The organism is Alloscardovia macacae, assembly GCF_002259705.1.
In the GTDB taxonomy this organism is placed as follows: Bacteria; Actinomycetota; Actinomycetes; order Actinomycetales; family Bifidobacteriaceae; genus Alloscardovia; species Alloscardovia macacae.
Genome location: NZ_MWWT01000009.1, coordinates 1 through 57,671, shown reverse-complemented (window position 1 = coordinate 57,671; position 57,671 = coordinate 1). Strand labels below are relative to the sequence as shown.

Annotated in this window: 49 protein-coding genes and 1 tRNA gene (1 of these 50 running past the window's edge); 33 read left to right on the top strand and 17 right to left on the bottom strand. The window is 56.0% G+C overall.

Translation table 11 applies throughout. The features are described 5' to 3' along the window. Positions 1-2,002: the 3' portion of a mucin-binding protein gene (locus ALMA_RS07050; RefSeq protein ID WP_148140285.1), read on the top strand. It extends 1,640 nt beyond the left edge of the window; the window shows 2,002 of its 3,642 coding nt (coding positions 1,641-3,642); its start codon lies beyond the left edge, outside the window; its stop codon occupies positions 2,000-2,002. 317 nt (positions 2,003-2,319) lie between these two features. Beyond that, positions 2,320-3,660, top strand: a complete 1,341-nt coding sequence (gene xylA, locus ALMA_RS07045) for a xylose isomerase (protein ID WP_094727012.1) — start codon at positions 2,320-2,322, stop codon at positions 3,658-3,660. 313 nt (positions 3,661-3,973) lie between these two features. Here xylA and ALMA_RS07040 read toward each other — a convergent pair whose 3' ends face one another. Next, on the bottom strand, positions 3,974-5,494 hold the full coding sequence (locus ALMA_RS07040) for a xylulokinase (RefSeq protein WP_377866434.1): 1,521 nt from the start codon (positions 5,492-5,494) through the stop codon (positions 3,974-3,976). A 141-nt stretch (positions 5,495-5,635) separates the two neighbouring features. On the opposite strand from ALMA_RS07040, the gene ALMA_RS07035 reads away from it, so the two are divergent. Beyond that, the gene (locus ALMA_RS07035) at positions 5,636-6,931 is read left to right on the top strand and encodes an ROK family transcriptional regulator (protein WP_094727010.1); all 1,296 of its coding nucleotides are present in this window, start codon (positions 5,636-5,638) and stop codon (positions 6,929-6,931) included. Between the two features lie 166 nt (positions 6,932-7,097). Here the strand turns inward: ALMA_RS07035 and ALMA_RS07030 are convergent, their stop codons facing one another. From ALMA_RS07030 to ALMA_RS07020, 3 genes are all read right to left on the bottom strand, one after another. Next, a complete protein-coding gene (locus tag ALMA_RS07030; protein ID WP_094727008.1) occupies positions 7,098-7,982 on the bottom strand; it encodes an aldo/keto reductase in 885 nt (294 codons plus the stop codon). Between the two features lie 328 nt (positions 7,983-8,310). Further along, positions 8,311-9,177 (bottom strand): aldo/keto reductase, encoded by an 867-nt coding sequence (locus ALMA_RS07025; protein ID WP_094727006.1) that lies wholly within the window; start codon positions 9,175-9,177, stop codon positions 8,311-8,313. A 207-nt stretch (positions 9,178-9,384) separates the two neighbouring features. Continuing rightward, a complete protein-coding gene (locus tag ALMA_RS07020; protein WP_086106878.1) occupies positions 9,385-10,974 on the bottom strand; it encodes an aminopeptidase P family protein in 1,590 nt (529 codons plus the stop codon). 188 nt (positions 10,975-11,162) lie between these two features. On the opposite strand from ALMA_RS07020, the gene ALMA_RS07015 reads away from it, so the two are divergent. Then, positions 11,163-12,620: a bifunctional folylpolyglutamate synthase/dihydrofolate synthase gene (locus ALMA_RS07015; RefSeq protein WP_094727004.1), complete on the top strand. Its 1,458-nt coding sequence runs from the start codon at positions 11,163-11,165 to the stop codon at positions 12,618-12,620. Between the two features lie 53 nt (positions 12,621-12,673). Here ALMA_RS07015 and ALMA_RS07010 read toward each other — a convergent pair whose 3' ends face one another. Next, positions 12,674-14,149 (bottom strand): UDP-N-acetylmuramoyl-L-alanyl-D-glutamate--2,6-diaminopimelate ligase, encoded by a 1,476-nt coding sequence (locus tag ALMA_RS07010; RefSeq protein WP_094727002.1) that lies wholly within the window; start codon positions 14,147-14,149, stop codon positions 12,674-12,676. Continuing rightward, on the bottom strand, positions 14,150-14,890 hold the full coding sequence (locus ALMA_RS07005; protein WP_094727000.1) for an exonuclease domain-containing protein: 741 nt from the start codon (positions 14,888-14,890) through the stop codon (positions 14,150-14,152). 30 nt (positions 14,891-14,920) lie between these two features. On the opposite strand from ALMA_RS07005, the gene ALMA_RS07000 reads away from it, so the two are divergent. Further along, a complete protein-coding gene (locus tag ALMA_RS07000; RefSeq protein ID WP_094726998.1) occupies positions 14,921-15,556 on the top strand; it encodes a sigma-70 family RNA polymerase sigma factor in 636 nt (211 codons plus the stop codon). A gap of 71 nt (positions 15,557-15,627) precedes the next feature. Next, positions 15,628-16,008, top strand: a complete 381-nt coding sequence (locus tag ALMA_RS06995) for a hypothetical protein (protein WP_148140284.1) — start codon at positions 15,628-15,630, stop codon at positions 16,006-16,008. 82 nt (positions 16,009-16,090) lie between these two features. On the opposite strand, the gene ALMA_RS08390 is transcribed toward ALMA_RS06995, so the two are convergent. From ALMA_RS08390 to ALMA_RS06965, 6 genes are all read right to left on the bottom strand, one after another. Beyond that, complete coding sequence (locus ALMA_RS08390; protein ID WP_372656330.1) at positions 16,091-16,165, bottom strand: 50S ribosomal protein bL37; 75 nt, start codon at positions 16,163-16,165, stop codon at positions 16,091-16,093. Positions 16,166-16,228: 63 nt separating this feature from the next. Continuing rightward, entirely contained in the window at positions 16,229-17,206 is a 978-nt protein-coding gene (locus ALMA_RS06990) for an aldose 1-epimerase family protein (RefSeq protein WP_094727254.1), read from the bottom strand. Positions 17,207-17,234: 28 nt separating this feature from the next. Continuing rightward, complete coding sequence (locus tag ALMA_RS06985; protein ID WP_094726994.1) at positions 17,235-17,810, bottom strand: aminoacyl-tRNA deacylase; 576 nt, start codon at positions 17,808-17,810, stop codon at positions 17,235-17,237. A gap of 136 nt (positions 17,811-17,946) precedes the next feature. Next, a complete protein-coding gene (locus ALMA_RS06980) occupies positions 17,947-19,509 on the bottom strand; it encodes a glycoside hydrolase family 32 protein (RefSeq protein ID WP_094726992.1) in 1,563 nt (520 codons plus the stop codon). Between the two features lie 102 nt (positions 19,510-19,611). Further along, entirely contained in the window at positions 19,612-20,910 is a 1,299-nt protein-coding gene (locus ALMA_RS06975; protein WP_094726990.1) for an MFS transporter, read from the bottom strand. A gap of 580 nt (positions 20,911-21,490) precedes the next feature. Further along, entirely contained in the window at positions 21,491-22,447 is a 957-nt protein-coding gene (locus ALMA_RS06965) for a PDDEXK family nuclease (RefSeq protein ID WP_094726986.1), read from the bottom strand. A gap of 619 nt (positions 22,448-23,066) precedes the next feature. On the opposite strand from ALMA_RS06965, the gene ALMA_RS06960 reads away from it, so the two are divergent. Continuing rightward, complete coding sequence (locus ALMA_RS06960) at positions 23,067-24,119, top strand: DUF5692 family protein (RefSeq protein WP_094727252.1); 1,053 nt, start codon at positions 23,067-23,069, stop codon at positions 24,117-24,119. Positions 24,120-24,175: 56 nt separating this feature from the next. Here the strand turns inward: ALMA_RS06960 and ALMA_RS06955 are convergent, their stop codons facing one another. Both ALMA_RS06955 and ALMA_RS06950 read right to left on the bottom strand, forming a co-directional pair. Further along, entirely contained in the window at positions 24,176-25,582 is a 1,407-nt protein-coding gene (locus ALMA_RS06955) for a nucleobase:cation symporter-2 family protein (protein WP_094726984.1), read from the bottom strand. A 54-nt stretch (positions 25,583-25,636) separates the two neighbouring features. Further along, on the bottom strand, positions 25,637-26,215 hold the full coding sequence (locus tag ALMA_RS06950) for a xanthine phosphoribosyltransferase (RefSeq protein WP_094726982.1): 579 nt from the start codon (positions 26,213-26,215) through the stop codon (positions 25,637-25,639). A 561-nt stretch (positions 26,216-26,776) separates the two neighbouring features. Here ALMA_RS06950 and ALMA_RS06945 point away from each other — a divergent pair. Together ALMA_RS06945 and rpsD are read left to right on the top strand one after the other, a co-directional pair. Continuing rightward, a complete protein-coding gene (locus tag ALMA_RS06945; RefSeq protein ID WP_094727250.1) occupies positions 26,777-29,587 on the top strand; it encodes an ATP-dependent helicase in 2,811 nt (936 codons plus the stop codon). Positions 29,588-29,893: 306 nt separating this feature from the next. Beyond that, on the top strand, positions 29,894-30,520 hold the full coding sequence (gene rpsD / locus ALMA_RS06940; protein ID WP_086107069.1) for a 30S ribosomal protein S4: 627 nt from the start codon (positions 29,894-29,896) through the stop codon (positions 30,518-30,520). Positions 30,521-30,663: 143 nt separating this feature from the next. Here the strand turns inward: rpsD and ALMA_RS06935 are convergent, their stop codons facing one another. Further along, the gene (locus tag ALMA_RS06935; protein ID WP_094727248.1) at positions 30,664-31,029 is read right to left on the bottom strand and encodes a phage holin family protein; all 366 of its coding nucleotides are present in this window, start codon (positions 31,027-31,029) and stop codon (positions 30,664-30,666) included. Between the two features lie 170 nt (positions 31,030-31,199). Between ALMA_RS06935 and ALMA_RS06930 the strand changes: the two genes are divergently transcribed. The 6 genes from ALMA_RS06930 to mltG all read left to right on the top strand — a co-directional run bounded on the left by ALMA_RS06930 (position 31,200) and on the right by mltG (position 37,225). Beyond that, positions 31,200-31,889, top strand: a complete 690-nt coding sequence (locus ALMA_RS06930; protein ID WP_094726981.1) for a histidine phosphatase family protein — start codon at positions 31,200-31,202, stop codon at positions 31,887-31,889. 103 nt (positions 31,890-31,992) lie between these two features. Beyond that, complete coding sequence (locus ALMA_RS06925) at positions 31,993-32,388, top strand: DUF948 domain-containing protein (protein WP_094726979.1); 396 nt, start codon at positions 31,993-31,995, stop codon at positions 32,386-32,388. Between the two features lie 14 nt (positions 32,389-32,402). Further along, positions 32,403-32,645, top strand: coding sequence for a hypothetical protein (locus ALMA_RS06920; protein WP_086107066.1), 243 nt, complete (start codon positions 32,403-32,405; stop codon positions 32,643-32,645). Between the two features lie 39 nt (positions 32,646-32,684). Beyond that, on the top strand, positions 32,685-35,360 hold the full coding sequence (gene alaS, locus ALMA_RS06915) for an alanine--tRNA ligase (protein WP_094726977.1): 2,676 nt from the start codon (positions 32,685-32,687) through the stop codon (positions 35,358-35,360). A gap of 75 nt (positions 35,361-35,435) precedes the next feature. Continuing rightward, complete coding sequence (ruvX, locus tag ALMA_RS06910) at positions 35,436-35,882, top strand: Holliday junction resolvase RuvX (protein WP_094726975.1); 447 nt, start codon at positions 35,436-35,438, stop codon at positions 35,880-35,882. Between the two features lie 23 nt (positions 35,883-35,905). After that, positions 35,906-37,225 carry an endolytic transglycosylase MltG gene (mltG, locus tag ALMA_RS06905; RefSeq protein ID WP_244568908.1) on the top strand — a complete coding sequence of 440 codons (1,320 nt, stop codon included), beginning with the start codon at positions 35,906-35,908 and terminating at the stop codon, positions 37,223-37,225. Here mltG and ALMA_RS06900 read toward each other — a convergent pair. After that, positions 37,222-37,698 carry a hypothetical protein gene (locus ALMA_RS06900; protein WP_094726974.1) on the bottom strand — a complete coding sequence of 159 codons (477 nt, stop codon included), beginning with the start codon at positions 37,696-37,698 and terminating at the stop codon, positions 37,222-37,224. The two genes, mltG and ALMA_RS06900, sit on opposite strands and share 4 nt — an antisense overlap. A 96-nt stretch (positions 37,699-37,794) precedes the next feature. Here ALMA_RS06900 and aroC point away from each other — a divergent pair, with 96 nt between their 5' ends. From aroC to ALMA_RS06815, 17 genes are all read left to right on the top strand, one after another. Further along, on the top strand, positions 37,795-38,985 hold the full coding sequence (aroC, locus tag ALMA_RS06895; protein ID WP_094726972.1) for a chorismate synthase: 1,191 nt from the start codon (positions 37,795-37,797) through the stop codon (positions 38,983-38,985). 229 nt (positions 38,986-39,214) lie between these two features. Next, a complete protein-coding gene (locus tag ALMA_RS06890) occupies positions 39,215-40,954 on the top strand; it encodes a bifunctional shikimate kinase/3-dehydroquinate synthase (RefSeq protein WP_244568917.1) in 1,740 nt (579 codons plus the stop codon). Between the two features lie 23 nt (positions 40,955-40,977). Further along, positions 40,978-41,469, top strand: coding sequence for a type II 3-dehydroquinate dehydratase (aroQ, locus tag ALMA_RS06885; protein WP_094726968.1), 492 nt, complete (start codon positions 40,978-40,980; stop codon positions 41,467-41,469). 15 nt (positions 41,470-41,484) lie between these two features. After that, entirely contained in the window at positions 41,485-42,558 is a 1,074-nt protein-coding gene (locus tag ALMA_RS06880; protein ID WP_094726966.1) for a threonine aldolase family protein, read from the top strand. A 10-nt stretch (positions 42,559-42,568) separates the two neighbouring features. Next, positions 42,569-43,237: a YoaK family protein gene (locus ALMA_RS06875; RefSeq protein WP_158520681.1), complete on the top strand. Its 669-nt coding sequence runs from the start codon at positions 42,569-42,571 to the stop codon at positions 43,235-43,237. A gap of 403 nt (positions 43,238-43,640) precedes the next feature. Continuing rightward, complete coding sequence (locus ALMA_RS06870) at positions 43,641-45,320, top strand: CTP synthase (protein ID WP_086107058.1); 1,680 nt, start codon at positions 43,641-43,643, stop codon at positions 45,318-45,320. A 246-nt stretch (positions 45,321-45,566) separates the two neighbouring features. Beyond that, on the top strand, positions 45,567-47,021 hold the full coding sequence (sufB, locus tag ALMA_RS06865) for a Fe-S cluster assembly protein SufB (protein WP_086107076.1): 1,455 nt from the start codon (positions 45,567-45,569) through the stop codon (positions 47,019-47,021). Beyond that, complete coding sequence (gene sufD, locus ALMA_RS06860; protein ID WP_094726962.1) at positions 47,022-48,206, top strand: Fe-S cluster assembly protein SufD; 1,185 nt, start codon at positions 47,022-47,024, stop codon at positions 48,204-48,206. A 9-nt stretch (positions 48,207-48,215) separates the two neighbouring features. Continuing rightward, positions 48,216-48,992, top strand: a complete 777-nt coding sequence (gene sufC, locus ALMA_RS06855; protein WP_086107056.1) for a Fe-S cluster assembly ATPase SufC — start codon at positions 48,216-48,218, stop codon at positions 48,990-48,992. A gap of 91 nt (positions 48,993-49,083) precedes the next feature. Continuing rightward, a complete protein-coding gene (locus tag ALMA_RS06850) occupies positions 49,084-50,346 on the top strand; it encodes a SufS family cysteine desulfurase (RefSeq protein ID WP_094726960.1) in 1,263 nt (420 codons plus the stop codon). A 14-nt stretch (positions 50,347-50,360) separates the two neighbouring features. Next, positions 50,361-50,912, top strand: coding sequence for a Fe-S cluster assembly sulfur transfer protein SufU (sufU, locus tag ALMA_RS06845; RefSeq protein WP_094726959.1), 552 nt, complete (start codon positions 50,361-50,363; stop codon positions 50,910-50,912). A 38-nt stretch (positions 50,913-50,950) separates the two neighbouring features. Continuing rightward, positions 50,951-51,523: a metal-sulfur cluster assembly factor gene (locus ALMA_RS06840; RefSeq protein WP_169712324.1), complete on the top strand. Its 573-nt coding sequence runs from the start codon at positions 50,951-50,953 to the stop codon at positions 51,521-51,523. Between the two features lie 204 nt (positions 51,524-51,727). Then, on the top strand, positions 51,728-53,071 hold the full coding sequence (locus ALMA_RS06835; RefSeq protein ID WP_094726957.1) for a uracil-xanthine permease family protein: 1,344 nt from the start codon (positions 51,728-51,730) through the stop codon (positions 53,069-53,071). Positions 53,072-53,561: 490 nt separating this feature from the next. Next, on the top strand, positions 53,562-53,780 hold the full coding sequence (locus ALMA_RS06830; RefSeq protein WP_094726955.1) for a hypothetical protein: 219 nt from the start codon (positions 53,562-53,564) through the stop codon (positions 53,778-53,780). Between the two features lie 91 nt (positions 53,781-53,871). After that, a complete protein-coding gene (locus ALMA_RS06825) occupies positions 53,872-54,312 on the top strand; it encodes an Rrf2 family transcriptional regulator (RefSeq protein WP_086107051.1) in 441 nt (146 codons plus the stop codon). Position 54,313: 1 nt separating this feature from the next. Continuing rightward, positions 54,314-55,141, top strand: coding sequence for a protein-ADP-ribose hydrolase (locus ALMA_RS06820; protein WP_211278349.1), 828 nt, complete (start codon positions 54,314-54,316; stop codon positions 55,139-55,141). Between the two features lie 63 nt (positions 55,142-55,204). After that, positions 55,205-56,200 (top strand): SIR2 family NAD-dependent protein deacylase, encoded by a 996-nt coding sequence (locus ALMA_RS06815; RefSeq protein WP_211278348.1) that lies wholly within the window; start codon positions 55,205-55,207, stop codon positions 56,198-56,200. A 4-nt stretch (positions 56,201-56,204) separates the two neighbouring features. Here the strand turns inward: ALMA_RS06815 and ALMA_RS06810 are convergent, their stop codons facing one another. Then, the gene (locus ALMA_RS06810; RefSeq protein ID WP_094726953.1) at positions 56,205-57,065 is read right to left on the bottom strand and encodes a TrmH family RNA methyltransferase; all 861 of its coding nucleotides are present in this window, start codon (positions 57,063-57,065) and stop codon (positions 56,205-56,207) included. A 126-nt stretch (positions 57,066-57,191) separates the two neighbouring features. On the opposite strand from ALMA_RS06810, the gene ALMA_RS06805 reads away from it, so the two are divergent. Beyond that, positions 57,192-57,279 (top strand) — tRNA-Leu (locus ALMA_RS06805). The last annotated feature ends 392 nt before the right edge of the window (positions 57,280-57,671 follow it).

The following is a 57,671-nucleotide window of genomic DNA, read 5'->3' as shown; positions in this document are numbered from 1 at the left end:
ATTCCGACCGGTAAAGGCTGAGGATGGCACCACAGACTTCGTGCTAAAGAATGGCAGCATTTACTTCAAAAAGAATGCTGAGGGTGAGGTCCTGCCTGCGTCTATCAGTGGATCGAACAACGACTGGTACGCGGAGAACGGCTACGAGAAACTCGAAAAGCCTATCTATGCTCTCGCACAAAGCTACCGTACAGAAGATGTGGCGCTGAAGGAAGACCATCAGAATCCTGATGGAACGACCGAGGTGCGGCATTATCGCTATCTGATGAAGACGCCGACAGTCACGTTCGATGTAAACGCGCCTCGTGTGGTGAATAATGCAGGGACGTCTGGAACTGCAGCACGCAGTACTCGCGCGGCAAACGTGGAGGTTCTGCCACATACCGGCGAAGTTCCTGCTACCATGACGATAAAGCCTTTCGCTTATGATCGGTACGCTAACAGCATTAGTGAGAAAAACTCTCAAGTATTCAAAGTTCCGGGGAACGAGGGTGGTCTCGCGATAGAAGGGTATAAGTTTACTGGCTTTAACACTGCAGCGGATGGGAGCGGCGTGAGGATGCGCGAGGGGGAGTACTATGCGATGCCTAGTGCAAACGTCACTCTGTATGCTCAGTGGGAGAGGGTTACTCAGGATGAGCCAGAGTCGAAGACTCTCACGCGTACTATTCGGTATATCGATAAGGTGACGAAGGCTCCTATTCATGATCCTCAGGTGCAGTCGGTGACGCTGACGCGGACGAATGTGCGGAATCTTGTGACGAATGCTGTGACGGGGGGTGAGTGGTCTACGACAAAGTTTGAGGCGGTGGTTTCTCCGTCTGTGGATCGGTATGGTGCTCCGGATAAGGCTACGGTACCAGAGCTCGCAGTGAATGGTGAGACGGAGGATATCACTGTAGATGTGATGTATCCGCAGGGTACGAAGGATGAGCCAGAGTCGAAGACTCTCACGCGTACTATTCGGTATATCGATAAGGTGACGAAGGCTCCTATTCGTGATCCTCAGGTGCAGACGGTGACGCTGACGCGTACGAATGTGCGTAATCTCGTCACTGGCGTGGTTACGGAGGGTGAGTGGTCCACGGCGAAGTTCGAGGCGGTGAATTCTCCGTCTGTAGAGAACTATGGTGCTCCGGATACGCTGACGGTACCGGAGCTCGTGGTTAATGGGGATACGAAGGATATCACTGTAGACGTGATGTATCCTCAGGGTACGAAGGATGAGACGGAGGAGAAGAACATTACTCGCACCATTACATACGTGGATGAGGTTACTCATAAGGAAATCTCCACTCATGTGATTCAGTCTGTCACTCTGAAGCGCACGAATGAGCGTAACCTCGTGACTGGTGATGTAAAGAAAGGCACGTGGTCCACGGCGAAGTTCGAAGCAGTCACGTCTCCTACTGTGGACAAATATGGTGCTCCAGATAGAGATGCCGTAGGTGCCATGGATGTTACTGATGAAACGCAGAACTTCACGGTGATGGTCACCTATCCTCGGGGCACGGAGAATGTCCGAGAAGAGAAGATAATAACGCGAACTATCACTTTCGTAGACGAAGAGACGGGTCAGCAGATAGCAGACTCTATCCTTCAGAAGGTGACGCTGGAACGCACGAATGTCCGTGACCTCGTGACCAGCGCCGTAACAGAGGCAGAATGGTCCACTGCGGTATTCCCAGAAGTACAGATTCCAGCGATAGAAGGGTATCAGTCTCCTACTCTCGCGAGTATTCCTGAAGTACAGGTAAACGGTCAGACAGAGGATGAAGTGATTCGCCTAGCTTTTTCTCGGGAAAAGAAAATAGTGAAGACGGATACTGTCCCTGGCAGTGCTAAAAGCGTTCAGGACGTGAAGAAAGATCACGCTCTCGCGCGGACAGGAGTAGACCTCACTGTGCTCACAGCTGCTACCGTGATGCTACTGGTGGTCGGTGTGGCTAGCACGGCTAGCGTAGCTGTTTCGCGGAAACGCTCCGTAAAACGCATGAAGTAAGGAAAGTAAGCTCCGTGGCAGGAGAAGGGCGCTCGAGAGTATTCTCGGGCGCCCTTCCTCGCCCGTTCGCAGAGGAGCACCACGGTGTTGCCTTGTATGTCGCGCGCGAACTACCTCCTCAGCACAGCGCTGTTAGCGGCACCCACGCCTTGGAGTTTGCTATGCCTTAGAAAGCCGCATAAAATAAGGCGAAACGCCGTAGTTAGTTAAATGACTTTACAAACTCCGCACCTCTTGCTAGCATAAAAGCTAACAGCACAACCGCTGAACGTACAAAACGTAAAAGCTTTCTCAGCTAATGAGCAAAGGAGCACACTATGAGCTTGTGGAACGTGGATAAGATCCCATTCGTCGGTACCGAAGATGTCCGTCAGGGTCTCGGATTCCGTTATTATGATGCAGACCGCGTGGTCGCTGGTAAGAAGATGAAGGACTGGCTGCGCTTCGGTGTGGCATGGTGGCACACCTTCGACCAGGAGCTGGTAGATCCATTTGGAACTGGAACCTCGCATCGCCCATGGTATGGCAAGTATTCGGATCCTATGGACGAAGCTCTGGCGAAGGTAGACTATGCGTTCGAGTTCTTCACTACCCTCGGTGCAGAATACTTCTGCTTCCATGATCGTGACATCGCTCCAGAAGGCGACACTCTGCGCGAGACGAACGCAAACCTCGATAAGGTCGTCGATAAAATCGAAGAGAACATGAAGTCCACCGGCGTCAAGCTCCTGTGGAACACCTCGTCCCTCTTCACGAACCCACGCTTCGTCTCCGGTGCATCCACCTCGCCATTTGCAGACATTTACGCCTACTCGGCAGGTCAGCTGAAGCACTCCCTGGAGATAGCGAAGCGCCTGGGTGCAGAAAACTACGTGTTCTGGGGTGGTCGTGAAGGCTACGAGAACCTGTGGAACACGCAGATGAAGCGCGAGCAGGAGCACATGGCGAAGTTCTTCCACATGTGCCATGACTATGCGAACGAAATCGGCCTGGATGCACAGTTCCTCATCGAGCCTAAGGCGAAGGAACCGACCATGCACCAGTATGACTTCGATGCAGCGACCGCTATCGCCTTCCTGCGTACCTATGACCTCATGGATGTTATGAAGCTGAACCTCGAAGGTAACCACGCAAACCTCGCAGGCCACACCTACCAGCATGAGATTCGCACGGCTCGCGAAGCAGGCGTTCTCGGCTCTCTGGATGCAAACCAGGGTGACAAGCTCATCGGCTGGGATATGGATGAGTTCCCGACGGATCTCTACGAGACGACCGCTGTGATGTGGGAAGTACTCGACGAGGGTCAGATCGGTCCTCATGGTGGTCTGAACTTCGACGCGAAGCCACGCCGTACCTCCTTCGTCGCAGAAGATCTCTTCCGCTCGCACATCGCTGGTATGGATTCCTTCGCAGCTGGTCTGCTCATCGCAGATAAGATGCACCAGGATAAGTACATCGAGAACCTGCAGGCTGAGCGCTACAGCTCCTACGAGTCCGGCATCGGCGCGACCATCGAAGACGGCACGGCTACTCTCGCATCTCTGGAAGAGTATGCTCTGGATAAGCCACAGTCTGAGCTCATCGCGGCGACGCATTCGGATCACCTCGAGTCTGTGAAGGCGACGATTAATAACTACATGTTCGAGGCTCTGAAGTAGTCAGAAACGTTACTCGTGCCCGCTCGTCTGGCGTGAAGCTATCTGAGTGAAGAGTGCATGGTCGTGGTTGTGGGCTGTGCATTATCGGTGCGTCATTCGGTTCGGTAGAACGCATCGGGCGGGGTGTCATGAGTGGGGCTAGAGGACTTGCCTGAACTGGGCGCGTGAGCGTCCGGTAAAAGTCCTCACCATCTTTCTCTTTCCTTTATTACTGCAGGCAGCGGCTCCTTCTGGGGGTCGCTGCTTTTTTATGTTAATCTTCCCCTATACAAAAGCGCCCAGCCGAAGCTGGGCGCATCACATTCAGCGAGGATTAGCCACGATACGATGCGTACTGGGCATACACTTCAGGTGTAGGTTCACCTGTGAGGACTGCATCTGTGCGTACCTCCCACTGTGGGAGGGTGCCCGTGAGAGTCCATGCCGCCTGGCGAGCAGCGCCGATGGCCACATACTCATCTGTCTGTGGTACTTCCACGTCGTGCTCCCAGATGGATGGGGCATAGGAGCGAGTGGCAGGGGACTTCGCACCTCCGCCTATGAGCAGAATGCGCGAGACTGTAGCCCCCAGAGCCTTCACGTACTCGAGGCAGTCGCGCTGAGAGCAGAGCACCGCTTCGACGAATGCACGAGCGAGATTCTCTCTCGTGGTATTCGCTAAGGTGAGTCCGTAGAATTGGGCAGTGGCATCCGGACGGTTCGGCGTACGCTCGCCGTCGAAATACGGAATAAGCGTAATACCATCCGCACCAGGAGTGCTCTTCTCAGCGAGCTCAGCCAGCTCGTCGTACGACGCGTTCAGAGCGTGACGACCAGCGTCCAGAATGCGAGAACCGTTAATGGTGCAGGCCAGTGGAAGCCAGCGCCCCGTGCAGTCGGCAAACCCAGCGATAGCGCCAGTCAGGTCGCGTGCCGGAGCGTCACTGACAGCGGCCGCCACGCCTGACGTGCCGAGTGAAACGGACACATCACCACTTGACATCCCGAGTCCGAGAGCGGCCATAGCGTTATCGCCGCCACCCGGAGCGATGACGCAGCCGCCCTCCACATCCTTACCGGCGATGGCAGGGTCAGCCACTGCGCCCACTTCGCTCGGCGCGAGAACGCGCGGCAGAACGATATCCTCGCGGTACGCCTCGCCCATAGCGAAGGCGAGGAGGTCGCGGCGGTACTCGTTCGCCACGGAATCGAAGTATGCCGTGCCGGAAGCATCCGAACGGTCGGTGAACAGGGAACTCAGGTCCGCGGCATCAGCACTTTCAGACGGGCCATGACCGGCGATGCGCCAGCTCAGCCAGTCGTGCGGAAGGCAGATGGCAGCTATCTTCGCGGCGTTTTCTGGCTCATTTTCCGCTACCCATGCCACCTTCGTGATGGTCAGGGATGCCACGAGCGAGGAACCCACCGCGCGCACCCAGCGCTGAACGCCGCGCGCATGGACGTCATCTGGCTCACCGTCTTCCTGCTCGCCATGCTCGCCGATGCGGTCGATGAGCGAGTTCGCCTGCACACTGCTGCGCGTGTCATTCCACAGTAGAGCATCGCGGATGACGCGTCCCTGCTGGTCGAGGAGGACCATGCCATGCTGCTGGCCGCCTACAGCGAGTGCAGAGACATCGTCGAGTCCGCCAGCCTGGGCGCTCGCTTCGAGGAAAGCATCCCACCAGGCGTTCGGGTCTACACTCGTTCCGTCCGGGTGAGATGCCTGGCCGAAGCGCACGAGCTCACCTGTGACGGCGTCCGTGACGCGGACCTTACAGGACTGAGTGGATGTATCTACGCCCGCGACGAGGACGCGGCGTGGGGTAGAGGTCGTTTCTGATGTCATCATCATGCCTCCTTGCATAGGGTATGTCTCGGTATCCTGCGTGCTAAACTGAGAAAAACTCAGTAGAGACACAGGGTTTGTTAATTCGCTTTACTAACTCTTTTATAGTATCATGACTGGTGACGAACAGTGACGTGAGGAGTAAAAATGTCACGACAGCAAGCCCTCAACCAGGACACTCTGCGCGCGCATAATATAGGCGTGGTGCTCAGCGTGGTGCTGCGCAGTCCAGATCCCATCAGCCGGGCAGACATCGCTCGCGCTACAGGGATGACGAAGGCTGCTATATCCATTATCGTTTCAGACCTCATCGAGCGCAAAATCCTCGTGGAAGGAAAACCGCAGCAGCTTATGACTACGGGAAAGCCGAGCAGTCCACTGGAGTTCGCGGATGGGCAGTGGCTGGGACTGGGCGTTCAGGTGCATACGGACGGATATGGCTTCCTGCTTCAGGATTTTAATGGGAATGTCGTGGATAGCCAGTGGGTCAGCAGTCTCGATGAGGAACTGGATGCTCAGCTGGACAGTGCGGATGTGGATGCAGTACTCGGCCGCCTTGAGGAGATGATAGCGCCAGTCGTGGCGAAATGGACGAAAAAGCGGCGCCACGTCATCGGGGGTGCGCTGGCTCTACCGGGTATGATTACCGGCGATGGAGTGCTGATTAATGCTCCGAACCTCGGCTGGTCGAACGTGGCTCTGCTCGAGAAGCCACTCGTAAAAAAGTATGCGTTAACCCCGGTGAATGAAGCAAATGCTGCTGCTATAGCGCAGATATCCGGGTATGCTGTGGCTGCTCGGACTGGCGTGCAGGGGCAGGATGGTGTGAGCGAGTCTATGCTCCCACCCGACGCATCCTTCCTCTTCCTTTCCACCGATGTGGGTATAGGCGGAGCGTATGTGAGTCAGGGCAAACTCGTAGCTGGAGATGATGGGCTGGCGGGGGAGATAGGTCACGTCTCTGTCCAGATGGATGGGCCGCTGTGCCGTTGTGGTCGCTACGGGTGCATGGAGATGTATGCGGGTCGTCGGGCTGTGCTGGAGTCATGCGAGTCATGTGCGTCAGGGGAAGCTGAGGGGCGTGCATCTGCTCATTTCGTGAATGCTGAGGATAGTTATGATGCTCTCGTGCGCATGATGGAGGAAAAGCCAGAAAAGACTCGCGCTGTCATGCGCTCGGCATCGCGTGCTATGGCATCGGCTATCGTGTCCGCTATGAACATCGTGGACATCACGCGCGTGGTCGTCGGCGGGTTCTGGACTCGTTTTGGATCTGCATGGCTCGAGCAGCTGCGTGAGGATGTCGTCTCTCAGCTTCATGCTGAGCATGCGGAACGTGTGGAGATTCTTTTCGCGCCGATGGATGACCACGCTGGCCTGCATGGCGCGGCTGAGTGGGGGCTCAGGCATGTCATCGATGACGTGGCACAGTATGTGCTGTAAGGGGAAATAGTTCTCACAGCCACTGCCGAATAAAAAATGCGACTTTTCTAGAAGTCTATCGAAAAAATGAGCCTTCGAAACTCTCTTTTTCAGCGAACTTCTAGAAAAGTCGCATTTTTGTGAAACTGCCGGAAGTCGTGCCCTACTCAGGGCTACTGAGAATTACTTAGAACTTCTTCCCCACACGTCCTGCAAGTAGCTCCACTGTAGCTGCCTCGTGGTGATCTGCGAAGACCGTCGTATTCGTATTCAGCTCAGCGATGGCTGCCATATCCTCGTCAGTCAGGGCGAAGTCGAAGATGGAGAAGTTTGCGCGAACGCGCTCTGGATTCGCAGACTTGGACAGGCTGACGATACCGCGCTGCAGCTGCCAGCGCAGCATGACCTGAGCAGTAGACTTGCCATACTTTTCTGCGATGGACACGAGTGTAGGATTACGGAACACGTCGAAACGGCCCTCAGCGAAGGCGCCCCAGCTTTCCACCTGTACGCCCTTGCTGAGCTGATAATCCACAGAAGCAGTCTTCTGATTAAAGACATGGAGTTCTATCTGGTTCACGGCTGGAGTGATCTCGTTAAAGATGGACAGATTCGCCACCTGGTCATCTTCGAAGTTTGAGACGCCGATGGCACGCACCTTGCCTTCCATATAGAGCTCTTCCATAGCGCGCCATGCGCCGAAAGTGTCGCCCACTGGCTGATGCAGAAGATAGAGGTCGATGTAGTCCAGGCCGAGCTTTTCGAGAGAGGCTGCGAATGCTTCCTTAATTCCCGCGTAGGAGATGTGCTGAATGAAGGCCTTTGTGGTGATGAACAGCTCGTCGCGCGTCACGATGCCCTTCTCGATGGAGGTGGCGATAGCACACCCCACAGCTTCCTCATTCTGGTAGGCTTCTGCAGTGTCGATGAGGCGGTAGCCTGTGGCGATGGCTTCTTCTACTGCGGTCTGGCAGACTGCTGGATCGGGGATCTGGAAGACGCCGAAACCTACCATCGGCATGGTCACGCCGTTATTTAGTGTGGTCGTAGGCTGAGTAGTTAGTGAAGTCATATGTATTCTCCTTATATCGTTTTCTGATACTTCCATTCTAGAGCGGATGGATAGGAATGTGGCCGCATATGCGCGCGCCCTTATGCGTGTCACACAGCACCCCATACGCCAGGCGTATACCCCTCACCGGGCTTACTCATTCAGGCTCATGAAGGCGCTGCCCGGTATTCGTCGAGCCTGGTACAGCGGCCATAACAAGAAGAGAAAGAATTGACAGGAAAGCACAGAATGCAGAACGGAAGCGAAGCATAAATCCTTTCGAGAGTATACGAAACGGCGGCTCGCACGAAGCGTAGCCGCCGCCGGAAAAGGAGAGAAAAGAGGAAAACTAGTCGTTCGCGTGGATATCGTAGTTCGCGAGCAGATATTCGGCTACGCCAGGCGCATCAGGGTCGTGCGCGCCGCGCCCCTTATCCAGAGCGCGCAGCTCGTCCATCTCTGCATCCGTGAGCGTGAAGCCGAAAATGTCCTTATTCGACGCCATGCGCGTCTTCTTCGTGGACTTCGGCAGAACGATGATGCCCTCCTGCGTCTCGAAACGCAGGATGATCTGACCAGCATCCTTACCGTACTTCTCTGCGAGCGTCACGAGAGCAGGCTCAGCGAAGAGATCGCGGTTACCCCGACCGAGCGGAGCCCATGCCTCGATGCGCACGTTATCTGCGGCGAGCAGCTCACGCAGCTCCTTCTGCTGGAAGTACGGGTTAAACTCCACCTGGTTTACCGCAGGAATGCTCGCAAACTGAGGAACGAACTGCTTCCAGAACGCTGGCGTGAAGTTCGACACGCCGATGGAGCGAATCTTTCCTGCAGCCTTCGCCTCTTCGAGAGCTTTCCACGCCTGCTCGACCTCGCCGTACGGCTGGTGGAGCAGGTAGAGGTCGAGGTAGTCCAGTCCCATCTTCTCGAGAGTCGCGTCGATGGTGGCCTTCGCGGTCTCGTACGCGTAGTCCTGAATCCACAGCTTGCTCGTTACGAAGATGTCCTCGCGTGCGATGCCCGAGTCGGCGATGGCGCGGCCCACTTCCTGCTCGTTAAAGTACGCCTGAGCAGTGTCGATGTGACGGTAGCCCACCTCGAGAGCTTCCTTCACAGCGGTATAGGTGGAGCCATCTGCTGGAATCTGGAAGACGCCGAAGCCGATAGCTGGAATAGTGTGGCCGTCGTTCAGAGTAATGCGCGTCTGGTCTGTCATGTGTATCTCCTTATGTGGGATGACGTTCTGTGTATGCTTCTACCCTAGGAGATTTTTCGGCATTCGGGCAGGGGATACGGCTGTCTGCTCATGCGCGTCTCGTATGCGGGTATACGTGAAGCGTATGGCTGATGTGCTGGAGGGGGAATTGACATAAAAAACGGCGTCCTGCGCATACGCATGCAGGACGCCGAACGAAGACACAGCTTACTTCGCAGCAGCTGCAGCCATCCAGGCCTCGACCTCGTCTATCTCCTTCGGAATAGCGTGGGAGAGCCATTCTGGGCCATTCTCGGTCATGAGGACGTCATCCTCGATGCGGATACCCACACCGCGGAACTCCTCAGGAACGAGCATGTCGTTCTCCTTAAAGTACAGTCCCGGCTCGATGGTGAAAATCATCCCCGGCTGGATGGTGGCACCCTGGTAGGACTCGTAGCGCGCCTGCGAGCAGTCGTGCACGTCCAGACCCAGATGATGCGCCACGCCGCACGCATGCCAGCGGCGATGCTGCTGACCCTCAGGGCTGAGCGACTCCTCCACGCTCACCGGAAGTATGCCCCACTCATGCATAGCCTCAGCCAGCACGCGCATGCACGCATGATGGATATCCGAGTAGGTCGCGCCCACCTGAGCAGCCTCAAAGCCAGCCTTCTGCGCCTTCAAGACCACAGAGTACAGCTCACGCTGCAGAGGCGTGAACTTTCCATTCGTCGGGAAAGTACGCGTGATGTCTGCAGTGTAGAGCGAATCCACTTCTACGCCTGCGTCGATGAGCAGCAGCTCACCATCATGAATCGTGCCCGTGTTTCGCATCCAGTGAAGGGTAGGAGCATGCGCACCCGAGGCGACGATGGTACCGTAGCCTTCAGCGTTACCCTGCTCGCGCGCATTCGCATTAAAGCGGCCCTCGAGGATACGCTCGCCGCGCTCCTTACCGCGGGCTTCAGGCAGCGCTTCGAGCATACGCGTGAAGCCTTCATGCGTGGCGGCTATGGCCTTACGCATCTCGCGCACCTCGTACTCATCCTTCAGCATGCGCTGCTCGGACGCAAACTGGTAGAACGTGTCATCATCCGAAGCGGTGGCGTCGGAATTATCAAAGCCACCAGCGGTACGGATAGCGTCCACCGTAGAGGTAATTTCCGGGTCTATGTTCCGGATGACGCGTACGCGGATAGCGCCTTCCTCCGTGCCCACATCCTTCGACAGGGCATCTTCGAGGCCAGCGATGTCTGCCGTATCGATGCCTGTCATGGTCTTAATGCCTTCCAGGCCTGGGCGCACACCTACCCAGTACTCGCCGTACGCGGCCGAGCGGTAGTAATCCTGCGTGCTCTGGTCGCTGCGTGGGTGCAGGAACAGCACAGGAGTGTGCGTCTTACCCTGCACAGCCTCGGCACTGCCCGGAGCCACAGGATTCAGGACGAGTACAGCACCTGCCTCGTAATCCTGACCGAGTCCCGTGTAGTACGCGAAAGCAGTGTCTGGGCGGAATGCGTAATCGCAATCATCATTACGCACTTTCGCCTGACCTGCTGGAATGACGAGGCGCTCACCAGGGAAGCGCTGACCCAGCTCTTCGAGACGACGCGCGGTGTAAGCGCTGGACTCGAGAGGCTGGATGTCTGCTTCTTCCTCGCCCCAGCCTGTGAGCATAAACTTCGAGAAAGTGGTGGATTCTGGGCGCAGAGTGCGGTTATGCGAGCGGTTCGCCATGGAATCCGACGCATCCGCCTGAGCGCGAGTTTCCGGGGTAGTGGCTACGTGCGTGGATGCAGCGCGGTCGTCTGTCATAGAGCTCTCCTTTTCGACCTCGTGACGGTATATATACGGCATACTTTAGGGCGAGCGCGTGACTTTCGTCCGCTGTCCGCGCACTGGCTGTCCGCAGTCTGCCTGCGCGTTCGTCTGCGCGTTCGTCCGTCCGAAGTCCGTCCGAAGTCCGTCCGAAGTCCGTCCGCGACGCTTTCTAAGATGAAGGTATGTCGTATGAGGTTCTAGATACTGAAAATCTTACATTAGCGGATGTGTACCGCGAGATTATGTCCCGCGCTCCTGAGCATGATTTCGACCCGAGTTTGGACCGTATGCAGAAGGTCCTGGACTACCTCGGGCATCCGGAGCAGTCGTTCCGCGTGATCCACGTGACGGGGACGAACGGGAAGGGCTCGACCGCGCGGATGGCGGAGGCCATCTGCCGCGCGTACGGCCTGCGTACCGGCTTATATACCTCGCCGCACGTCGAGTCTGTGACCGAGCGTATCGCGGTGGACGGTCAGCGTTTATCTGATGCCCAATTCATCGATACCTGGCTGCAGGTGAAGGATTTCATCGATCTGGTGGATAAGGACAGCGCTGCTGAGGGCGGGCCGAAGATGAGTTTCTTCGAAGTGCTCACCACCATGGCCATCTGGGCTTTCGCAGATGCTCCCGTGGATGTGGCCATCGTAGAAGTGGGTATGGGCGGACGCTGGGATGCCACGAATGTGCTCGATGGAGATGCTGCTGTCATCGGTCCAGTAGATATGGATCACATGCAGTGGCTCGGGGATACCGTGGAAGAGATAGCAGGGGAGAAGTCCGGCATTATCAAGTCTCGATCCACCGTCATCATAGGGCGCCAGCCGCACGAGCAGGTGCCAGCTATCCTCGAAGAAGCAGCCCGCGAAGTGGGTGCTGCGGGTGGCGTCGTACGCGATGGCGTGGAGGCGGAAGTAGTCTCGCGCGCTGCCGCTGTGGGTGGCCAGGTGGTCACGCTGCGTACGCCGAATGGTGTCTACGAGCAGATTCCTGTGTCCATGTTTGGCGAGCACCAGGCGCATAATGCTCTGGCAGCACTGTGTGCAGCGGAGACGGTCATCCCTGTGGCAGGTCAGCTGGATACGGATGTAGTGGCTGAGGCTCTCGGCAGTGTGAAAGTGCCAGGACGTATCGAGGTTATTCGTCGTTCTCCTACCACCATCATCGATGGCGGACATAATGAGAATGCTGTGACAGCCCTGCGCACTGCTCTCGAAGAAAACTTCGACTTTACGGACCTCGTGGGCGTGGTCTCCATGATGAAGGATAAGGAAGTAGAGACCGTCCTCGGTATTATGGAGCCTATTCTTTCGAAGGTGGTCGTGACCGAAAACTCGTGGAAGTCTCGCGTTATGCCAGTCGAGGAGCTGGAGAAGATAGCGCTGAGCGTCTTTGGTGAAGACCGCGTGCTGCGTGCAGATACCATGCCAGATGCCATTCAGACGGCAGTGGATGAAGTGGATGCTGCAGACGAGATGGGCATAGGCTTCGGTCATGGTGTGGTTATCTTCGGTAGCTTCGTTACTGCGGGAGATGCCCGTATTCTGCTGAAAGAACGACATAATGCAGAGCTGAAGAACACGAAGGAAGACCGCGCAGCTGGCGTGGATACGGACTTTAGCGCTGAGGATGCTGAGTAAAATTCTATGACAAAAGGCCCCTCATCGAGGGGCCTTTTCTTCTGATGTCACACTTAGAGCAGGATGCGCTTGACTATAGCGTCATCCCCTTCATAGGCGACATGGTGGTTCAGGTGCTTTATCCAGCGCTCGTTCCCCTTACCGATGACGAGCACGATGGCGAAGCTGTTTAGTGCGGCTGCATCCTTCAGAGCTGTCTCCACAGCCTCAGTACGGTCGATGATAATGTCATGCTGCACATCAGGATTCGTAATGGCATTATCCATGTCGCGGCAGATGTGCTCTTCAGACTCCGTATTCGTATCTTCTGTGGTGAAGATAAAGCGATGAATACGGTTTTCTGCCGCATGCACTATCTCTGGTCGGCGGTTATATGCTTTATTTCCCGCAGAGCCGGTGACGAGCGTAATGTGCGGATGCTGGGCGCCATACTCGCTGTCCACATAGTCGAGAAGTGTGGTCGTGCTGATGCCATTATGAGCGTAGTCCACTATAGCGAGGACCTGGGAGTCGTTCTCGTGCGTACCGCGGAAGACCTCCATGCGTCCCGAGATGCGCACGTGATTCACGGCGAGAATGCTCGAGCTATCCGCAGGAACTCCAGCCAGTTCGGCGAGTTTAACCGCCACGGCAGCATTCGCATAATTGAACTGACCAGGCATATCCAGAGCGATGTCCGTGTGCGCGATGCCGGCCGCGCCCACGAAATACGCGTCGATGCCGGCCGTACGCACATCCTCGTCCAGGACGTCGCGGTGCAGTATATCCGCGCCGAAAACCATGACATCACTATGCGCGATAATCTGACGCTTGCACGCGAAGTAATCGTCGAACGTGGGATGCTCGATAGGGCTGATGTGATCGGGGAAGATATTCAGGAACGCGCCGATGCTGAAGTGAAGATTATAGACGCGGTCTACCTTATATGCCTGCGAGGAAACCTCGATAACCGCATGTGTCAGACCATTATTCACAGCCTCACGCAGCATACGGTACAGGTCCAGAGATTCTGGGGTCGTCAGATCCGACTCTACATACGTGACACCATCCGTGCAGTTATCCACCGAGGAGATGAGCGCGGCCTTATGGGTAAAGTAATCATTCACGATGGCGTGGGTATAATACGCCGTCGTGCTCTTCCCCTTCGTACCCGTAATACCGATGGTGGTCAGTTCCTTATCCGGATGACCGTAAAACTCCTGAGCGAGCACGGCCAGAGTCTTACGCGTATCCTTCACGAGGATAACGCGAGCATCGTGCGCATAGTCCGAGCTGAACGTGCGGTCTGCCACGTAGTAGGCGAGACCACGCGAAGCGGCATCACGCATATACGCATCCTTAAACGCGCCCTTACAGATGAGGAGCGTATCTGGGCCGCTTACCTCGCCACTGGCATAGGTGAGGTGAGTGAACGTAACATCTGCTACTTCTGCTTCTTCTGCCGGGGCAGCAGGGGATGCGCTCAGCAAGTCATGCGCAGACAGTACGTCGAGTGCGCGCTGAAGGGTGAGATGAGGCTGAAAAGACATTTATAACCAACTTCCTCGAATAGGGCTGCGGCCGGATGCCACGCGATACTCGTTATAACTCTTCTTCCATGCAGTGTAGCCTGCACGCTGGTATTCCATAAGAGATTCGAGGGGAACATTACAGGATGGATACAAACGCGTAAGCGGCTCGATGAGGTCGAGCGTGGCCACAGTATCTGCCTGAGCCGTGTGGAAGTCTCCGCGTGGCTGGACGCCATAGTAGCGTGTCGTATCGGTGAGTGTGCGCTTCCCGCGGCGGCGGCTCACTGCGCGGTCTATGACCAGCGGATCCACGACGAGATGGATATCTAGCGGCTTTGCATGAAGTTTCGCGAGGTCACCCTGAAGCATATGGACGTCAAATGGCGCGTTATAAGCTACGAGAGGGATGTTCTTTTCCTGAGCGAGGCGAATAATCTGCGCTATGTGGGGTAGTGCTTCGGTCTGCGGAGCACCATGCTCAGCGAGGTACTCATTCGTAAAACCGTTCACCGCGGACGCTCCAGGGCTCATAGGTACGTCTGGCTGGATAATCCAGCCAGCGAGCACGTCCTCGCCTGAAACTGTCGAGGTGCTCGCCGAAGCAGGAGCGCGCAGGACAAGTGAAGCAGAGACGATAGCATCCGCGCCTGCACGCGTGCCTGTCGTCTCCGTGTCGAATCCGAGAAGATAACTTTCCCGCAGCGGCATGTCCTGATTTTGCGTGGGTAACGCGCCGAGAGTGTCGAGTAAAAGTGTCATGCGTACCATTATCGTGCAAGAATAAGACCTATGGAAGAATATGAAGAGACGGATGCTCCGAGCACGACGAATGCACCGCGAGTTACTGACCGTGCGCACTTCGAAGCCCTCGCCATGCCCATCGTGGATCAGCTGTATCGTTTCGCCATGAAACTGACGAATAATCCAGACGACGCGCAGGACCTCGTCCAGGACACCTACGAGCGCGGATATAAGAACTTCGCATCCTTTACGCCGGGGACGAACTTCGCCGCGTGGATGACCACCATAGAGCGAAACCTGTTCTTTAACCAGTATCAGAAAGCGAAGAGACGTCCACAGAGAGCAGATACGAGTGGAGAGTACGACGACTGGGACTTATATGCCGCGTCCGAGCATTCTGCCGACGAGCTGAAGTCAGCTGAGCAGACGTATATGGACAGTTTCGCGCCGGAGGAGATAGTAGCGGCGCTGAACCGTCTGTCGCCAGAACGCCGTGAGGTGTTCATCGCGACGGCAATTGACGGGAAATCCTACGCTCAGGTCGCTGAAGAACAGGGAGTGAAGATAGGCACGGTCATGAGCAGACTGAACCGCGCTCGCACGCAGCTGAAGGCTGAACTCATGGAGTATGGAGCAGAGCGTGGATTTACGCTCAGTGAGAAGAAAAAGGCGGGGGAGAAATAATGGGCGGTCTGACGCGGTTAACTCTACAGAAGATGACAATGTATACCGGGCGCTCGAACGGGGGAAGACACGTGAGCACGTATGTAAAGAAAAACGCGGGAAACGCAGTCGTGACAGTGGTACGCAGCTATGGCTGTGGAGAGATGGTTCTCATAAACCGCTACGCGCGCGTCGAGCTGAATTATGGTACTGCGTGGTCGAGCAGAGCATGTCGAGGCAATGCACGAGGAAAGGGTGTCGTCGCCCAGCAGGCTATCTACGAGCAGAAGACGGCTGAGCTGGCCCTGTCTGCAGACTGCTTCGACCCAGCGAGCTGCTGCGACAAGCGTGAGCAGGAGATGATAGCGGCTATCAAGCAGTGCCTACGCCCTGAGTGTGCTCCATCGTCCCTGTATGAGCGTCTGCGTCGATGCATCGATGGTGTGGATGGCGAGGACTGCGGCTGCGAGTAACGCACCGTACATAGTAAAAGGGGATTTCTCGGACGTACAGATGTACGAGCGGGAAATCCCCTTTTAAGTATTCGCCTGAGGCTTATGCATTTGGCCTCTTGCCGTGATTTGCAGCCTTCTTACGACGTTCACGACGCATGCGTCCACGCTTACCCATGGTAAACTCCTTTAAACTTGAAAATTACCTTATAGAGTATCTCACACCCGCTCGACTAGGACACTAGTCCACGCGACGCGCGCTATACCAGATATTTGTGAAAGTGCTCTGTCCCGGCTCGATGACGATGAGGTCTTTACCGCTACGGAATGCATTCGCATAGGCAGTTTGTGGCTCCACAGCGACACCGGCAGGCTTATGAGCTGCGTCCCAGCCATAGCCATTACACACCTGGAAGGAGGTGATGCTCTCGTCGCCGGTGATGGTCACTTCCACGCCATCCGGACGAGTGAAGACGGCTTCGGCACGTCCATCTCCACCGTGCACGAGGTCCGTCCACGCATCGTCGAAGGACTGGTCGCCTATCTCGTCTCCACCACGCAGGTCGAAGCGTGTTCCCTCCACAGATTCCAGGCCCGTAGGCAGAAGGCGAGAGCTGACCTGAACATGCGTGTCAGCAGGCACGCGCAGACGGCATGCCGCATTCGCAGCATCGAGCTGTGCGGTAGTCGCCTCAGCCGGCTCAGCGCCGCCGTCGAAACCGCTGAACAGCCACGGATGCGTGGCCAGAGCCCACGGCGCGTTCGACTCGCCGTTATTATACGCGGACACAGTCAGCTGCAGGCCGCGCTCTTCGGTGAGAGTATAGGTGGCCGTGACGAAGAGGTCGAAGGGATACGCAGCCAGGCGAGGCGTGCGCCAGCTGAGCGACACGCTGCGATCTGTGAGCGACTCAAGCTTCCATGCGCTACGGTATCCGAGCCCATGAATGGAGTTATGGCGTTCGTGCTCATCGATAGGGAACTGGTATGTCTGCCCCTCAAATTCATACGTGCCGTCCTCGATGCGGTTCGGATACGGGAGCAGAATCTGACCGTTACAGGCGTGCACTGGCTCATTCGGGTTAAATGGCACGGTCACTGGTGTGCCATTCCACTCGAAGCGTTCGAGAGCTGCTCCCTGTTCCGTCACTACTGCTGTGTAGGATCCGGCGTGGATAGTGTACTCATTTCCTGCCCAGCGTGGAAGAATGTGAGTCATCTGTACCTTCTTTTTCTGTGAGTTCTTTTTAGCGTGGGTGGCTTCCTGCAGCACCCACAGAGGCTATTCTAGCATCCAGTACATCGATGATGTCCAGTGGGTTGACTCCCACGCTCAGACCGCGCTTACCGCCGGAGACGAGAATTTCCTCAAATTCGAGCGCTGACTCGTCGAGCACGGTGGGATGCTTCTGCTTATGGCCGAAAGGAGAGATGCCGCCCACTACATATCCTGTCTGACGCTGGGCGACGGCTGGGTCTGCCATCTGCGCCTTCTTAACTCCGAGAGCTGCGGCAGCTGCTTTCAGATTCACATGGCAGGTGACAGGCACGATGACAGTGGCGAGGTCGTGCCCCACACGCTCTCCGACGTCGATAAGCAGAGTCTTAAACATTTGCTCGGGGACGAGGCTGTGGCCGTCAGCGTTCTGCCCGGCGAGCTGAGCTGCGCCTTCGAGTCCGAAGCCCTCACTCATGTGGTCCCCATCATGCTCATAGGTGTACAGCGTGGTGGAGATGTGATGCTCGTCGAGCTCGACGAGGGCGGGAGTGGCGGCAGATTCTTTCTCTTTATCTTTCGCGTGTTTCGAGTTCTTTTTAGCCATGCTCACTAGGGTAGCACTAGGTCCATAGGCGTGTGGGCAGTGGGCAGGCGAGAAACGTCATGCGCCCTCGTGCTCAGTATTTAGTGCAGAGGGCGCATTTCGGGTGGTCTTTTTTATCGTGAGGCGAGTCTCGTTTTTACTCCAGGCCGATGGAGTTCAGATGGTGCAGGCGTACATCTGACCATGTGGTGCTTCCAGACTCACTGACGAGCTGGATAGCGCGTGGGCCTTCGCCAGCATAGCTGTAGGAGCTCATGGCCTGCTTTCCGCCGTTCACGTAGACTTCTACGCAGCCGCGGTCCACGAAGATGCGCAGAGAAAGCTTCCCGGTGGCGAGCTCTGCGTCGCTCACCGGAGCTGCACGATAACCGCGGTCACCCGTGGCCGCATTCTGGCGGTCGATGACGACGCGCTGCAGCTGCGCATCATAGGCGATGGACGTGTACGAACCATCTGGGGTGGCATGAACGCGTACGCCCGTGCGCTCCGCGCTCGTCGCCTCGGCTGTCAGGTCCAGCTCGAGCTCGAGCTCCACAGCTTCAGCATCATCTGCGAGGGTGGTGGTTTCGTTCGCACCGAGCTTCATGGTGCCATACACGCGAGAGTCCGCGCGCAGACCTTCGACCTCGCGCACTGGATACGTATGGACGTCTCCGTCTGCGCCGAGAGTAATCTCGCGTGGCAGAGTGAGGTTACCGCACCAGCCGTCCTCCTCCATAGGAATAGGCTGAGCGAATGGGCTCATCCAGCCGTAGACTATCTGGCGAGACCCATCATTAAAGGACTGTGGAGCATAGTAGTTATGACCCCAGTCCCACAGACGGAACTCCGTCTCAGGGTGGAAAGCTTCGCCTGGCTTCCAGGTGCCTATCATGTATCCTGCGTTATTCACGTTCCGGTTCATAAAACCGTGTGCTTTCGCGCCCATGGCAGAGAAGCCGATGACCCATTTCTCGTTCCCCTCAGCATCCGTCAGAGGGAAGAAGTCTGGGCATTCGAGCATGAAGACATCTGGGTCTGGGTGTTCGAAGAGCACACGCTCATATGTCCAGTGCACCATGTCATCCGAGCTGAACAGCCACATCTGGCCGCGCTTCTCCTTCGAGGAGACGCCGAACGTCATATACCACTTTCCGTCCGTCTTCCACACCTTCGGGTCGCGGAAGTGGTGGTCCACCTCGTCGGTCGGGCAGTCGATAATCATGCCCTGCTTCGTAAAGCTCGTCAGCTGGTCATCATCTGGAGTGGCGAGCATCTGGACCTGCCAGTCTCCGCCCGTGTTATCCACGCCGTTCGCCCAGCGGTGACCCGTGTAGTACACGCGCAGCTTACCATCATCTCCCACGACAGCAGAACCGGAGAAGACGCCATCTTTTTCTTCTTCCAGGCTTGGAGCGAACGCTATCTTCTCGCGCTGCCAGTGAATCATATCCGTAGAGGAGACGTGCCCCCAGTGCATAGGACCCCACTGCGTGCCATACGGGTGCAGCTGGTAGAAGACATGCCAGCGTCCTTCGTAGAAGCACAGGCCGTTTGGGTCATTAATCCAGCCGCCATTCGAGGCGATGTGGAACTTCGGATACCAGCGGTTATTTCGCTGGGCTGCCAGAGCGGCTACACCCTCCTCAGCGCGCTGCAGCTCAGTAGCATGGTCGCGGATGGAGTGAATAACTGGTTCAGAAGGAATGAAACTCGACATAAGAAACCTCACTGTTTGATGATGCGTGTAGTAAAAGTATACGCTGCCGGGGCGAGCTCGGGGCTAACCCCGGCAGCGGGAAAATTGGCCGGAAAGAAAAGCTTACGCGGCCATAGCCTTCAGCTGCTTATCCGTGTAGAACGGGTCGCCGCCCACTTCCTGGTCGTCCTTCTTAATGATGAAGAAGCCGTAAACGAGCGCCACGAACACGATGCCGGAAATGGTGAAGAAGGTGGTGCGGTCGCCGAGCTGATCATGCAGCGCGCCCAGCGGCGTGGAGAAGAGCACCTGACCCACCTGCGAGGCGATCTGGAAGCCCACCATGTAGAGCGTGGCGGACAGCTTCGTGTCGAAATGCAGGGTGAAGTAGCGGAAGACTGGCAGAATGAACAGCGGCACCTCGATGGAGTGGAAGAGCTTAACGACCGAAACCATCACAGGATCATGGAAGACGCCGCACAGGCCGATGCGAGCGAACATGATGAACGCGCCGAGCAGCAGCGAGTTACGCACGCCTATCTTACGCATGATGATAGGCACGACGCCCATCATGGCCGACTCGATGAACACCTGAATACCGTTCAGCGTGGAGTACGTGCTGTTACCGATCTCCTCAGTAGGGAACAGGCTCGTGTAATACGTAGGGAACATCTGCTGGTCGAAGACCGTGTAGAAGGTATTCGTCAGGAGCATGAACACGATGAGCAGCCAGAGCGTAGGCATGCCCAGAACGCTGACCATCTCGCGCAGGCTAGGATTCGTGCGTTCCGCGTCCGGTTCTGCCTGTTTTTTCAATTCTTCCTTCTGCTCGGCAGGCACCCAGAAAGCGTAGATGCCCAGCATAATGACGCCGAAGACGGAGCCGAGCCAGAAATTGATAAGAGGGTTCACATTAAAGATGTGGCCGGCGACGAGGGCGACGATGGCGTAACCGAAGGAACCCCATGCGCGAGACTGGCCGTACTCGAAGTGGAACTTACGCGAGTAACGTTCGGTTAAGGCTTCGAACAGAGAGCAGCCAGCCATGTATCCCGCCGAGAGGACCACAGAGCCGATGAGTGCGCCGAGGAAGCGGGTGGTGCCGCCTGCGTTAATCATAGGGAAGTATACGAACTGAACGAATGGGCCCACGAGAGCGGCGATGGCTGCGATGGCGATGGCCAGGTGACGCTTAATGCCGAGCTGATCCTGGATAGCACCGTAAGCGAACATGATAATGAGCGTGGCCAGGGAGTTAATGGAGTAAATCTGACCCACTTCTGCGCCGTTCAGGCCGATCGTGTTCAACCAGCGCTGGAAGAAGGACCACCAGATGCCCCAGGAGCAGAAGAACATGAAGATACCGAAGGAGCTTTGCAGGTAGGAAGGGTTCTTCCAGACCTTAGAGTTTAAGTGCAGCATCGCGTTTTCTCGATTCTCGGTTATGTGTTTGCGTTTTGTGTTTTTGCGGTTTTGGTTTTTTGGGGGTGTGAGGACGGCGCTGACTCGGGTGTGCGATGCCTGGCGGGTGGGGCTTCTTCTACGCGGAAGAAGCTTTCGCTGGGCGTCTCGCTGCACGGCCTTTTCGGCGAGCCGGTGCTGTTCTTACAGGAGTAAATATAGTGCGTCAAACGTTTGACGTCAAACGTTTGACGTGCGGCGGCGTGTCGCGGGGTGTGCGGGGTGGAGGCTTGCAGAGAAGGGGTAGAAGTGTGAGCGGGTGAAGGGCAAGAGGAAAAGTATGTGTATGTGTGGAATATGTGAAGACTACTCACTTGTGGGCTTTTATCGACGCTATTCACATGGCGTTTCTGCAGTTTTGGGCTAATCCCGACGAATGGTATCCATTTCTCAGTGGTGTGGCGAGCAGTTAGCCCTGTATGGAGAGGGTATAAGTATTTCTATGCCTGGCTGAGTAGGAGGCGAGTGTCGGAATTAGCCCTAAAGTGCAGGAGGTCTGCAACGCAAGTGTCGAGTTTAGCCCAAAAGTGCACTGAATTGGCTAGGTTGCGTGCTTGTTTCTACTCTGAAGATACTTTTGGCGTAATTCTGAACAGAGGATGGAGAAGTCTCCATATTTTTTAGCGAGATGGATCCTGCGCTTCTTTTCTACGGTGCTGATGTGGGGGATGCGAGCGAGGTTGAGGAGATCGCACAGGCGTTTACCATTGTTCTCAGTAACATCATCGTAGCTGAAATGAATAATGGTAAACCCTAAAATCTGCAGAGCAACGTCACGGTCTTTTTCTTGATACCACGCGTCTTTGCTGTCTCGGGCGTTCGAGCTAGAGAGCATGGCTGTATTATGGTATTTGTCGAATCCGTCCATCTCGGCAATGACACAGCGGTATCCCTCCGGTAAGGGGACAGCTACGGGTTCATGAACTACCTTACCTTCTTCGTCGAGAAGCCATAAGAAATCAGGACGCAGTGTCTTCGTATTGTGACGTCTGTGCGCTTCGCTCCTTGGGAGATTAGGGTCGTAAAGTGGGTTCGGGATGACTATCTGAAGAGTGGGGTCTTCGAATCCTTCCAAAATCATGCGGGCGCGAGCTAGTGATTCTCCGCCGTTTTCACTGTGGGCATCGATGTGTGATGACTTAAAGAGGATTAGCTGGTGGTACCAGGAGTATGCTTTGGTCTCCATAAAATGGGTGATATCCTCGGCAGTAATACCATAGAGTCGCGCTAATTCATCGCACACACTCAAGCACTGACCATAGGGAGCGCCGGAACACAGAATAGTATAAATTGTTTCTAGTGGTGATGTCGTGATAATTCCATTGAGTATTCCTAGGTTTTCTGTAATTGAACTGTAAAGTCGTGCTGCAGCTTTTCCACTTGTGAATACAGAATCGCTATGAGGATGCCACGCGGCGAAAGCCTCATCCATAATCGCATAGTTGCGGCTGTCCTTAAGGATGACAAAATCGACGGGGAGCGTCTTTCGTGGATGCATATGTGTGTTCTGGTCGGTAGCAAAATATACGCGTGTGCAGAAATTCGTGAGGAGATAGTCTGTGAGGGGTGCTCCTAGAAGTAAGGCTGCAGAAAATGATGCCACTGGCCAGTATGGATGTTCGGACGCAAGAGCATAGATAGTGACAAGTCGCCTCTGTTCTAGAGGGAGCGTCTCCCATAATGGAGAATCAATAAAATATCCGTGAATGGGTTCTGATAGTTCTCCTTTAATAACGAGTCGTTTATTACGACGGCACGTGGCTTCGTCGTGTGCCTTGCTCAAAGGCAGTGGTGGTGTGACAGGTCTGGTTTGTGGTGTGTGCATATTTCTAGTGTGAAGGAGCAGAGGGCAGAGAAGCAAGCTGGAGAGAAAGTGTTAGCAGATGTGAATATGCGTGTCGCTAGAGGGAGTTATTCACAAAGAATACGGTGGATTCGCATTGAGTTATTCACCTAAGTTGCCCGCAGCCACGCCGCTGAGAGTGACAAAAATGCGTTTATGTCACTTACTGGTTTCTGGGGAATTATGCAATGGAATAATAAATGCTAAGACAAAGCTTTGCATGGGTATGGAACGCATGTGAGGCTAGCCCGAGAAAGTTCAAGGAGGAATGGACATGTTATTCCAGGTATATGGTGACCATGCTGCGATGCAGTGGCTTGGCTGGGTGATGGTGTTTGTGGCGCTTATCGCGCTGAATGAGTTCTCGCGTCGCTCGAAGGCCGGCGGACTCATTATGTTCGTAGCCGTGCCAGCAGTGATGACAGTGTACTGTGTAACGGTGGTGACTGCTGCACTTATGGGAGTGGACTGGGGAGTAAAAAATCCTACAGTGGTCTTCGCAAACGGATGGTTCCATTATGCGAAGGTCTATGCAGCACTCGCAGGATGTGTGGGCTTTATGGCTATCAAGTACCGATGGGGAAAGATAGGTAAAGCTCGCTGGTTCCGCGCCTTCCCATTCGTTATCGTGGCCATAAATATTCTCATCGCAGTGGCATCTGATTTTGAGTCTGCGGTTCACTTCTTTACGGGTGACTACACCATGCTGAATGGTTCTCCAGTGTGGACCACGTCGGAACACATCACCGTAGTGACGGGCTGGCATAATGTCTTTAATGGTGTAGCTGGTCTCATTAATATTCTGTGCATGACGGGCTGGTGGGCAGTGTACTCCTCAAAGAAGCAGGAGGATATGATTTGGGCGGATATGACCTGGGTCTTCATCGTTTCTTATGACCTGTGGAACTTCTGCTATACGTATAATAATCTGCCGAATCATTCGTGGTACTGCGGTTTCGCTCTGCTGCTGGCCCCTACAGTGGCGAATGCTCTGTGGAATAAGGGTGGCTGGATACAGAATCGAGCGAATACGCTGGCCATTTGGTGCATGTTTGCTCAGGTCTTCCCACAGTTCCAGACGACGATGCCAGAACTCGGAGTGGATAGTCCATTCGCGGTGAACTCCACTATGAGTTCTACAGCAAACCTCTGGGTATCCATTGCGGCTCTCGTAGCGAATATTCTGGCTATCGCCTACATCGCGTACCGTGCGAAGAAGCTGGGTGTAAATCCTTACACGCAGGAAGTCTTTACGGGTACTCGCGACTTCGAAAAGGCGAATGCTCGGGTGGACGAAGCGGACCGTACTGCAGTGCTCGCCGCGTAGTGTGTAGAAGATACAAAGAAAAAAGGGACCCATGTACGGGTCCCTTTTCGTATACCTTAGTCCGCTAAGAAGTGCTTCTCGTCTGGAAGTACCCAGCTTAAGATGAGTGCCACCACGAATGCGATGGCTATGGCATTCGAGAAAACAGACTGGAAGAGCTGAGGGAAGTGCTGGAAGATACCCGTGGCCTGAGTGAAGCCTATTCCTATGGTCAGGGAGAGAGTCACGATAGTGATGTTTCGCTGGGAGAAACCAGCCTTTGCTATCATCTGAATGCCAGCGAGAACGATGGAGCCGAACATCATGATGGTGCATCCGCCGAGGACTGCCTGAGGTAGAGAGCTAAAAATAGCCGCGAATCCCGGGAAGAAGCTGGCCAGGATGAGGATGATGCCGCCAGAGAGAATGACCTTACGGTTAACGACCTTCGTCATGGCTACGAGGCCTACGTTCTGAGCGAAGGAAGTGAGAGGCAGCGCGCCGAAGAGGCCGGATACGGTAGAAATGAGGCCATCTCCGGCTATAGCGCCAGCAGTTTCACGCTCGGTCGGCTCACGGTCGAAGCCCACCTGAGTAAGCGACGAGGTGTTCCCGAGAACTTCTACGGATGATACGACGTAGAGAAGAGCGAAGGTCACGATGGAATTGACATCAAAGATGATGCCGAATGGCATAAGCGGAGCGATGTGGGGGAGCGAAACGAGGTCGAGGTTCGCGAACTTGCTGAAGTCTACCATGCCAGGAGCGAGGCCAGAAAGCGTGAACACCAAGGCGACGACGTATCCCACGACAAGGCCGAAAAGGACGGAAAGCTGCTTCGCTACGCCCTTTGCCAGAAGCTGGAATGCGAGGCATGCGACGAGAGTGATAGTGGCTACAGCCAGGTTCTGCCAGGAACCGAAGTCTTTCGCGCCGGAACCGCCGCCGAATGAGGTGGCGCCTGTGGAGAGCAGGGAGAAACCGATGGTGGTCACCACGACTGCAGACACGATAGGGTTAATAAAACGCTTCCAGTACTGAGCTGTCAGTCCCAGAATAAGCTCGAGGAAGCCGCCCACGATGACCGCGCCTATGACCGCGCCGTAACCGAGCTTCGGGTCAGATGCGATGACCGTCGCTGCAGCCACATACGTAAAGGAGATGCCGGTGACGATAGGCAGGCGGCCTCCTATGCGCCACAGAGGGTAGAGCTGTAGGCACGTGCCGAGGCCGGCTACGAGTAGTGCAGAGCTGATGATCCATGCACTGTACTCCGAGTTCATGCTGGCTGCTGCGGCCACGATGGCTATAGGTGTGAGGTTTGCCACGAACATGGCGAGCACATGCTGAATGCCGAATGGTATTCCTGACCAGAAGGATATCTTTCCATCGAGCTGACGCAGTGGTGAGGTGGCTGTAGAAGGCGACGCTGCTGGGGATTCAGCTGCTTGGGATTCAGCTGCTGAAGAAGTGGATGCTGCCATGATGAGCTGTCCTTATCTAAGAGAAATGGGGGGGCGAGGGAGATGAAGAGAGGCTTAGTTAAACTCGATGCTGCCGGTCTCGGCATCCATAGTGCGTACATTCGCGAGGGATTCGACGCGGTATCCGCGGTTACGCAGCGCGTCTCCGCCACCCTGGAAGCCCTTTTCTACAGCGATACCGAATCCTTCTACGACTACACCTGCAGTTTCACAGATCTTCAGTAAACCATTTAAGGCATTACCGTTTGCCAGGAAATCATCGATAATGAGTACGTGCTCACCTTCGTTTAGGAACTTCTTCGCGACGATGACGGGGAACTCTTTCTGCTTAGTGAAGGAATAGATGCTCGTCGAGTACTGGTCTCCATCGAGGTTAATGGACTGGGCTTTTTTCGCGAAGACCACCGGAACATTCCCGAAGTGACGGGCTGCCACGCAGGCTATGCCGATGCCTGAGGCTTCGATGGTGAGAATCTTATCTATCTGAGTGCCTTCGAACAGGCGCGCCCACTCTTCGCCCATGGCGTCGAAGAGTGCGACGTCGCACTGATGATTCAAGAAGGCGTCCACTTTCAGAACGTCTCCAGGCTTTACGGTACCTTCCTCGCGGATGCGGTCTTCTAGAAGCTTCATGATTCTCTCTTCTTTAGGCTCGGTGCTGCACGGACCACCTGTTTTCCTGATGGAGAGAGCTAGCCACTGGTACTTTTCGGTCAGATACTGCGCGAAGAAACTGGGCGGCGAATAGGTGGTGGGTGAGCGGTGTGTGTTATGTCTGTATGGCTTAGCTTACCGCGTGTCGATGACGGAGCGAGACGTCAGAGCTTGAAGAACTCGGCGAGTCGCGGCGTGTCGTTTTCGAACACATGTTCGAATGTAACCCTCATGTGCTACAAGTGAAGAATGAACTTCACACAGTCTGGATTTGATTTCGACGGATTCGACGCTCTCCCTGAGGACAGCGTACAGAAGGCCCCACTGCAGAATGCAGTGCCAGAGCCGGATTTTACCGAGCCTTCTGCGACTGAGCCAGCGGAGAATGTGTTCATGGACACTACTATGCAGATGCAGGAGATGCAGATGCACGATGAGCAGAATGATCCGTGGGTGCAGGGTGAACCTATACCCGTGGGCGAGCCATGGGTAGATCCTGCATATGAACCAGAACCACCGTACGAACCAGCGCCAGACTATATGCCAGGAGACTCTGCGCCAGACTCTGCGCCAAGAGACTCTGCGCCAGGAGGATCGGACTACACGCCGAGCGAGCCGAGCGAACCGAGCGAGCCGCCCGCCACTTACGAAGTCTACTCCGCCCCCTCTTCGAGGAGCGTCGCTCCAGAGGTGACCCCTCACACTGCTGAAGACCTTACTGCTGGTCTGAACGAACAGCAGAACGAGGCTGTGCGCTATGAGGGGCCAGCTCTCCTCATCGGAGCTGGTGCAGGGTCAGGTAAGACTCGCGTGCTCACACGTCGCATCGCGTGGGCGCTGACGCAGTGGCACGCCTATCCGAGCCAGATTCTGGCCATCACCTTTACGAATAAAGCCGCGGCGGAGATGAAGGAGCGTTTGGGCTCTCTCATCGGCCCGGTGGCACAGAAGATGTGGGTATCCACCTTCCACTCCGCCTGCGTGCGCATGCTCAGACAGCACGGCCAGGATATCGGTCTGAAGTCTGGATTCTCCATTTATGATACGGCGGACTGCGAGAGGCTGATTAAGCTCATAGCGGGAGAATTGAACATCGATATCAAGCGCTACACGCCGCGCTCTATTCTCGGCGCCATCTCGGACTTTAAAAATCAGCTTATCCCTGTTCCGGATGCTCTCGCGCACGTGGCGAGCGACTACACGCCGGGAAAGCGCGGACAGCATATCGCAGACCTCGGGAATGCGGAAGAAGTATTCGCGGTCTGCTACGCGGAATATCAGCATCGTCTCGCCGCGGCGAACTCTGTGGACTTCGACGACCTGCTGGTGCGCACGGTCGAGCTGCTACGCACCAGCCAGGAGGCTCTCGAGCACTACCGCAAGCGTTTTAGCTTCATCTTCGTAGACGAGTACCAGGACACGAATCATGCGCAGTACGTGCTCATCCGCCTGCTTGCGAGTAAAGAGCTACCAGATGCTACGCCTGGTCTGAAGCCTGCATGGGTGACGGTCGTGGGTGATTCTGACCAGTCCATTTACGCGTTCCGCGGTGCAGACATCTCGAATATCCTGGACTTCGAGCAGGACTTCGATAACGCACGCACCATCATGCTCGAGCAGAATTACCGTTCCACGCAGACTATCCTGGACGCTGCGAACGCGGTCATCGCTCAGAACCAGAACCGCACGCCGAAAAAGCTGTGGACTGCCCTCGGTGAGGGAGATAAAATCATCGGGTATGCAGCGGATAACACGCAGCAGGAAGCTCAGTGGATAGCTCAGGAGATAGCGCGCCTCGAGGGTGAAGGACACTATACTTTCGCTCAGATGGCCATCATGTACCGTGCGAATGCACAGTCTCGTTCGCTCGAAGAAGCACTGATTAACGCACGTATCCCGTACCAGATCGTGGGCGGTACGCGCTTCTACGAACGCAGAGAGATTAAGGATGCCATGGCATATGTGCAGGCTATAGCGAATCCGGCAGATGATGTGAACACGCGCCGTATTCTGAACGTACCGAAGCGTGGGCTGGGAGCGCGCGCAGAGGCTCAGCTGAACGCGGCGGCTGCTGAACGTGCGGATACGTTCTGGTCTGCCATCGAGTTCGTCGAGCAGAATCCGGATATCGCTTCTCGCTCGAAGAATGCCATCATAGCTTTCCGCAGCCTTATGAGAGAGTTGCGTGCGTTTGCTGTGGAGCATGACGCGCACCCGAGCGAAATCATCGCTGAAGTGCTGGATAAGACGGGCCTGATAGAAGAGCTTCGCCGTTCGGAAGATCCTCAGGATGCCACGCGCGTGGATAATCTTAGCCAGCTTCAGTCTGTGGCGGCCGAGTATGAGCAGAATACGCCGGATGCGTCGCTCGCTGGTTTCCTCGAGACGACTGCTCTTGTGGCGGATTCGGACCAGCTGCCGAGTGAGGGGGAAGACCGCGGAACGGTGACGCTCATGACTTTGCATACGGCGAAGGGTCTCGAGTATCCAGTCGTCTTCCTCGAAGGCATGGAGCAGGGGACTTTCCCACATTCGCGCAGTGTGGAGGATGAGAAAGAGCTGTCTGAAGAGCGGCGTCTGGCATACGTGGGGATTACCCGTGCGCAGCGCCGTCTGTACGTGACGCGGTCGGCTGTCCGTTCGCAGTGGGGGCAGGCTTCGGATATGCAGCCGAGCCAGTTCCTCGATGAGATTCCTGATGGTCTTATCCACTGGGAGCGCCGCGAGTCGACTGTGGAGCGCTTAAAGAAAGATGACTGGGATTACGCTGAAGGAGATTTCGAGGACTTTCCGGATTATGAGGATTTTCCGGACAGTGATGGCTGGGGGAGCGCGTACGGATCGCAGCGGTCGAACTCGTCGTATGGCTCGGCTGGTTCGAACTCGTCGTACGGCTCGCGCGGGCGCACATCCTCGTATGGTTCCTCGTACGGTTCGTCCAGCTTCGGCGGATCGTATGGCAGCTCCTCAGGGTCGTCACGCTCCGGTAGCTCGTCGAGCGCGCGCACTTCACATATGCGCTATGGTGTGAGTACAGAGAGTTCGTATGGCTCAGCTGGTCGTTCGCGCTCATCTACGCGTTCTTCTGCCAATTCTTCCTCCAGCGCAGTGACCACGCGCCGCGTGGCGCCATCGCGTTCTGCGGGTAAGGGGCAGAAGCAGAAGCAGACCACGCCAAAGTACACCATAGCGGACTTTACCGTGGGAGATAAGATCACCCATGATGAGTATGGTCTCGGCACGGTTATCCAGCTTCAGGACAGGGGACAGAACTCGGTGCTGACGGTGGACTTTAAGTCGAAGGGAACGAAGCGACTCATGCTACGCATGGCGCCTATAGAAAAGCTGTAGATGGCATCCAGAATCAGCGTGGTAAGAACTGTACCGGCCAGAAGGCTCTTGTAGGCAGAGCGTAGTAAGCTAAAGAATGCTATATGCTCATCTATGGATGCATCTTTCGTAGCCCGCTAGGCGAGGATATAGCTCTGGAGTCTTGGCCCATCTGCGGGTCGGCGGCGTCATGGAAGCTTGCGGTGAAGTGGCGTCGTTACACGCTGAATTTGTAGACATTGTTCAGCGCTAAGCGCAGGAGTGGCTGACTCGGTGAGCCTTCACCCGAAAGCTCATCTTGCCTATCTACAACAGAAGGAAAATTATATGACTAAGGTACAGCGTGCACGCCGTCAGGTGCGTCTTTCTCGCTCCCTCGGCATCGCTTTGACCCCTAAGGCTCAGCGTATCTTCGAGAAGCGTCCATATGGTCCAGGTGAACATGGTCGTGATCGTCGTCGCGCAGAGTCCGATTACGCAGTACGTCTGCGCGAGAAGCAGCGTCTTCGCGCACAGTACGGCATCTCTGAAAAGCAGATGCGTGCGATTTATGAAAAGTCCCGTCGCGAAGCTGGTCAGACCGGTAACGCGATGCTGGTAAACCTCGAGTCTCGTCTCGATGCTCTCGTGCTGCGTGCAGGCTTCGCTCGCACCACCGCACAGGCTCGTCAGTTCGTGGTTCACCGTCACATCCTCGTGGATGGTAACATCGTGGATCGCCCTAGCTACCATGTCAAGCCAGGCCAGACCATTCAGGTTAAGCCTAAGAGCCAGACCATGGAGCCATTCCAGGCTGCAGCAGAAGGCGTACACCGCGACGTTCTCCCAGCAGTTCCAGGTTACCTGGATGTGAACTTGGCAGCTCTGAAGGCTACCCTGTCTCGCAAGCCAGAAGTGGAAGAGATTCCAGTAACCGTTAACATCCAGTACGTGGTCGAACACTACTCTCGTTAAACAGAACTGGGTTTCTGCTGTTTACACGGCATTTTCGGCAGCAGAAACGAAACATTTATTTACGGCATACATACACGCGAAGGCTCGCCCCGGTTTCCCGGAAGGCGAGCCTTCGTGTATTCAGAGTGTCTCAGTAAGTTTGGCTAGTCCAGTCGAAGGAAGCCGAGCAGCCCCGAGACCAGCGACAGTACGAGAGCTCCCATCAGCGACCAGCCGAAGCTCGACGAGACCACGCCCGTGTAGAAGACGCGCGTAGCCAGCGAAGAAGCCATCTCGAAGCAGGCTGCATTAATGAGCAGTGCTGCCAGTCCGAAGGAAAAGATGGAGAAAGGCAGAGCGAGCACCTGCATAAATGGCTTGATAGAAGCATTAATCAGAGCCATGAACAGTGCGAAGCTACCGTACGCCACCCACGCGCGGTCGCCTATGATGCTCAGCCCAGGCAGAAGAAATACCGTCACGCCCGTGGCTATGGTCAGCACGAGCCAGTTCATAAGAAATCGTTTCATTATGCCAGTATACGGGCTGTGCTGCGCCAGTACGAGGGAGCCCGCGCGTGTATCCGCGAAAACTCCACACACGCAGACACACGACACACGCAGACACGCAGACACGCAGAAACACTGACTCGCGCAGACACACACGCGCGCACCCCGACGCGTCGCGGTACACTAGAGCTATGACAGTACATCTTTACTTAGTGCGTCACGGTCAGACGTACTTTAATGTCTATAACCGTTTGCAAGGATGGTCGAACTCTCCGCTCACCGAGTCCGGCAGAGCTGACGCGGTGCGCGCTGGAGAGAAGCTCGCAGATATCCAGTTCGACGCTGCATTCTGCTCAGATACGACGCGCGCTCAGGATACCGCACGCATCATCCTCGAGAAGAATGCTCACGCCCGCGCTGCACACATGCGTGAGGCCGAGGCTCACATGGAGTTTCGCGAGCAGTTTTACGGGTATTTCGAAGGCCGTGACATGGCTGAGGCGTGGTGGGCTGCAGGTGCTCCTCACGGTGCGCCGTCGTACGCGGCTATCCTCGAGAAGTTTGGTTCTGCTGCCACGCGCGATTTCCTTAAAGAAGCTGACCCGTTCCATCATGCGGAGAGTGACGCTGAGTACTGGCAGCGTGTCGAACGCGCGTATAGCATCATCGCCGCTTCACCGCGCGTCGCTGAGGGGAGTCATGTCCTCGTTATCGCGCATGGGAACACGCTTCTGAGCCTCCTGCAGCGGTTCCGCGATACTGCTCCGGCCGGCATCGACCTGACCGTTCGTCCGGGGAATGGGAGCGTGACGCGCTTAGATTTCGAGCCTTCTGAAGGTCAATTTTCCTCAGCCCTGCGCGTCGTCTCTCTCGAAGCGTAAGTGGAGGACACCCTCTCGGTACGCCTAGTGGTAGCCTTATTCTCATATGTGTACACAGGGCGTGCGTCGAGCATGCCTAGAGGTAGGAGAAAAGGAGCGTGCCATGGATCTCGGACAGGTAGCTAGTCTTATCGCCGCTATCGTCTTCGCCATTCTCGCCGGCTTTTTGATTTACCCTCTTATCCGGCTCGGAAAGCTTTTCGACCAGATAGCGCAGACGGTGAAGGACACGGGTGACCATGCCATTCCTGCGTTGGATGAAAGCGTAACCACGGTGCAGAAGGTGAACCAGTCACTCGAGGATGTGAACCAGATATCTTCTGCTGCATCTACTACAGCGAATAACATCGGTGCCCTCACGGACCTTTATGGTGCGGTACTGGGTAAGCCGGTGATTAAGATAGCCTCCGCTGTCTATGCCGCACAGAAGACCGTCCAGGGATTCGTAGGGAAGTCCGCCGTATCCGCGCCTGAGACGCCGGCCGAGTCACAGAAGTAGGAAAGAGGTACAGCATGCTGAAGCGTCTTTTCTGGTTCCTCGTGGGACTGGCAGCTGGCCTCGTTATCGCGAGCAAAGCCCAGGCATATGTGCGTTCTCACACGCCACGCATGGCGCGTGAGTTCGTCCTCGGGCCAGATCAGGATAATGTCACCTTACGCACTCTCGGCTCACTCATCGAAGACTTCCAGCAGTATCGTACTGAGAAGGAGACTGAGATGAACGCGTCGTACGCCGAGAAGTTTGGCCGCAGATAATACTTTTATACCCTCATATAATCAAGGAGTTACGCAGGAATGCGCACGTCAGAAATAGCAAATAGGTATACAGGATACTTCGAAAAGCAGGGCCACTTGGTGCTGCCTTCAGCGTCCTTGATTTCCCCAAATCCTACCACATTATTCACCATCGCAGGTATGGTTCCTTTCGTTCCTTATCTTCTGGGAGAGCAGACTCCACCGAAGACGCGAGTGACCAGTAACCAGAAGTGCGTGCGCACGCTGGATATCGACGAGGTGGGTAAGACCACTCGTCATGGCACCTTCTTCCAGATGCTGGGTAACTTCTCCTTTGGCGATTACTTTAAAGAAGAAGCCATTCACTATGCATGGGAGCTTCTCACGAAGCCTCAAAGCGAGGGCGGTTATGGCTTCGACACAGAAAAGCTGTGGGTGACTACCTTCACTGATGATGAAGAAGCTCGCGCTATCTGGCGTAATGAGGGTATGGATCCTGAGCACATGCAGGTCATGGGCATGGAAGATAACTTCTGGACCATGGGTGGACCTGGACCTGGCGGCCCATGCTCGGAGATTTATGTGGACCGTGGACCGCAGTACGGTAAGGAAGGCGGCCCTATCGCCGACGAAAACCGCTACACGGAGATTTGGGATCTCGTTTTCGAGAATTACGAAGTCGATAACGTGAAGTCGAAGACAGACCTGCACATCGTCGGCGAACTGGCGAATAAGAACATCGATACCGGTATGGGCCTCGAGCGCGTGGCCTACCTGCTTCAGGGTAAGGAGAACATCTACGAGACCGATGAGATGTTCCCTGTCATCCAGGCAGCAGAAAAGCTTTCTGGCCTCACTTATGGTGAAAAGGAAGAAGACGACGTCCGCTTCCGCGTGGTCGCCGACCATGTGCGCTCTGCTCTCATGATTATGAGCGACGGTGTGCGTCCATCGAATGAAGGCCGCGGTTATGTGCTGCGCCGCCTGCTGCGTCGCACTATGCGCTCCATGAAGATGCTGGGCGTGCAGGAAGAAGTGCTTCCTGAGCTTCTGCCAGTGTCGAAGTCTGTGATGAATGCGAGCTACCCGGAACTGAACGACAGTTTCGCAGACATCGAGAATGCTGCATATGGTGAGGAAGACGCATTCCGCCGCACTCTGGATAACGGTACCACCATCCTCGACGTAGCTGTGAATAAGGCGAAGGCTTCGGGCTCTGCTGTGTCGGGTGCTGACGCATTTGCTCTGCATGACACCTATGGTTTCCCTATCGAGCTGACTCTCGAGATGGCGTCTGAGCAGGGTGTTCAGGTGGATGAGGATGCATTCCGCTCCCTCATGGCGGAGCAGAAGGCTCGTGCACGTGCTGATGCTCTGAAGAAGCGCGGTAACGTGGACTTGAGTGTCTACGACGATGTGAAGAAGAGCCTCGAAGCGCCTATCGACTTCCTCGGATATACGGATATGTCCTCGCGCTCTCGCGTTCTCGGCATCGTCGTAGAAGGCCAGGGCTCTGTCCCAGCCGTCACCGCTCCTGCTACGGTGGAAGTCATTCTCGACCGCACGCCGTTCTATGCAGAGGCTGGCGGTCAGCTGGCTGATCAGGGTGAGATTCTCTCGGATGATGGCGCTGTTCTCGAAGTGGATGATGTCCAGAAGCCTATTAAGGACCTCATCGTGCACCAGTGCCGTCTCGTGGAAGGTACGCTGACGGTAGAGTCTGCTGTGACAGCAAAGATAGATCTCGAGCGCCGCGGTGCTATCGCTCGCTCGCACACGGCTACGCACATGGTACATAAGGCCCTGCGTGAAGAGCTCGGCCCTCAGGCCACCCAGCGTGGTTCGGAAGATGCGCCGAACCGTCTGCGTTTCGACTTCCAGTGGGCATCCGCACCATCGGATCAGGCTATGAACGCTGTGGAAGCTCGTGTGAATGAACGTCTGCGCGATAACCTGTCCGTTACTACGCAGGAGATGAAGTTCGACGATGCTATCGCTCTGGGTGCCATGCACCTGTTTGGCGAAAAGTACGGTGACGTGGTGCGTGTGGTCACTATCGGTGAAGACGGCTGGAGCCGTGAGCTGTGCGGTGGTACACACGTGGACTTCGTGGGTAAGATCGGCGCTATCACCGTCATGAGCGAGTCCTCTGTGGGCACGGGCGTGCGCCGCGTGGATGCAGTCGTGGGCGAGAAGGCATATGACTTCCATGCTCGTGAACATGCGCTGGTGTCCCAGCTTTCGGATGTGATGCATGCGCGTCCAGATGAATTGACAGACCGTATCGCTACGCTCATGGAGAAGCTGAAGGACGCAGACCGCAAGCTCGCCGCACTGTATGAAGCGCAGCTGAAGGCTCAGATTCCAGCACTGGTGAAGTCCGCACGCGAGACGACGGAAGAGGTAGCCGTCGTCACCGCGAACGTGGGACAGTTCGGTACTACGGATGCTCTGCGCTCGGCCGTTATGGAGGTGCGCAGCCAGCTCAGCCAGGATAAGCCAGCCGTTATAGCGCTGGCAGGCGTGGGCGAGTCCGGTACTCCAGTCATCATCGTGGCGGTAAACGATGCTGCACGCGAGAAGGGCCTGAAGGCAGGAGATCTCGTGCGTGAAGCCTCGAAGATGCTCGGCGGTGGCGGTGGCGGTAAGCCAGACTTCGCTCAGGGTGGCGGTCAGGACGCGAGCCAGATTCCATCGGCTCTCGAAAATCTGACGAACACAGTCCTGGGCCGCTAAAAGCGACACGGTACAGGCACGGAAAAGACGGAAGAGACCGTGACGAACAGTCGAGAGATTCGACACCAAGTGTGGATGGGAGTAGATCTGGGAAACGCCAGGGTAGGAATAGCCCTGAGCGACCCGGATCTGCTTCTGGCACACCCGGAAAGCCACATAGCAGTGGCAGGAGATTATTTTTACGCCATAGAAGACGTGATCGCTCTCATAGAGGATCATGATGTCAGTACTGTCATCGTGGGCTACCCACTCCAGTTGGATGGGACAGAGGGGAAAAGCGCGAAGAAAGCGAAGCGCTGGGCGAGTGCGTTAGAGAAGAAATTGCAGCAGTATGCGCTGGATGATGTGCGCGTAGAGCTCCGCGATGAGCGCCTGAGCTCCGTCGCCGCACATAATCAGCTCCTCGATGCAGGACTATCCATGCGTCAGCACCGCAGTGTGATAGATAGCCAAGCCGCAGTAATCCTGTTACAATCAGCTTTAGATGACCAGAAGGGCGAGGCTCGGACATACGAGGCGTAGCTCATCCATGGTTCAGGAGACATATGACAGAAAACGACGAATTATTCGGCATGTTTGACGCCGAGCCCCAGACAGGGCCTCAGGCAGAGCAGCTGACTGACGCCCAGACCACGGGCTCCCATCAGCTCGCTCAGGCTTTCGCTGAGCATACCGCTCAGGGTTCGCAGCTCGACGCAGATATCCATGCGGATATGCGCGCCCAGTCCAGTCCAGCAGCCCCTCCGCTTCCTCCGAAGCGCCGTAGGCAGGTGCGGGCTGAGCGTAAGCGCCGCCGCCGTAAAAAGCAGATGCGTGTGCTCATTATTCTCATCGTCCTCGCGCTCATGGCAGGAGCTGGAGTAGGTGGCTACCAGGTTCTGCGCTCGCTTCGCCATGCGAATGTGGCGGCACAGACGAAGGAATCTGCCACTCTGGACTATCCAGGTCCGGGTACTCCCGAAACTGTGGACTTTACCATCGAAGAAGGCGAAGGAGTGTCTTCTGTCGCGCAAAAGCTCGTGGACGCGGGCGTCGTGCGCACTGCAGGAGCGTTTACGAATGCAGTGGATGCAGCAAACGCTGCTCAGCGTATCCAAGTGGGTACTTTCGAGCTGAAGAAGCAGATGGCAGCTGCAGATGTGGTAACCATCGTGACCGACCCGTCGAAGATTACTGGATCGCTTGTGGTGAAGTCTGGCGAAAAGATGGCAGACGTCATCTCCGCTGCCGTAAAGCTTACAGGTATCGCGCAGTCAGATTTCGATGCGCTGACGAATGCAAGCACGAACGGTGGAGCTACGAATATCCTGCCGGCAGTGGCTGGTGGACAGTTCGAAGGATGGTTCGAGCCGGGCACATATAACGTGAAAGGCATGACGTCGGCGGCAGACGTTCTCAAAGCTATGGTGGATAAGCGTGTGGCGAAGCTTCAGGAGCTGGGCGTGCCGGAAGATCAGTACGAGACTGTCCTCATCAAATCCTCCATCGTGGAGGCTGAGGTGAATAAGGACGAGTACTACGGGAAGGTGGCGCGCGTCATCGAGAACCGTCTGGCGCAGAATATAGCGCTCGGGATGGACTCCACCATCGCGTATGGCGCGGGGGTCATCGCGCGAGACCTGACCGTCTCTCAGCTGAACGACGCGAATAACGCGTATAACACGCGCATTCATACGGGGCTTCCGCCGACGCCTATCAGTAATCCGGGAGATAAGGCCATTCAGGCGGTGATGAATCCGGAGGCGGGAGACTGGATCTACTTCGTGACGGTGAACCTCGATACGGGGGAGACGAAGTTTACCGCGAGCCAGAGCGAGTTCGAGCAGTATTCGAAGGAGTATCAGGACTGGGAGGCCGCGCACTAAGCCAGGTGAGTAAGAGCATAAGCAGTCAGCGTGATGAGTGCCGAGACGTAGAGTATCGGCACGAAAGCGACTGACTGCTTTTCTTTTCTGAGGGCAATTTTCCCACTAACACATCCGCCCATAACGACCCACCAGATCACGAGCCAGTGCCACTGGCTGACAGGAACAGGGCTGAAAAGGAAAGCCATGACGCTCATGGCGGTGACATCTCCGAATGCGAGAGCTCCGCGAGCTATGCGGTAGAGGAAAAATTGGATAAACGTACAGACCACGGCATACGTTACGCCGGCGAACAGAACGCTCCAGCGCGTGACGCCGAAAGCAGACAGAAGTGCGAGCCATGCCAGCTGAACGAGCACGCACGCAAGCACCGTGCGGCGTGACACGAGCCGCACGCGCTCGTCTCGGATAGCGAGGACGAGTCCACCTATCAGACAGGGAAGCACGCTCAGCGTGTGGAAAAGGTAGTCCATTCCGTAAGATATACCCTAGAACCCATGGAGAGTCAAAAATGACATGTATCTCACATGGCGGTGTGTGATTGAACGCGGATAAGCGAGGAGACGACCATGTTACGCTGGCAGACAGCAGGAGAATCCCACGGTGAAGCACTCGTGGCCATGATAGAAGGCCTTCCGAGCGGTGTCGAGATAACCAGCGAGGAGATTAAGCAGGCACTGGCACGCCGTCGCCTCGGCTATGGACGCGGTGCGCGCATGAAATTCGAACAGGACCAGGTGCGTATGCTCACGGGTGTGCGCCACGGCAGTACTCTCGGCTCGCCTATAGCCATCGAGATAGGAAACACGGAATGGCCGAAGTGGACACAGGTGATGAGCGCAGATCCTCTGCCTGAGGATGTGGAGCTCGGCGAGACCGGGCGTAATGCTCCGCTGAGTAATCCGCGTCCTGGTCATGCAGATCTGACCGGTATGCGTAAGTATGGCTTCGAGGATGCGCGTCCGGTGCTCGAACGCTCGTCTGCGCGCGAGACGGCGTCGCGCGTGGCACTTGGTCAGGTGGCAGCGAACTTCCTCAAGCAGGTGGCAGGCATAGAAACCGTCGCGCACGTCATTTCCATCGGTGGAGAATATGTCTCCGAGGATTACACGTTGCCACTCCCATCAGACGTGCCAGCGCTCGACGAGTCTCCTACGCGCACGCTGGATGCCGAAGCGGCAGCACGCATGACTGCACGCATCGATGAAGTAAAGAAGCAGGGGAATACCCTCGGCGGCGTAATCGAGGTCATCGCGTATAACGTGCCAGCTGGCGTGGGCACGTATGTGGAATCGGACCGCCGCCTCGATGCAGCACTGGCTGCGAATGTTATGAGCATTCAGGCCATTAAGGGCGTGGAGATAGGTGATGGTTTTAAGGAAGCAGACCGCCTCGGCTCGGATGCGCATGATGAGATAGTGCGAGAAGACGGCCGTATCCACCGCCTGACGAACCGAGCAGGTGGTGTGGAAGGATCTATGGCGAACGGCGAGCCTATTCGTGTGCGCGCTGCCATGAAGCCTATCTCTTCTCTTCCTCGTGCGCTGCGTACAGTAAATGTACTCACGGGTGAAGAAGCCACCGCCATCCATCAGCGTTCGGATGCCACGGCTGTGCCTGCTGCCTCTGTGGTAGCAGAGGCTATGGTGCGCCTGACTCTCGCGCAGTTCATCCTCGAAAAGTTCGGTGGAGACAGCCTTGAGGAGACGCGTCGGAACATTCAGTCGTACCTGGAGAGCTGGCCAGAGTACCTGAAGTAAGCGGGACTACAGACTCAAGAGCGTAAAAAGCAGGATGAGGGGATAGATGAGTTGGCATAGGAAGCGCCGTCATAAGGCGGACGCAGGCACAGACACACGCACAGATACACGCAGTGGCGGCCAGCAGCGCGGACAGGAACGCAGCGGTCAGCATGCCGGGCAGCGGACGGGTCAGCGAGCCCGCCGAAACGAAAAGAATGCTGTTATTCCGTATGCTGTCTTCATAGGCATGCCAGGCTCAGGCAAGACGCGCATCGGCAGGGAAGTGGCGAATCTTCTCGGTATTCGATTCTATGATTCCGATGAAGAGATAGAACGCATCGAGGATATGCGCATCGCTGAGATCTTCGAGACGCGAGGAGAAGCCGAATTCCGTGCAGTAGAGTGCGATGTTATAGCGGGATTCGTGCGCGCAGACCGCGCCTACCGCAGCAGGTCACAGAGCTCGGATACGTCGTCTCGTACCCGGCACAGCCAGCGCCCACCGCGCATCCCACGCTCACACATTCACTTCGAGGGAATTCTCTCTCTCGGTGGAGGCGCGCCTATGAATGCGCAGACGCAGGAGAATCTGCGCCATTACGCCCGCATGGGTGGTCAGGTCATCTATCTGAATGCCGAGCCAGAAGAAGCTATAGAACATGCCACGCGCTCGGGGACGCGTCCACTGCTGAAGCATAATCCGCATAAAGTGTGGATGGATCTCTACGACCAGCGCCACGAGACATACGCGCAGCTGGCCACATTTACCCTTCCTACGCATGGAAAGACTCCACGTCAGGCTGCGAATACAGTCATCGACGTGCTGGATGAAAGCATTATCCACGTCTCGGGTGCGAGTCCTGAATATGACGTGCATATAGGGATAAATACCATGCAGCATCTTCCGGACCTTCTCGGCGATCCGTCGAGCAAGGATGGAGCTGTTCGCGTGGCGCTGATTCATACGGAGAGTGTGCAGCGCCACAGCGATAAAGCCCGCGCCATTCTGCGTCGCACAGGATATGAGGTTACGGAGATAGTCATCCCAGATGCTGAAGAGGGAAAGACTCTTCGTGTAGTCTCGGATGTGTGGGATCAGCTCGGTGAGCTCGGTTTTACCCGCTCGGATGCCATCGTGGGACTCGGTGGGGGAGCTGCCACGGATGTGGCTGGGTTCATAGCCGCCACATGGCTGCGTGGTATCCGTTATGTGAACTGCCCGACGTCGCTCCTGGCTATGGTGGACGCATCCACAGGTGGAAAGACAGGCATTAATACCGAGGCAGGAAAGAACCTCGTGGGCAGCTTCTACACGCCAGTGGGTGTGCTCGCGGATGTGGATACGCTGCGCACCCTCAGTCCGCGCATCTTCACCGAAGGCCTCGGCGAAGTGGTGAAGGCTGGGTTTATCAGTGATCAGAGTATCTTACGAATCATCGAGAAGCATGCAGATATGCTGCGTACACTCGACCCAGCGCATATAACGGATGAGCAGATGAACATCATCATCGAGCTTATCTCACGTAGCGTGCGCGTGAAGGAACGCCACGTGAGTACCGACCTGAAGGAGAAAGGTCTGCGAGAGTTCCTGAACTACGGGCATACTCTCGGCCATGCCATCGAAAAGATGGAACATTTTACGTGGAGACATGGCGAAGCTGTGGCTGTGGGCATGATCTATGCCGCTGAGCTCGCAGAGATTCATGGCATCGTAGACCGCGATTTCGTAGACTATACGCGCGATATCCTCGAGTCTGTGGGCCTGCCGACCACGTGGAGCACGCTGAGCGAGGCTCTCGGTCCAGATGCCACTGACGCCCAGATGGAAGACTTCGAAGACCGTGTCCTCGAGATTATGCACCGCGATAAAAAAGCACGTGGACGCATGCTGCGTTTCGTCGTGGTTGATGAGATAGGCCACGCCCGTCGTCTGGAAGATCCGAGCGAAGACAGCGTCATCGAAGCGCTGCACCGTCTGGCCTCGTAACAAACGTAGCAAAAGGAGAACATATGACAGAAGCAGCCCACACTCAGGAGACTCAGGAAGCACAGAACAAGCCGAAAATCATAGTAGTGAACGGCCCGAACCTCGGACGCCTCGGCGTGCGGGAGCCAGAGATATACGGGTCAGCTCCCCTCGAGGACTTACGTGATGCCTGCACGCGCTGGGGGGAGGAGCTCGGCATCGAGGTAGACGTGCGCCAGAGTGACGATGAAGCAGAGGTCATCCGCTGGATGCATCAGGCTGTGGATGAAAAGACGCCTATCGTTCTGAATCCTGCTGCCTTCACGCACTACTCGTACGGCCTGGCGGATGCCGCAGCGCAGGTGACGGATGAACACATCCCTCTCATCGAAGTGCATATCTCGAATCCAGCGTCGCGCGAAGCTTTCCGCAAGCATTCGGTGATTTCTCCCATAGCCACTGCCACTATAGCGGGCATGGGTTTCTATGGGTATAAGCTGGCGCTGGAATCCATCGTCCACCTGCTCGAGAAATAAACGAAGAAGAATCACATGTCAGACACCACACCGCGCACCCTCGCATTCCATAATGACTACCATGCCGGAGCTCACCCCGCAGTCCTGAACGCCCTTGTGCGCACGAACGGCATCCCGCAGGATGGCTATGGCGACGATGAGTATAGTGCCAGCGCACGCGAGAAGATTCGCGCCGCTATAGGCCAGCCGCAGGCAGATGTGTCCTTCCTCGTGGGAGGTACGCAAACGAATCAGCTCGTCATCGACACTATGCTGAATGCATGGGAGGGCGTCATCTCCGCGGATACGGGACATGTGAGCGTCCACGAAGCAGGTGCCATCGAGTTCTCCCAGCATAAGGTACTCACCATCGCTAGTCATGACGGACTGATGAACCCGGACGATATCCGCGCATTCGTCGAAGCGTTCTACGCGGACCCGAACCATGAGCATATGGTTTTCCCGGGCATGGTGTATCTGAGCTATCCGTCCGAGTTTGGCACGCTCTACTCGAAGGGTGATCTCGAGGCTATTCGCAGCATTTGTGACGAGTACCACATGCGCCTCTTCGTCGATGGTGCTCGCCTCGGGTACGCTCTGGGCTCGAGTGCGCCGCACCTGAGCCTTCCTGAGCTCGCAAAGCTGGCGGATGCGTTTTACATCGGTGGGACGAAGCTGGGTGCGCTGTGTGGTGAGGCGGTGGTCTTCCCGAATCCGGCCGGGAGTGGTCTTTGCGCGCAGGCTCCTCAGCATCTGACTACGCAGATTAAGCAGCATGGGGCTTTGCTCGCTCAGGGGCGTCTGCTGGGAGTGCAGTTCGATGCGCTGTTTACCGATGGGCTGTACGAGGAAATTGGCCAGAAGGCAGATGCTCTGGCCGAGCAGCTCACGGACGTTCTCCTGCGGCACGGGTACGAGCGCTATCTCGCGAGCTCCACGAATCAGCAGTTCTTCGTCATGAACGAGCAGCAGTACGAACGCCTCACGCGTGCTGCTCAGGTCGCGCTGTGGGAGCCTCCTCGAGACGGGCAGTATATCGTGCGTCTCGTGACGAGCTGGGATACGACGCGCGAGATGATCGATGAACTGGATGCGCGTCTGAATGCGTAACGCGTCTGTCATGCCGCAAGATACGCGCTTCGCCGCCGTTCTGCTCGCTTTTCTGGGCGGCGCGCTCGACGTCTTCTGCCATATCCGCTTTAAAACGCTGCTCGCCACGCAGACGGGTAACATCATCCTGCTCATCTCGGATCTGAAGCCGGATAGCTGGCAGATGATGCTCATCAAGTGTCTATCCATCGCGTTCTTTTCGCTCGGTTTTGTCCTCGGCATCTGGGCGAAGCGGCGCGCGCGCACGGCATACTGGCGCGTCTGGCTTCTGCTTCCTCTCCTTTTCTGTACGGCAATCTTCCCACTCTTTCTTCACGCCTCGTCCACGCTGTCGGTCGCACTGCTCGGCTTCGGTACAGGACTGATGATGCTCACGTTTACGGGAAGTCATATCGAAGCGTATCCCTTCACTATCCTCATGACCTCGGGAAATTACCGGCGTATGCTCACCGCCTGGTATGACTACTTTTCGGGGGAGAGGGAATTCGCTGTCCTCAGGCGCGCACTGAGCTATGTCACTGTGGTGGTGAGCTTTATCTGTGGTGGGCTCGGTGTGTCGGTGCTCGAGCGGGTCGTGGGAGACTATGCGCTCTGGGTGGTGACGGTGGCGCTGATGATTCTTCTCGTTTACTACTGCGCGGCTGTGTATGTGGATGCGCTCGAGGAGCGCGACGTGTAGGCGGAGGTGTGCTGATGGCCTCATCACGTCTCGTCTCGAAAAGTTTTGTCTAGCAAAGTTTTGTCTAGCAAAGTTTTGTCTAGCAAAGTTTTGGGCGGGAATGACTATCTGTGCAGTCATTCCCGCCCAAAAGCGTATCAGAACGAGGTTCTCGTGGTCATTTCCGCCCAAAACTTCTCGAGACGGGAAGCCCCTACAGACCTCAGTCAGCCTACTCTATCTCTATATCATCCTCGATGTTCTGTGCTCGCCTCGAGACGTTAAAGTACATAAAGTACGCCATAGCGCTAAACGTGTAGACGAGAGTGACGCAGAGATATCCATGGTGACTGCCAGAAAAATTCGCTCCGAGCCCTAACACACCCTAGCTTTTCGTCATACGAAACTGATATACTTAAATTCCATGGTTAATGAACATGGTAATACTTCTGAACATATTACGAAGCACATTTTCGTCACCGGTGGCGTCGTGTCTTCTCTCGGTAAAGGTCTCACCGCTTCCTCCCTCGGACGCCTTCTGCGCAGCCGCGGTTTGCGTGTTCTGCAGCAGAAGCTGGACCCGTATATTAACGTCGATCCTGGCACTATGAACCCATTCCAGCATGGCGAAGTGTACGTCACTGAAGACGGTGCTGAGACGGATCTGGACATCGGTCACTATGAGCGCTTTCTGGACGTACCGCTGAGCCAGCGTGCGAATGTGACCACTGGCCAGATCTACGAGAACGTTCTGCGTAAGGAGCGCGCCGGCGAGTACCTCGGCCAGTGCGTGCAGGTCATTCCTCACATCACGAATGAGATTAAGGAGCGCATGCGCTCCCAGGCGGGGGATGATGTAGATGTCATCATCACCGAAATCGGTGGAACGGTAGGAGACATCGAGTCTCAGCCATTCCTCGAAGCAGCACGCGAAGTGCGCACCGAGCTCGGCAGCACGAACTGCATGTTCGTTCATGTCTCTCTCGTGCCATGGATCGCGTCCGCTCATGAGCTGAAGACGAAGCCTACGCAGCATTCCGTCATGATGCTGCGCCAGCTGGGTATCCGTCCAGATGCACTCGTGCTACGTTCGGACCGTCCACTGGGTCAGGGCATTAAGGATAAGATCTCGCTCATGTGTGACGTGGACGAGAACGCAGTAGTGAACTGCGTGGACGTACCAAGCATCTACGAGATTCCTACCATGCTCCACTCCGAGGGCCTGGACTCGTATGTCATCAAGCACCTCGAGCTCACCTGCGGTGACGTAGACTGGGCTGAGTGGGAGGACCTGCTCGACCGCGTGCACCATCCGAAGGATGAAGTAACCATCGGTATCGTGGGTAAGTACATCGACCTGCCAGATGCCTACCTGTCCGTCACCGAAGCTATTAAGGCTGGCGGCTTCGGGAACTACGTGCGCGCGAAGATCGAGTGGATTTCTGCAGATAACTGCGAAACCATGGAAGGTGCTCAGCGCTACCTCGGTCACCTCGACGGCATCGTTATTCCGGGAGGCTTCGGTATCCGCGGTATCGAAGGTAAGGTGAATGCTCTGCGCTACGCTCGCGAGAATAAGCTGCCAGCCCTCGGCATCTGCCTGGGTATGCAGTCCATGGTCATCGAGTATGCGCGTCACGTCCTGGGCTATGAAGATGCGAATTCCTCGGAGTTCAGCTCAGACACCACGCATCCAGTCATCGCCACGATGGAAGAGCAGAAGGACATCGTTTCGGGTAACGGAGACATGGGCCACACCATGCGCCTGGGTTCCTACCCAGCAGTGCTGAAGGAAAAGTCTCTGGCTGCAGACCTCTATGGATCCACGAAGGTTACCGAGCGTCACCGTCACCGCTATGAAGTGGCTGTGAACATCAAGCACGAGCTCGAAGAGGCAGGCCTGTCCATCTGCGGTTCCAGCCCAGACGGCCAGCTCGCTGAGTTCGTGGAGCTGCCTCAGAGCGTGCATCCGTTCTACATCGGTACGCAGGCTCACCCAGAGTTTAAGAGCCGCCCTACGAAGCCACACCCACTCTTCGCTGGTCTGGTGAAGGCTGCTGTGGATCGTAAGCACGCTGCTCACGCATCCGCACAGCAGGCGTAAGTCAGGCGTAGCCCAGGCATTCAGCCTGCGGCAGGAGCGCTCCCACCGCAAGGTAGAGCGAAAATTGACCTCAGAAAAGAAAAGCGCTGACAGTGTGAGTATGCTCACACGTCGGCGCTTTTTCATTCCCAGCGTAGTAAAACGGGGACAGTCCTTTCTAGAATGGACAGAAGACCTCTGTGTCACAGCACAGGAGAGAAAGATACAAGCTAAAAGGAGGTGGCCGTGGCGAACGAAGATGTAGAAATGAACAAATACATCGACGCTCGAGGTGGCGTGAACGCCGAAAAGCTGCAGCAGGATGACGAGCTCATCCAGCAGTTCGGCGAGTACACGTACGGATGGCATGATTCCGACGAAGCAGGTAAAGCGGCGAAAAAGGGCATCGACGAGAACGTCGTGCGCGAGATATCCGCTGATAAAGGCGAGCCAGACTGGATGCTGGACATGCGCCTGCGTGGATATAAGGCATTCGTGGAGAAGCCTATGCCAGACTGGGGCGTGGATCTCAGCGGGTTCGACGCGGATGATTTCAAGTATTACGTGAAGCCTCTGGATAAGCAGGCGAAGAGCTGGGAAGAACTCCCGGATGACATTCGCACCACCTATGACCGTCTCGGTATTCCGGAAGCGGAAAAGAACCGTCTCGTCTCCGGTGTGGCCGCACAGTACGAGTCGGAGGTTATCTATAACTCCATTCGTGACGATCTCGCGGCTCAGGGCGTCATCTTCGTGGATACGGATACCGCCGTGCGCGAGTATCCTGACCTCGTGAAGAAGTACTTCGGTACTGTGGTCTCTCCAGAAGATAATAAGTTCGGCGCGCTGAATACGGCAGCATGGTCGGGCGGCTCCTTCGTGTATGTGCCGAAGGGCGTGCACGTGGACATCCCGCTGCAGGCTTACTTCCGCATTAACACTCCAGCTATGGGCCAGTTCGAGCGCACGCTTATCATCGCGGACGAAGGCTCGTACGTCCACTACGTCGAGGGCTGCACGGCGCCTATCTACTCGGAAGACTCGCTGCACGCGGCTATCGTGGAGATCATCGTGGAAAAGCACGCACGCGTGCGCTATACCACGGTGCAGAACTGGTCGAATAACGTGTATAACCTCGTCACCCAGCGCGCCTACGTGCGTGAGGGCGGAACTATGGAATGGGTGGACGGGAACATCGGCTCGAAGGCCACCATGAAGTACCCAGCGTGCATCCTCGCTGAGCCGTATGCGAAGGCAGAGACCATGTCTCTCGGCTTCGCTGGAAAGGGCCAGTACCAGGACACAGGTGCGAAGATGATTCACCTGGCTCCTCATACGAGCTCCACCATCGTGGCGAAGTCCATCTCGCGTGGCGGCGGCCGTTCGGCATACCGCGGTCTGGTGAAGATAGTGAAGGGTGCTGAAGGGTCAAGCTCGAACGTGGTCTGTGATGCGCTGCTCGTGGATGACTTCTCTCGTTCGGATACGTATCCGCACGTGGACGTCCGTGAGGATGACGTGTCCATGGCACACGAGGCGACCGTGTCGAAGGTTTCGGAAGATCAGCTCTTCTACCTCATGAGCCGAGGCATCGAAGAGAAGGAAGCTATGGGTATGATAGTGCGCGGCTTCGTGGAGCCTATCTCGCGTGAGCTGCCTATGGAATATGCTCTGGAGCTGAACCGTCTGGTGGAGCTGCAGATGGAAGGATCGGTGGGCTAAATGGCTGAGCGTAAAGAGATAAGCATTCCTGTGGCAGATCCCACGAACCCGTACGCTATTCCTGCTGCTATGCCGTCGAGTGCGGATAAGAATCCGCGTTCGTTTAGCGTGGAGGATTTCGCGCTGCCGAGCAGGAAGCTGGATGACTGGCGCTTTACGCCGGTCGAGCGTCTCGAGGAGTTCGCATCTGTCTTCACTCCTGCAGGTCAGGTGCAGGTGAGCGTGAGCGCCATCGACGGCTCGGATGTGCCGTCTGGCGTTTCTTGTGTGTCAATTCCTAAGTCGCAGGCGCCTGCCGGAACCGTCTCGAAGCCGAATGACCGCGTCTCGGCTGTCGAGTGGAATTCTGGTGCGAACGCCGTCCACGTGCACCTGGCAGAGGATACGTCCGTGCCTGTGCTCGTGCGCGTGCACTCGGAAAGCTTTGAGCTGGACTCTCTCCATCTGGTCATCACCACTGCGGCGAATGTGCACGCAGACATCGTGGTAGAGCATGATGGAGATGCGCGTCTGGCAGAAGGCGTGGAGATCTCCACAGGAGACTTCTCTGAAGTATCCACCACCTTTATTCATGAATGGTCGGATACCTCGAAGCACGTGGGTAACCACCGTATTCATGTGGGTAAGGGTGCTACACTGCGTCACAGTGTGGTCACTCTGGGCGGCCAGACAGTGCGCATCCGTATGGATCAGGACTTCGGTGGCGAGCAGGGCGACCTCACCATGCTGGGTATCTACTTCGCTGAGCCGGGGGAGCACATCGAGCACCGCACGATGGTGGTACATAACCAGCCTGAGTGTAAGTCGCGCGTCATCTATAAGGGAGCGCTCTCTGGTCAGGGAGCCCACTCTACATGGGTGGGGAATGCTCTCATCGAGCCGACCGCTCCGGGCACGGATTCCTACGAGCTGAACCGTAATCTCATCCTCGTCCCGGGTGCCATAGCGGACTCGGAGCCAAACCTCGAGATAGAAAACGGGAACATCGTGGGAGCCGGTCACGCCAGCTCTGTGGGTCGTTTCGACGACGAAGAGCTGTTCTACCTCATGAGCCGAGGCGTCCCGGAGAAGGAAGCGCAGAAGCTCGTGGTCGCTGGCTTCTTTAACGAGCTGATAGAAGAGATAGGCATCCCAGCCATCTCTGAGCACCTTATGAACACTGTGAACGCACGTCTGGAAAGGTAACGAGCAGTCATGTCTGTACTAGAAATCAAAGACCTCTACGCATCCGTAGAGACGAATGAGGGACGCAAGCAGATCCTCAAAGGCGTAAACCTCACCATTAATTCGAACGAAACTCATGCCATCATGGGCCCAAATGGTTCGGGAAAGTCCACGCTGGCATACACGCTGGCGGGCCACCCGAAGTATGAAGTGGACTCCGGTCAGGTCTTCCTGGATGGTGTGGATATCCTCACCATGACGCCAGACGAGCGCGCTCAGGCTGGACTCTTCCTCGCTATGCAGTATCCAGTGGAGGTGCCAGGTGTTCCTATGACGAACTTCCTGCGCACTGCGAAGACTGCCATAGACGGCGAGGCTCCGGCTGTCCGCCAGTGGACGAAGGACCTTACTGCGGCTATGAAAAACCTGCGCATGGATCCGAAGTTCGCCACGCGTTCGGTAAACGAAGGCTTCTCCGGTGGTGAGAAGAAGCGTGCAGAAGTGCTCCAGCTCGAGCTGCTCAAGCCGAAGTTCGCTGTACTCGACGAGACGGATTCGGGTCTGGACGTGGATGCTCTGCGCATCGTGTCCGAGGGCGTAAACCGCGCGAAGGCGAACACGGGTCTCGGCATTATGATGGTGACGCACTACACGCGCATCCTCAAGTACATTAAGCCAGACATCGTCCACGTCTTCGCCGATGGTCACATCGTGGAGACTGCAGGTCCAGAGCTGGCAGACTACCTCGAAGAGCATGGATACGATAAGTACATGCCAGAGGGAAGCACGGAGTCCGCGCAGGCATAAAAGTCCTGCACAGCTACAGCGGCACGGGAGTTCGCTCTTCGTGCCGCTCGCGCATTTTCGTCAGCCAGATTCGTCAGAAAGAAGCATAGTCATGGACATCGCTGAGATTCGCTCGCAGTTCCCACTGCTCGACCAGACCATCCACGGGCAGCCTCTGGCATACCTCGACTCGGGTGCTACTGCGCAGAAGCCAGCTTGCGTCATCGACGCTGAAGCAGACTTTTACCGCACTATAAACGCGGGCGTCCACCGTGGAGCACACGAGCTGGCTGCGCGCAGCACTGAGGCATATGAGCAGGCGCGCTATGAGGTGGCACGTCTCGTGGGGGCACATTTCGGAGATGGAGATGATGAGCTCGTGGTCACGGGTGGTGCCACTGCTGGCCTGAATCTCCTCGCGAATGCCTTCGACCACGCGTCCCTCGATGGTATCGAGCCTTTCGCCCTTCATCCTGGCGATGAAGTGGTGGTCTCGCGTGCCGAGCATCACTCTGTTCTGCTGCCGTTCCAGGAACTGTGCCGCCGCACGGGGGCCACGCTGCGCTGGCTGGATCTCGACGCGGAAGGCCGGATACGCACCGATGAGGAGAGCCTGGCTGAGGCTATTACCGAGCGGGCGAAGGTCGTGGCCTTCACCCATATCTCGAATGTGACGGGAGCTATTACGGATGTGGCGGCTATCGTGGCGCGCGCGCATGCAGTGGGTGCCCTCGTCGTGCTCGACGCCTGCCAGAGCGTTCCGCACATCGCGGTGGATTTTCACGCTCTGGACGTGGATTTCGCTGCGTTCAGCGCGCATAAGATGTATGGGCCGACGGGCGTGGGCTTTCTGTATGGGCGCCGCGAGCTGCTGGAAAAGCTACCTCCGGTGAACTTCGGTGGATCCATGGTCGAGCTCGCCTGGATGGAGAAACCTGCACAGTACATGGCTCCGCCGGCGAAGTTCGAGGCGGGAACGCAGCCTGTGGCACAGGTCGTGGCTGCGGGAGTAGCTGCGCGCTGGATGCGTGAGATAGGCCTGGGCGCCATCGAGGAGCACGAGAAGACGCTCGTTCCTGCTCTGCTCGAGCTACAGGACATCGACGGCGTGCATGTGCTCGGTCCGCTCTCGGCTGAGAGCCGCATCGGCACGGTCGCCTTCGAGATAGACGGCGTTCATCCGCATGACGTAGGCCAATTCATCGATTCTCGTGGTATCGCTATCCGCGTGGGACATCACTGCGCACAGCCTGTACACAGGCATTTCGGATATTATGCGTCGAACCGAGTATCCTTGGGAGTCTATAACACCCCAGAAGAGATAGAACGCCTGAAAGATGCCGTGCGTGATGTGCGCGGATTCTTTACGCGGTAGAATTGGCAGGAAAAATGTACGACGAACTCGAACAGATGTATCAAGAGGTCATTCTCGAAGCCTCGAAAGCACCTCACGGAAAGCAGTCCTTTGCGGCGGACATCACGAGCGCGGCCTCAGAACAGGCGAGTAGCGCGGCGCAGACCGTGCGCGCCGAGCACGAAGCCTGCGTGAGCGCGCAGTCGCATCAGTTTAATCCGACATGCGGGGATGAAGTCACCGTCCGCGTGGAACTCTCGGACGGCACGAACGGCGAGCCTATCCGCATCGAAAACCTCATCTGGGACGGTCAGGGATGCTCTATCTCGCAGGCCAGCCTGTCCATCATGTACGACCTCGTGCAGGGTAAAACGCTCGACGAGGCTATGGAGCTCTCGCGGACCTTTAAAAAGCTCATGGAATCGCGCGGAGCAGGCCTCGACGATGACGCAGCAGAAGAAGCACTCGACGACGCCATCGTCTTCCAGGGCGTCTCGAAATACCCGATGCGCATCAAGTGCGCGCTGCTCGGATGGGAAGGTTTGAAGGATTCTGCAGCGATAGCCTTGACACAGATGACCAAATAAGGAAAAGTAAGAACGACATAAGAAAGTACGGAGCACCCATGGCATCAGATAACCTCACGAATCTCGTACCCGAGCCGACCGGAAGCATCTTCGACGCCGTCTCCAGCGTCTACTCGGATGACGAGCTGGCACGCCAGATAGCGCAAAATCCGTCCTCAGCAGGTATGCTAGAAGAATCCTATACGAGGGCACGAGCCAAGGAGGGCGCTGCGATGAATGAAAGTACGCGAACCGAAGAGTTCGAAGGTGTAAGTTTGACTTTTCTCGACGAGATAGGCCGTGTGACGGCGAAAGATGTAAAGGAAGCGCTCCATCAGGTCATGGATCCTGAGCTCGGTGTGGATGTGGTGGACCTCGGGCTGGTCTACGGCATCGAGATAGACCACCTGGGGCGCGCCATCCTCACCATGACACTGACCACACCGGCATGCCCGCTCACCGACCTCATCGAGGACGAGTGTGCGAGTGTGCTCGCGGGTCTCGTGGAAGAATTCCGCGTAGACTGGACGTGGACACCAGCGTGGAACGTGGATATGATCACCGAAGATGGCGCAGCGCAGCTGGCCGCTCTCGGGTTTAACCTCGATAACCTGCCGCGCGCCTATGCGTAGGGGAGGGATCTGGGCAGGCGTTCTGGGCGAGGGACACGCCGGAACTGAGCGGTTTGTGTCCTTTTTCGTCACCATACGCTAGTATGAAGTTTCAACGATATTAGTAAAGGCGCTCCCAGCGAGCCTCATTACTTTCGCGCGGTCTCATGCTGTGCTGAGTAATGCTCGCTGTGGGGCGCTTTTTTCGAGAAGAAAGAGATATACATGTCGTTGAATTTCACATGGCAGCTTCACGGTGATGGAAAGCACATCGCTCCAGGTGAGGTAATCGAGCCAGAAGAACGTCTCACTTTCGCCCGTACCGCCAGCGTCGGTGCACAGCACGTTATCGCTATGTTCGGTGCTACGTTCCTCGTTCCTATTCTTACGGGATTCGACCCATCCACGACACTGTTCTTCACGGCACTGTCCACCGCGCTGTTCCTTCTGATTAATAATAACAAGCTACCTAGTTACCTGGGTAGCTCGTTTGGTTTTATAGCCCCTATCGCAGCAGTCACCGCTGCACATAAGGGTCTGGCAGTGGCGAGCTTCGGCATTCTGTGCACGGGTCTGGCTCTGGCTCTCGTGGGCGTTATCGTGCACTATGCTGGCGCACAGTGGATCGATAAGCTCATGCCTCCAGTGGTGAATGGCGCTATCGTGGCCATCATCGGCTTTAACCTGGCTCCATCGGCATGGAACAACTTTAAGGCAGCTCCAGACACTGCTCTGGTTACGCTTCTCGCGGTCATGCTCGTGGCAGTACTCTTTAAGGGAATGCTGGGACGCCTGAACATCCTCATCGGCGTGCTCATCGGCTATGTGTATGCTATCGCGCGCGGTCAGGTGGACTTTAAGCCAGTCGAAGATGCAGCATGGGTGGGCCTCCCACGCTTCCATGCTCCACAGGCAGACTTCTCCATACTGCTCATGTTCCTGCCAGTAGTCCTCGTGCTCATCGCAGAAAACATCGGTCACGTGAAGTCTGTATCCCTCATGACGGGACGTAACTATGATAAGCAGATAGGACAGTCCCTCTTCGCAGATGGTCTGGGTACCATGTTCGCAGGTCTCGGTGGCGGTTCGGGTACCACTACGTATGCCGAGAACATCGGTGTGATGGCAGCTACGAAGGTGTACTCGACACTCGCATACTGGTTCGCAGCTGGCTTCGCACTCATTCTGAGCCTGTGCCCGAAGTTCGGCGCCATCATTAACACCATCCCGGTAGGTGTGCTCGGTGGTGTGACCACGCTGCTCTACGGTATGATCGGTATGCTCGGTGTGCGTATCTGGGTGGAGAATAAGGTGGACTTCGGTAAGAACGTGAACATGATGGTGGGTGCCATCGTCATGATCATCGGTATCGCAAACTTCACCTTCGCCATCCAGGGTGTGAGCTTTAACGGCATCGCCATCGGCTCCTTCGCAGCACTCATCGCGTACCACGGTCTGAAGAACCTCGGTAAGCTCACCGGCGCTGTGGTCGAAGAGGATGACTACATCGAAGAAGACCAGGATGAGACGCCATACTCCATCCACGGGTCGCAGGAGAAGAAGGCCTAGGGCTGAGGCTAGAAAAGGGTCAAAGGACCAGAGGGGCCAGTGTTCCACCACGTGTGGGGTGCTGGCCCCTTTTTTGTAAGGGGTGTGTGGGGTGCGTGAGGGTTTTGTGCGGATGTGACTGTACGGATGGTCATTTCTGCGCAAAACTGTCTTCAGAGCGGTGTGCTGTAGTCATTTCTGCGCAAAAGGGGAAGTGCGTGAGGCGTAGGAGAGATTTTGGGCGGAAGTGATCATAGGGCGAGGGAAAAGGGGCGCTTTTTGGGCGCAAGTGACTTCATGCATGATCATTTCTGCCCAAAACTATGTATGGCTTGCGCGTGCCAGGTCACATCCGCCCAAAAGTACCCCTTTCCCCTTAGCGCATAGCCATGATGTAAGACTTGCGGTTACAAAGAGAATCAAGTAGGATAGAGCTGGATGAAATAGAAAGAGTTACATCTGGATGATACGGCTCCTTGCGAAGCGTGTAGGGGGGGGAGGAACATGAATAATGACGACGAATGCTGAAAAGCTCAGGCTCTTTTCCGTACTTTTGAGTCGGGAGATGAGTGGGGCGGCACGCAGTCTCCTCCGTGAGGAGTACATCGATCATCATGTTACAGATGGTACGGACGTGGATGCTTTCGTGAAAACGATGAAGCATTTTTCTGGCGGTGCAGAAAAGGCTCGAATGACATTTCTGAGGGTCTTTGAGCGAGGATGGGGATAATGGAATATCCAGGAGACTATACCTCCGAAGAGCGCATGGAAGAACGAGAACGGAAAGTTTTAGCAGAAAAGAGTAAGGAATAGCGAGACACATGCAGATATCTAGTAGATTTACCGTGGCACTGCACATCTTTGAGTGCGTGGACCACTTTAGTGCGACGCAAAAAGTCACCAGTGATTTCCTCGCAGGAAGTATAGGGACGAATGCCGTGATTATCCGAAAGATTTTGGGGCAGCTCCAGAAGGCAGACCTTTTGACTGTAGCGCGCGGAACCGGCGGCATTACAGTGAACAGGCCACTGAAAGACATCACATTTTTCGATGTGTATAAAGCCGTCGATGCAGTGGAAAGCGGAGACTTGTTCCGCTTTCATGAGAATCCGAGCCCAGCATGCCCGGTAGGTGGAAATATTCACACACTTCTCGATGGAAAACTGGATGCTATCCAGACGGCCATGGAGAATCAAATGCGAGAATATACACTGGCAGATATCAGCGAAGAATTGAAAACGATACTCGAGGAAAGAGCGTAACGTGAGCATATCGTCAGCAGACGTTCTCGACGAACTCGTCGAGGCGTTTAAGGTGGACTCGCGCGACTATGCGCATCTCGAGACGCCGGATGATGAGGAGGGCAAGCGCGAGCTACTCCAGGCGCTGATGAATATACGCAGGCCTGCCCCTCTCGACGAGCGCACGCAAAAACTGCAGGATATCTACCTGCAGGCTCGAGTGCGCGAACACGGCATCGTCCATGTGGACGACCTGTCCGAAGTGCGAGATGAACTTTATCTCTGGCAGGGAGATATCACACGACTGGATGCCGATGCCATAGTAAACGCAGCGAATTCCCACATGCTCGGCTGCTTCGCGCCACTGCATGCCTGCATCGATAATGCTATTCATACGGCAGCGGGAGTGCAGCTACGGCAGGAGTGTGCGCGGCAGATGAACGAGCTTCGTGAGACATATGGTCCGCACTACGAACAGCCGACGGTTGTGCCCATGCTCACACCGGCCTATAATCTCCCCTCGAAGCATGTGGTCCACATCGTGGGACCGATTATTCAGGGTGACGAGACGGTGACCTCTGGCAAACGAGTGACTGAGCGCGATAAGGAGCTCCTCGCGCAGTGTTACTCCGCCACTCTGGACCTCTGCGCGCAGCGCGGACTGGATAGCGTGGCATTCTGCTGCATATCCACGGGAGTGTTCCATTTCCCAGCTGAGCGTGCCGCACGCATAGCGGTGGACACTGTAGAAGAGTGGAAGAAAAACCATCCTGGCGCCGTAGAGCGCATTATTTTTAATGTCTTCTCGGACGCTGACCGACAGTATTATGAAGAACTTCTGGGCGTGTAGTAAGTGTACGGAGCTGCAAGCCGTGCGCAAGCATCGAGAAGAAAAAGAGAAGGGAGTGCGACAGTGCGCACGAACGCTACTGCAAGCGATGCCACTATCGATACCATATACGAGGAAAAAATACAGACGCTCCGCACGGCCATCGACGACGCTGACGCCATCCTCATCGGCGCGGGGGCGGGCCTATCCACTGCAGCGGGTCTGACATACTCGGGCGAGCGCTTCGAGAAGTACTTCGCAGACTTTGCAGCAGAGTATGGTATACAGGATATGTATTCTGGTGGTTTTTATCCCTTTCCTGATGAGGAGACGCTCTGGGCGTGGTGGTCGCGCCATATTTATGTGAACCGCTACATGCCGTCAGATTCCGCGACGTGCCTGTACACGCGGCTAAAAAATCTCGTAGACGGGAAGGATTATTTCGTCCTGACCACGAATGTGGACCATCAGTTCCAGAATGCGGGATTTGATAAGGAACGCCTGTTCTATACGCAGGGAGATTATGGCCTTTTCGAGACTGTGCCCGAGCAGCGAGGCGAGGATAAGACAGATGCTGAGAACGCTCAGTCCCGCACATATGATAACGAAGAGTGGGTCTCAGCTGCTCTCGAAGCTCAGGGCTGGGTGAAAAACGATGCGGGGATTTATACCCCTCCGGACGATGCACAGGACATGTCCATGCGTATACCATCCCATCTCATTCCTCGAGATGAGCAGGGTCGGGCGGTGCGTATGAATCTGCGTATCGATGGCGATTTCGTGGAGGATGCGGGCTGGCATGCGGCCGCCGAACGCTATGGCGAGTTTTTGCGCAGAACGGACGAATCTCGGAGCTTGGAGGGCTCCCCGGCTCAGCATGTGCTCTATCTCGAGCTCGGCGTGGGGCAGAATACGCCGAGCATTATTACGTATCCGTTCTGGCGGCTTACATATGATAATCCGCTCGCCACGTATGTGACAGTCTCGCTCGAGGATGCGTACGTTCCGCGCGAGATAGCTGACCGCGGTCTGGGGATCGATGCGGACATAGCTCAGGTTTTGAGCCAATTATCCGCATAATGTCTCACATCGTGGCATAGAAGGCGACGGCGCTGGATGCTGCTACATTCAGGCTGTCCACGCCGTGGCTCATAGGGATTTTTACCGTCAGATCTGTGGCGGCGAGCGTGCGCTTGCTCAGCCCGTCGCCTTCGGTGCCGAAGATGAGGGCTACTTTTTCTATGTGGTCTGGCTCGCTCGGCGCGCTGTGTATGCGTCTGCTGAGCTCCTGCAGTGAGATGGAGTCGTCCGTCAGTGCCATGGCCACGGTGGTGAATCCGAGTTCTGTCAGCTCCTGGATAGATGGCTGTGGCCAATTCTTCCTCTCACTTCCGCCGATTCTCGTCCACGGTACCTGGAACACCGTCCCCATAGAGACGCGCACAGCCCTTCTGTACAGTGGGTCGAGACAGGATGGGGTAGCGAGGACGGCATCTATACCGAGTGCGGCGGCGGAGCGCATCAAAGCACCCACATTCGTAAAGTCCACGATGTTCTCCATGACCGCTACGCGCTTCGCATCAGCACAGAGGTCACGGACGCTCGGAAGTTCCCAGCGGCGCATAGCACACATGGCTCCCCGGTGAAGACGATACCCGGTCAGCTTTTTCAGAAGCTCTTCGGATGCCACGAAGACGGGAATGTCAGGCCCCCACTGCGAGTCTACAGAAGCGAAGGTCTCTTTCATGCCCTCGAGCCACTCTTCTTCTATGAGAAAGGAGAGTGGCTCTCGGTGGGCAGCGAGCGCGCGTTCTATGACTTTAGGACTTTCTGCTATGAAGATACCCTGGTCTGGCTCGAGCTTGTTTCTCAGCTGGATCTCGGTGAGATTAATGTATGCGCTCAAGCGCGGGTCCTCTAAGGAGTCTACTCGAAGAATCTGCATGGTCTCTAGCCTAGCCGTGGGGGTGGAGTCTCGGAGCGACACGCCGGTCTTGCATTGATAGGGCATCTATACTATTCTACATAACTGTTGCTTGAAGCACTGGAGAAATCCACTGCTGAGAGAACTGTCCGGGTGGCGGAATGGTAGACGCGCTAGCTTGAGGTGCTAGTGCCCATTTTATACGGGCGTGCGGGTTCAAGTCCCGCTCCGGACACTTTCGTGGAATCTTCCCGTTCTGGGGAGATTTTTTTGTTTTCTGTTGGTATACTTATCCTTAAGCCTCGCATTACAGCTGATGAGAGGTGAGAGAAGATAAGGAGTTCGCCATGAACGGTCATGGGAGTTCGGATAAGCAGCGATTCCATAATCGCATGTATAGCTTCCTCGTAGCAGGGATATGCTTAGCGCTATTTTCGCCGATGTAGGCATATAGGAACTAAAGTTATTGCTTAAGTTTGTGTTAGGCGTTGTGTTTCTTGGTGTTAGGGCGTGTTGAGGTTTTCTTCTGATACCTTGTGGGTGTGTCATAGAAGGTATGAGACATGTTTCTGCCCAAGCGCCACAGTGTCCTGTATGTCATACGCGTATGAAGAAAAACGGTCGAGA

Excerpts from the sequence above, each read along its gene's own strand:
- xylA (WP_094727012.1), top strand. The coding sequence starts at position 2,320 with ATGAGCTTGTGGAACGTGGATAAGATCCCATTCGTCGGTACCGAAGAT.
- ALMA_RS07040 (WP_377866434.1), bottom strand. The coding sequence starts at position 5,494 with ATGATGATGACATCAGAAACGACCTCTACCCCACGCCGCGTCCTCGTC.
- ALMA_RS07035 (WP_094727010.1), top strand. The coding sequence starts at position 5,636 with ATGTCACGACAGCAAGCCCTCAACCAGGACACTCTGCGCGCGCATAAT.
- ALMA_RS07030 (WP_094727008.1), bottom strand. The coding sequence starts at position 7,982 with ATGACTTCACTAACTACTCAGCCTACGACCACACTAAATAACGGCGTG.
- ALMA_RS07025 (WP_094727006.1), bottom strand. The coding sequence starts at position 9,177 with ATGACAGACCAGACGCGCATTACTCTGAACGACGGCCACACTATTCCA.
- ALMA_RS07020 (WP_086106878.1), bottom strand. The coding sequence starts at position 10,974 with ATGACAGACGACCGCGCTGCATCCACGCACGTAGCCACTACCCCGGAA.
- ALMA_RS07015 (WP_094727004.1), top strand. The coding sequence starts at position 11,163 with ATGTCGTATGAGGTTCTAGATACTGAAAATCTTACATTAGCGGATGTG.
- ALMA_RS07010 (WP_094727002.1), bottom strand. The coding sequence starts at position 14,149 with ATGTCTTTTCAGCCTCATCTCACCCTTCAGCGCGCACTCGACGTACTG.
- ALMA_RS07005 (WP_094727000.1), bottom strand. The coding sequence starts at position 14,890 with ATGACACTTTTACTCGACACTCTCGGCGCGTTACCCACGCAAAATCAG.
- ALMA_RS07000 (WP_094726998.1), top strand. The coding sequence starts at position 14,921 with ATGGAAGAATATGAAGAGACGGATGCTCCGAGCACGACGAATGCACCG.
- ALMA_RS06990 (WP_094727254.1), bottom strand. The coding sequence starts at position 17,206 with ATGACTCACATTCTTCCACGCTGGGCAGGAAATGAGTACACTATCCAC.
- ALMA_RS06985 (WP_094726994.1), bottom strand. The coding sequence starts at position 17,810 with ATGGCTAAAAAGAACTCGAAACACGCGAAAGATAAAGAGAAAGAATCT.
- ALMA_RS06980 (WP_094726992.1), bottom strand. The coding sequence starts at position 19,509 with ATGTCGAGTTTCATTCCTTCTGAACCAGTTATTCACTCCATCCGCGAC.
- ALMA_RS06975 (WP_094726990.1), bottom strand. The coding sequence starts at position 20,910 with ATGCTGCACTTAAACTCTAAGGTCTGGAAGAACCCTTCCTACCTGCAA.
- ALMA_RS06965 (WP_094726986.1), bottom strand. The coding sequence starts at position 22,447 with ATGCATCCACGAAAGACGCTCCCCGTCGATTTTGTCATCCTTAAGGAC.
- ALMA_RS06960 (WP_094727252.1), top strand. The coding sequence starts at position 23,067 with ATGTTATTCCAGGTATATGGTGACCATGCTGCGATGCAGTGGCTTGGC.
- ALMA_RS06955 (WP_094726984.1), bottom strand. The coding sequence starts at position 25,582 with ATGGCAGCATCCACTTCTTCAGCAGCTGAATCCCAAGCAGCTGAATCC.
- ALMA_RS06950 (WP_094726982.1), bottom strand. The coding sequence starts at position 26,215 with ATGAAGCTTCTAGAAGACCGCATCCGCGAGGAAGGTACCGTAAAGCCT.
- ALMA_RS06945 (WP_094727250.1), top strand. The coding sequence starts at position 26,777 with ATGCCAGGAGACTCTGCGCCAGACTCTGCGCCAAGAGACTCTGCGCCA.
- rpsD (WP_086107069.1), top strand. The coding sequence starts at position 29,894 with ATGACTAAGGTACAGCGTGCACGCCGTCAGGTGCGTCTTTCTCGCTCC.
- ALMA_RS06935 (WP_094727248.1), bottom strand. The coding sequence starts at position 31,029 with ATGAAACGATTTCTTATGAACTGGCTCGTGCTGACCATAGCCACGGGC.
- ALMA_RS06930 (WP_094726981.1), top strand. The coding sequence starts at position 31,200 with ATGACAGTACATCTTTACTTAGTGCGTCACGGTCAGACGTACTTTAAT.
- ALMA_RS06925 (WP_094726979.1), top strand. The coding sequence starts at position 31,993 with ATGGATCTCGGACAGGTAGCTAGTCTTATCGCCGCTATCGTCTTCGCC.
- ALMA_RS06920 (WP_086107066.1), top strand. The coding sequence starts at position 32,403 with ATGCTGAAGCGTCTTTTCTGGTTCCTCGTGGGACTGGCAGCTGGCCTC.
- alaS (WP_094726977.1), top strand. The coding sequence starts at position 32,685 with ATGCGCACGTCAGAAATAGCAAATAGGTATACAGGATACTTCGAAAAG.
- ruvX (WP_094726975.1), top strand. The coding sequence starts at position 35,436 with ATGGGAGTAGATCTGGGAAACGCCAGGGTAGGAATAGCCCTGAGCGAC.
- mltG (WP_244568908.1), top strand. The coding sequence starts at position 35,906 with ATGACAGAAAACGACGAATTATTCGGCATGTTTGACGCCGAGCCCCAG.
- ALMA_RS06900 (WP_094726974.1), bottom strand. The coding sequence starts at position 37,698 with ATGGACTACCTTTTCCACACGCTGAGCGTGCTTCCCTGTCTGATAGGT.
- aroC (WP_094726972.1), top strand. The coding sequence starts at position 37,795 with ATGTTACGCTGGCAGACAGCAGGAGAATCCCACGGTGAAGCACTCGTG.
- ALMA_RS06890 (WP_244568917.1), top strand. The coding sequence starts at position 39,215 with ATGCCAGGCTCAGGCAAGACGCGCATCGGCAGGGAAGTGGCGAATCTT.
- aroQ (WP_094726968.1), top strand. The coding sequence starts at position 40,978 with ATGACAGAAGCAGCCCACACTCAGGAGACTCAGGAAGCACAGAACAAG.
- ALMA_RS06880 (WP_094726966.1), top strand. The coding sequence starts at position 41,485 with ATGTCAGACACCACACCGCGCACCCTCGCATTCCATAATGACTACCAT.
- ALMA_RS06875 (WP_158520681.1), top strand. The coding sequence starts at position 42,569 with ATGCCGCAAGATACGCGCTTCGCCGCCGTTCTGCTCGCTTTTCTGGGC.
- ALMA_RS06870 (WP_086107058.1), top strand. The coding sequence starts at position 43,641 with ATGGTTAATGAACATGGTAATACTTCTGAACATATTACGAAGCACATT.
- sufB (WP_086107076.1), top strand. The coding sequence starts at position 45,567 with ATGAACAAATACATCGACGCTCGAGGTGGCGTGAACGCCGAAAAGCTG.
- sufD (WP_094726962.1), top strand. The coding sequence starts at position 47,022 with ATGGCTGAGCGTAAAGAGATAAGCATTCCTGTGGCAGATCCCACGAAC.
- sufC (WP_086107056.1), top strand. The coding sequence starts at position 48,216 with ATGTCTGTACTAGAAATCAAAGACCTCTACGCATCCGTAGAGACGAAT.
- ALMA_RS06850 (WP_094726960.1), top strand. The coding sequence starts at position 49,084 with ATGGACATCGCTGAGATTCGCTCGCAGTTCCCACTGCTCGACCAGACC.
- sufU (WP_094726959.1), top strand. The coding sequence starts at position 50,361 with ATGTACGACGAACTCGAACAGATGTATCAAGAGGTCATTCTCGAAGCC.
- ALMA_RS06840 (WP_169712324.1), top strand. The coding sequence starts at position 50,951 with ATGGCATCAGATAACCTCACGAATCTCGTACCCGAGCCGACCGGAAGC.
- ALMA_RS06835 (WP_094726957.1), top strand. The coding sequence starts at position 51,728 with ATGTCGTTGAATTTCACATGGCAGCTTCACGGTGATGGAAAGCACATC.
- ALMA_RS06830 (WP_094726955.1), top strand. The coding sequence starts at position 53,562 with ATGACGACGAATGCTGAAAAGCTCAGGCTCTTTTCCGTACTTTTGAGT.
- ALMA_RS06825 (WP_086107051.1), top strand. The coding sequence starts at position 53,872 with ATGCAGATATCTAGTAGATTTACCGTGGCACTGCACATCTTTGAGTGC.
- ALMA_RS06810 (WP_094726953.1), bottom strand. The coding sequence starts at position 57,065 with ATGCAGATTCTTCGAGTAGACTCCTTAGAGGACCCGCGCTTGAGCGCA.